The following is a 57671-nucleotide window of genomic DNA, read 5'->3' on the forward strand; positions in this document are numbered from 1 at the left end:
CAAATGACATATCATCTCCTACTAAAAAGGGCCTAAATGGCCCTTTTACTCGCTAAGTAAAAGCTTAGTGGTTTGAACCACACTTACCTTCACCACATTTACCTTCTTTAGCAGCTTTTTTAGATTCCTTTTTGTCAGCGCCACATTTACCTTCGCCACACTTGCCTTCTTTGGCTGCTTTTTTAGATGTCATTTTGTCAGCGCCGCATTTTCCTTCACCGCACTTGCCTTCTTTGGCTGCTTTTTTAGATGCCATTTTGTCAGCGCCACATTTACCTTCGCCACACTTGCCTTCTTTGGCTGTTTTTTTAGATGCCATTTTGTCAGCGCCGCACTTACCTTCGCCACACTTACCTTCTTTGGCTGCTTTTTTGTCAGCGCCGCATTTACCTTCGCCGCACTTACCTTCTTTTTCAGCCTTTTTCTCGGCACCGCATTTACCTTCGCCGCATTTGCCTTCTTTTTCTGCCTTTTTCTCGGCACCGCATTTACCTTCGCCACATTTGCCTTCAGCAGCATCAAGCTGGTAACCCGCTTGCATTTGTTGGAACTCAAATGGGTTTGCATTTACATCTGTGGCTACAAAGCTTGATGCACCCACAACAACGGCGCCTAATGTTAATGCAATTGAGTTTTTCTTAACTGTGTTCATACGATGACTCTCTTTTTTATAAGGTATATTAGACAAGACCCGACGATTAAAAATTAATTTCATATTTATGCAATTATTTTAGTAAATCGCCCTACAAAGCAAATTACGATTTATCAAGTTGCTAATTGCAGGTAAAATACGCGTCCAATTTTTCATTAAGTTTAATGGTATTATGCAACTAGTTTTAGCACCAATGGAAGGCGTTGTCGATTTTAAAATGAGACAGCTTCTTACTGACATAGGTGGGTTTGATTTATGCGTGACTGAATTTGTGCGTGTTGTTGATGCAACACTTCCAGAACGTGTATTTCATCGCTACTGCCCTGAATTAAAAACAGATGGCTACACCCGTGCTGGAACACCAGTGAGAATTCAGCTACTTGGTCAGGTTGCAGATGCATTAGCTGAAAATGCTGTAAAGGCGATTAGCTTAGGTTCACACGGTATTGACCTAAATTTTGGTTGCCCCGCAAAAACGGTCAATAAAAGTAAAGGCGGCGCAGTACTATTGAAAGATCCGGAGCATATGTACGACATCATTAAAACGGTTCGCGATGCTGTAGATAGCAAACATCAAGTAAGCGCTAAAATTAGACTGGGTTTTGATGATGATAGTAATAGCCAAGAAATCGTTGATGCGGTAGTCAGCGCGGGTGCATCTAGCCTCGCTATCCATGCAAGAACAAAACGTGATGGCTACAACCCTCCTGCATACTGGGAAAAAATCCCGCCATTAATTAAAAATAAAGATATTGCTGTAGTGGCTAATGGTGAAATATGGCAAGTCGAAGACGCAATGCTGTGCCAGATTCGTAGTCAATGTCAAAACTTAATGCTTGGCAGAGGCGCCTTGGCAATGCCAGATCTTGCAATGCAAATTAAAGCGCATGTAAACAATGAAACATATACTCCACTGCAATGGGAACATGTTATTTACCACATTATTCACTCATCAATGCACCAAGACGAGAGTAAGTGTGAAAAATATTTTGCTTCTCGCACCAAGCAGTGGCTTGGTTATCTGAAACGCCAATACCCACAAGCACATACACTTTTTGATGAAATTAGACGTTTAAAAGCGAAAGATGACGTTGCAAATGTACTAAGAAAGTATGCCAAAGCGCCTAGTTTTGATGCAAATCATAACTAATGGATCGCTTTTGTTGGATAATTAAAGTATTGCCCACTTGGAACAAACGCGATGAACAATACTGAAATCCAAACAAAGCTATCTGCGGAACTGGCGCAGGTTAGACAACGTTTACTTGATATGTTGGCTAGTTCTAATCAAGGTCACCATCAGCTACTACTCTCGCAACTTAAGGATAACCCGCCTTCTGTTTGGTTAGAAATGACAGCGAATAATCTCGGACCCGAATTTCAAATATTGATATCTCGGTTAGAAAAACTCGAAGCAGCACTGTGCCAAATTGATATTGGTCAATATGGTTATTGCTGTGACTGTGAGGAAAAAATTGATAATGAGCGTTTAATTGCAGACCCTGCAAGCCAACGCTGCCGACACTGCGCTCCTTAAAGCGCAGTGTTGAATAGATAACCTAGTTAACGCGCAAAAATAAAGCTCATTGCAGGATAAAGTACAATATCTTCGATTAGCCAATCAGCCTGCTGCTGATTAACACTTAAACGCTTCATTAAATTTACACGTGCTTGTTGCTCATTCCAAGTGTGATAATGAATCCCTAAATCGGTTTCCATCATTACAGACCAAAAGTATTGTTCATCTTGATTCAATTGACGTTTACTTCGTTTGGCATCAATGAAATCTAATTGCCAGTCAAGCCCAGCATGTAAATCGCCGTCCTCCAAATACTGCAACACGAGTGGCTTGTTATGTGATGAAAAAACAGGTAATGACAAATTGACTGTGGGCTTTTCTTTTAGTAAGTGCTGAATCTCACTTAACCAAGACAAGGGTGGCTTTGTTGTATTGGCAAAATAATTAAGTTTACTTTGATACCAATCCTTACCATTCGCAAGCCCAACTAACCCCAGTTTTGTTCGAGGCTTGTATTGCGCTAAATATTGATTAAGCTTCGTTAGTGCCATCACGACATTTTCATTATTATTATCGAGGTGAGATACCACCATACTGCGTAACAACTTTAGCTCAAGCTTATTAAGCCTTAAATTACTTTGCTCAGCCTCTATGAGTTTTGTTTCTACTCGCTCTATCCACTTGCCGAGCGCTTCCGGTGTGTAATCATCTTGCTTTATAGCATTACTTATCACATCACGCTGTACGGGCCATACAAAAAATCGTTCTGGATATCGCTGCGCAATAATTAAATAATTTAACTGCGCTTGCTGTGAATAACTCAACTCAACATTTGCTAAGCCTTGATAAGCAAGATGACGAGCCTGTAAGTACGCTTCAGAAAATGGCCAATATGTTTTGCCACCATTGTCTAGCTGGGTTGATAAAAGATTATTTATATTGCCAATTTGCTGTTGTCCTTCGGTATACGTGCTAAAGCGATCACTTTGCTCACTGCAAGCAGATAACATGACACTGACTAATAACAACAAAACGATCTGTCTTATCATAATAAAATTCCATAAAAAAAGCCCCAGAGGGGCTTTTTATTTTAAAACAACATCAATTAGATTTTTACACCGTTGCGAGCGGCTTTATCTTTGATGTAGGTCGACCAGCTCTTCGCAAATTTGCGCGTGCGCGGATCATCCATTGCTTTTGTAATAGCAGCATACGCTTGCTTATACTTTTCTTGGTAGTAATAAGCTTCAGCTAAGTCTGTATAGATAGATCCCGTTTTATCAGAACCTAACTCTAATGCCTTGTTCAAACGAACAACGGCTGCACCATAATTTTGCGATTGTAAAAGTAATGAACCTGCTTTGCGATAAAGCTCTGCATCGTCATCAAATTTAGCCGCTTCTTCATAGTACTTAGCTGCTTTCTCAATATCTTTTGAGCGGTGATAGTTAGATGCCACTGCACTGATATTTTGCTTGTTACGAACCACTTTTTCTTCGTTAATTGCCTTTTCAAGCACAATAGCTGCTTTGTAAGGAATTTCGTTTAACGAGTAAAAGTTAGAAAGTACTTTGTATTCAACTTCGTTTTCAAAATAGCCATTTTTATAGGCAACTTCCATGGTCGCTAGACCTTTCTTGAAGTCTTCAGTTTGAAGGTAGTATTTACCTAAACCAACCCAGGCTTTTTTGTCTTCAGGCCAAACACGAACAATCTCTTCCGCTACTTCTACCATGTTTTTGTACTGTTTAAGTTCAAAATAGGCAGCTAGCTTTAATTGGTAAGAAGCTTTAGAAGGCTCCTCCGCCAATTTGATTGCTTTGTTTGCAGCTGGAAGAACGTCGTTAAACTGTTTTAACTCATAGTTTGCTTGCGCAATACGAGTGTAAACTTTGTCGTCTTCTTCACCTGTGAAGTCCATCCAAGCGTAATACGCATCTTTTGCTTTTGCGTATTGCTCAGTACCCGCGTACATGTCACCTAACAGTTTTAAGCCTTGAGATTGGTCAGCAAAGTTTAATACATCAGGTTTCACCGCCGCTGCGACATGCTTAATAGCCAGTTTGTACTGCTCTTTTTGAGCGTACATTTGACCTAGGTAGCGATCAACAGTTGCCTTATCAAACTCATCCGATGGATCAATTTCTTTAAGTAATGCAATCGCTTCATCAAGCTTCTCTTCATTGTACAGGTCGAATGCTTTAATAACTTTCTTACCAACGCGCTCACCCATTACTTTAGTTTTTGCTTTTTTACGCGCTTCAATCTTCGCGTAATCTGGCGCTGCTAAAGCAGGTGCAGTGAAAACCACACCTGAAAGAGTCATAAGAAGCGCAAGTGCTGTTACTTTAGATAAATTTCTCATTACTCGCCTCCTTAGTTGCCTTGGTTAAGTTTAAAGTCTAGTTGTACTTGAAGACCAAATTGTTTTTGTGGTTTACCATCGATGATTTTCGGACGGTATTTCCACTTACGAAGTGCACGTTTAGCTTCGCGGTCAAAGATACGTTTTGGATCAGCGTCGATCACTTCAACATCTTCTACACCACCTACTTCATTGATAGTAAATGAAAGTTGAACCCAACCTTCTTTACCGTCACGCGCTGCTTGCGTAGGGTATTTTGGTTCAATACGAACGATAGGTGTCGCATCACCATCACGTCCAAATGCACCTGGACCACTTAGGCCTCCAGCTGTGCCACCCACATCGATGCTTGGCATATTAAATGACAAACCACCAGTGTTAGGGTTGCTGTTTTCCGGCTGAGGCGGCTGCGGCTTAGGCGGCTGCTTTGGCGGTGGCGGAGGCGGAGGCGGAACACGCTTCCTCTCCTGCACCTTAGATTCAGGCGGATTCGTCATAATTTCGACTACAATCTGTTCTTTTTGTTCAGTCGCACGATCAGCTCCACCGGAGATGAGGTACGCCATGAAGTAGAACAAGCCGAAAGTAACTGCCCCACCTGCAATCAGTGAAAACAGAAAACGAATCATTACTGATCTCCAGCTATTGAAATTTTAAGGTTATCACCCGTCGCTTTGATCTGGTCCATAACTTTAACTACTACGCCGTGTTTTGCTTCTTTATCAGCTTGCAAAATTACAACTTCAGTAGGTTGTTCTGCTAATAAACTTTCAAGTTTAGCTGAAACACGTTCAACGTCTACTTGTTGTTTATCAATCCAGATCGCACCGTCAGCACGAATAGCAACAAAAATATTTGCATTTTTTTGCTTCGTAGCTTGGGCTGCCTTAGGTTTATTGACTTCGATACCAGCCTCTTTAACGAACGATGTAGTTACGATAAAGAAAATAAGCATGATAAATACGATGTCAAGCATTGGCGTCATGTCAACCGCTGCTTCTTCTTCTTCACGAAAACGTTGTTTACGTGCCATATTTAATTCTCTCTCTAGTGATGAGGCATGCTATCTACAAGTTTAGCTTTCGCCATTCTTGCTCTCGCTTCAAGGCGTGAGCTGAAGAACACTCCAGATAGTGCCGCAACCATTCCAGCCATTGTTGGGATTGTTGCCATTGAAATACCTGATGCCATTAAACGTGCGTTACCAGTACCTTGAGTAGCCATGGTTTCGAAAACCGCGATCATACCCGTTACAGTACCTAATAAACCGATTAAAGGACAAATAGCTACCAATGTCTTAATCAACAACATACGCTGATCTAATTTTTCAGACGCTTCAGAAATCCATGCTTCACGGATTCTGTGTGCGTACCAAGACGTAGTGTCTTGGCGGGCATCCCACTGAGCTACAATATCCTTCGTCATACGAGGAAACTCAGCTAGTAGGAACCAATAGCGCTCAATCATTAAAACCCACATAAGAAAGAGTGCTATCGCGACCACGTATAAAACCTGGCCGCCTGTGCCAACAAAATCCCTGATAGATTCCCAGATCTCCATCAGGACTAGCATTAGGCTTTCTCCTTCTCCGCGTGAGCTGCGATGATACCAGCGCTTTGCTCATCAAGGACATGTAAAACCGACTTACTACGACCAGCAACAATTGAGTGAAGTAGGATAAGTGGTAGAGCTGCAATTAGACCTAACGCTGTAGTTACAAGTGCTAGAGAGATATTACCAGCCATGATCTTCGGATCGCCCGTACCGAACAATGTGATTGTTTGGAACGTAAGAATCATACCGATTACCGTACCTAGTAGACCAAGTAATGGTGCGATTGCTGCCAAGATCTTGATGATGTTGATACCAGCTTCGATGCGAGGCGTTTCACGTAGGATAGCTTCGTCAAGTTTAAGCTCAAGGTTTTCAACGTCTTGATTCTTGTTGTCAGCATAAACCTTAAGAATACGACCCAGTGGGTTGTTTGTATTCGGAGTAGAAAGGTTTTTAAGCTGGCTCTTAATCTTAGTGCTAGTAAGCGCAAGATCAACGAAACGTACTACGAAGATTAGTAGACCAACAAGTAATAATACTGTGATGATATAACCAACTTCAGCACCTTGCTCATAGTATTCCATTAACGATTTCTTCTGCGTATTGATACGTAAGATCGCGCCACGAGTCGGGTCGATGTATACGCCAGCATAGTTGTCAGCAGATGTATTTTCTAAATCGCTAATACCCGCTAGGATGTAGCTATCAGGTTGCTTACCTAGAGGTTGGATTGCTTTCGTTTCTGGAGAGTAAATTAAATAACCATCATCAGTTACTAAGTTAAAGTTACCGATACGCGTTACTTTTTTCACAGAAGATGAACCGTCAAGACCAGCAACTTCAGTTTCAAATGTTGAAACTTTTGCAGACTCAGTCATTTCAGTTTGAAGTGAAATCCAAAGCTCTTCTAATTCGCGAACTGTTGGAAGCTCTTTCGCTGCAGCTAATGAGCGAAGTACTTCAGCACGTCCTGGCTTTTCAGCAGAAACAAGTGATGCTTCGATTGAACCGATTGCATCAGCTGCTGCACGACGTACAACACCGAACATCTCACCTAACGTACCTTGTGCATTTAAAAGAGCTTGCTCTTTCTCAGCTAAAGTATTTTCGTTTTGAGCATATTCTTTAGCTAAACGGTCACCACGCGCTTTTTCAGCAGCTAGGTCACTTTTCGCTTTGTTAAGTAACGCTTGCTTGTCAGCGCGAGCTGAAAGGAACTCTTGTTCACGTTGCTTATTTAATTTACCTTCAGAGATACGTTCTTGCTTAACTTGCTCAAGAATTTTGTCTAAAGCATCAGTGTTTGCATGTGCATTAAGCGCGGTACCTGCAGAAACAGATAGTACTGCTGCAACAGCAAAACCTTTAAATAGTTTCTTCATTATTGATTACTCCGCGCCAAAGATTGGTAGTTTAACAAGTTCTAATGTCGCTTGTTTACGCGCCATACGAATAACTTCTTTAACAGGTTTTAGGTATTCTTCACCTAATTCTTTCCACTGTTTAGTGTTGTTATCCCATACCCACGCATGCTTAAGGTCAAAAGACTGAGCTACGTAAGTAATACGACCTAAACGACCGAAGTCAACGTTGATGCTCTTACCATCGATCTCAAGAGTACCTTGAGCAGCAGTTACAGCTGAGCTGTACGCAGTTTCAACAGTGTAAGCTTCAAGAACTTGGCGGAATTTTTCAGATGTAGTAACTGATGCTGACGCCATGATGTCACGAAGTCTTTCAACACGTGCTAGACGGTTTTCAAGATTAAACGGAACGTCCGCTTTGATGAATTGCTCAAGCGTATCGATCATGCGATACATCAAAGGCACAACGTTTTGTTTCGTGTTATCGATTGTTGCGATTTGACGGTCAAACGATTCGATAGAAGCGTTTTGGTCAGCGACCAAACGTGCTACGTGATCGTTATAAACCTTCATTAGCTCAGTTTCATCAACAACGCTACGGTACTCAGCGATTAGCTCTTGAGTTTGACCATATACATTGTCAATTTTAGTTTGAGACTTAACAGCAGCCTTTTGAATTTGTTGACCTGCATCTTGCACATCTTTCAAAGGATCTGCAATCACATTGCTGCTTGCAAATGCAAAAGCGCCAACCAACGCAGATGCTACAAGACTCTTTCTGATTTTAACAGACATAGTTCCCAACCAATTAAGTAATGTTACTTTTATAATTTAATTATCCTCCGAAGAGGACAACCCTGATATCTTTTAATAGATATCAACCCTCCAATAATGCTAAATGCATTAGAGTCTGTCAACTTGATGTTCGGGTTTCATCGGAAAAATTTGGCCACTCGTCGTTGCTATGAAAATAGCCAAAACAATGAATTAACAAAAATATAACAGAGGTGTTCGCGTTAAGGTTCTATAACCCTTGATTGGCAATCATTCCGTTCAGATTAGATTCAAACTTAAACATAAATGTAACATTTAATAAAAGTTTAAATAGGTAAAGATAAGTGAAAAAAAAAATCTCTTTTTTTTCGAACAAAACGGTTTTGAAGAATTTTTATGCATTAAAAAGAGATTAATGTTCAATAAGCAGGCAATTCACCCTTCCGACTGGAAGGATGAATACAGTGAGCGTGTTATGTGTCATCAAGAAATTGGTTAGAATACCGCGCGATCTTTTACAAGCTTTGCCAACGATATTATTGAGTCTACCTCAAGCTTTTCAAAAATCTTTGCTTTATAGGTGCTCACTGTTTTATTGCTAATAAATAGCTTCTCACCGATATCTTTATTGGATAGCCCTTGCAATAAATAATTCATTACCGCAAGTTCACGCTCAGTAAGCAGCTCATCAATGTCTTTTTCACAGGCCACTAAGTGGTCTTGTGGAAAAAACGTGTAACCTCGCAAAATCATTTCAACAGCTGACGAAATGTCTTCTAAACTTTCTGCTTTATTAACGAAGCCTTGTGCACCTAATTTAGCAGCGGTACGAATAATGTGTTTGTCTTGCTTAGCTGACAAAAACAACACTTTCCCAGTAAAACCGCCACTGACAGCTCGCTTGTATAAACTAAAGCCGTCGGAGTCTTCTAGTTCAATATCTAGAATCGCTAGCGCAACATTATTATTCTTTAAAAACTGCAGCGCCTCCTTTTGACTTGCAACAGCTTGAACTTCGTTTACGAGAGTTGACTTCGCTAGCACCATTTTAATTGCTGTTGCCACCATCGGGTGATCGTCTACCAGCAGAATATTGTTTCCTATGCTCATCAATTAGCAAACCTTCATTATATTTTATCAAACAAGTATGAATTACTCAGTATTTTTTCTACGTTCGAGTTGTACTAAGTTTAGCGGGAAATTTTCAGATTGTTGAAAATATCTTCAAACTTATTATCGCCAGTTTGAAATCGTAACTTGAGTGATAAAAACTACCAAATTACACAACTATCAATGTCACATTAAATAGATCCTGCGCAAAGCATATAATACTTTAGTTATGGAGAGTAGCTTTTAAGGAATAGTTATTTAACTTATAGCCGAATGGCTGATATAAAAAACCTAAATTAATGCCTTTGGAGGAATATAATTTCGGTACATGAGAAGTAATTGATTAAATTATGCAGAGGAAGTGTGTTTATTAAGAATGAATTTTGGTGAAACAGAAACTGTTTCACCAAAATGTACTAAGTTTCACATAAAAAATTATGCTACTTCTACGTTCTCAGCTTCAGGGCCTTTTTGACCTTGTTTGATGCCGAAAGATACTTGTTGGCCTTCGCTAAGAGTGCGGAAGCCTGTACCTGTGATAGCACTGAAATGTACGAATACGTCAGGACCATTTTCTTGTTCAATAAAACCAAAGCCTTTAGCTTCGTTGAAGAACTTAACTTTACCAGTAACCGTGTTTGACATACCAAATTTTCCTGTAAGTCAATTATTAAAATTCAGCCATAATGGCTCTATCCTCCCTGAGTGAATGCCCAATAAACTTGGGGTAAAGTACAGGAAGAACTAATAACCAACCGGTAACCGTACAAGCCGCACATTATCCGTAAATTCAATACGCAAAAACTCAAAGCAACTTAAGACTAACACAATAAATGTCTTTTAGCTCTATTAATCGAAAATTATTTTAAGGTCAACCTTCAGTTTTAAAAATATGACAGGCGTATTTCTAAACAATTAAATTACAATGAAAAAAGCCCATCAACTTTGATGGGCTTTTATTTCTTTATTTTATCTTACTTTACTTGCCAGTCCATTTGCGCTTCGGCCTTAATAGGCACTACCTGCGAATCGCCTAATTTATAAGTAGCAGGCACTGTCCAACTTTCTTTCACTAACGTGATGGTATCGCAATTGCGCGGCAAACCGTAAAAGTCAGGGCCATAATGACTCGCAAAGCCTTCTAGCTTATCTAAAGCCCCCGCTTCCTCAAACGCTTCTGCATAGAGTTCAATCGCTGCATGTGCGGTATAAGCACCCGCACAACCGCAAGCAGCCTCTTTCTTATCTTTATAATGCGGTGCAGAGTCGGTTCCCAAGAAAAACTTTTTACTGCCACTTGTCGCCGCCGCAATCAGCGCTTGCTGATGGATATTGCGCTTCAGTATAGGTAAACAGTAATAATGTGGACGAATGCCGCCTGCCAACATATGGTTACGATTGTATAAAAGGTGATGAGCTGTAATTGTTGCAGCAACATTATCTGGTGCGCTATTAACAAACTCTACCGCATCTTTTGTGGTGATATGCTCAAGGACAATTTTCAAGCTTGGGAAATCATTCACAACATCGGCAAGAATGGTTTCTAAAAACACTTTTTCACGGTCAAATATATCTATCGATGAATCTGTCACTTCACCATGAACAAGTAATAACATACCGACGTCTTGCATCGCTTCTAGAACTGGGTAAATATTCTTAATTGATGTAACACCCGAGTCAGAGTTTGTTGTCGCACCTGCAGGGTAAAGCTTTGCAGCAACAATTTTTCCTGTTGCTTTTGCTTTTTTTATCTCTTCTGGGCTCGTTTTATCAGTGAGATAAAGCACCATTAGTGGTTCAAAATCACCCTGTGGGCCAGCCGCTTTAATACGCTCATAATACGCCAATGCACTATCGGTACAGGTAGCCGGTGGAACAAGATTAGGCATAATAATCGCACGACCCATGTAGCGGCTTGCATCACGGACAGTATCGACCAATTGATCACCGTCGCGTAAATGAATATGCCAATCGTCTGGTCGTGTAATGGTGAGGGTTTGAATCGTATTTAAATCTGACATTGCTGGTTTCCACGGCTAAGAGTTAGAGGGATAGCTTAAACGAGGTTAAATCACTAATTGACTTACTTTCGTTTATATTCAGGTGCGTAGTTTACACCAGTTTCAGTTTTTTTTGAAAATAACTTTGTGGATATATTGATAGTAGGTTAACGTAATTAATTAACAGATTATTTGGCTCATTTTTCTTTATTATGCCTAAACATTTAGATACCGCGAGTGCACTTGAAGTCAAAACAGATCAGTTGCATATCATTAATCAGTTTTCATCATCGTTGATGCAGTTAGACACCATAGAAGAGCTACTTGAGTACGTCACATCACATGTTGTAAACAGACTCGGGTTCATTGAGTGTGTCATTTACTTAGCAGATGATGAAGCACGTACCCTCAAAGAAGTTGCTTCGATGGGTAAAACAAATAGCGGTGATAACTCTTATTACATTGACCGCACAGAAATTAGTTTTGATCAGGGTATAACCGGGTATGTTGCATCCACTGGCAAACCTTTAATGATAGGCGATGTAAGACACGAAAAACGTTATATCGCAGATGCGCGCCCCGCCCTGTCTGAATTATGTGTGCCGCTGGTTTATAAAGAAAAAATCTTAGGGGTCATTGACTGCGAGCATCCGCAAAAACATTACTATAATGATGCTCACCTTGAGATTTTATCAACGGTTGCCCATTTACTCAGTGCAAAAATCGACCAAGTCAGAACCGTTAAAAACTTAAAGCAAACTGTTAATCAGTTAAACGATGCGCAAAAACTTGAAAATTGTATGCTACAGATAGCCAATCTTACCTATCAATCTAGCGAACTCGACAGCTTTTTTGAGTCACTTCATGCCATTATTACCACGCTACTCAGGGCTGATAACTTTTTCATCGGGCTTTATGACAAAAAATGTGATGTGCTCGATATCGTTTATATTATCGAAGAAGGAGTGCGCTCTAACGCACACAAAAAAATCTCTAAGGATCTATTAAAAGACACGGCTTCCTATTATCTGCTCACAACAGAGCAATCTCTATTATTCAATAAGGAAGAATTCCAGCAACATATTGATGCAGGCCATTTTAAAATGGTGGGTCGCCAAGCAGAATCATGGTTAGGTGTTCCCTTTAAAGTAAATGACAGAATTAGCGGGGTCATTGCGGTGCAAAGCTACAGTGATCGTTATCACTACAGTGAGCATGATCGCGCGCTTCTTACCTATGTAAGTCGCCAAATTAGCATGGCTATTGACCGTCAATTATCACGTCAAGAATTAGAGCACCGTGCATTACATGATGAACTAACAGGGTTAGCAAACCGTTCATTATTAATTGAACGCATAAAACACGGCATATTGCGTTTAGCACGTGCGAATAAAGAGACCCAACATGCGTTGTTGTACTTAGATTTTGATCGGTTTAAAAGTATTAATGACTCATTAGGTCATGAAGTGGGTGACCATTTTTTAGTGAGAATTTGTGAGTTAATTCAAGGCACCATTCGTAACACAGATACTTTTGCCCGTTTAGGGGGAGACGAATTTGCGATTTTTATGGAGAATATAACCGATAAGCAGCAAATAAATGATGCCCTAGAGCGAATTCAAACTGCACTAGCTGATCCCCTCAATATTGACGGCCACTTATTACAGGCTTCTACCAGTATTGGCGTTGCATTTTGTGAGAGTGAAAACGACAAAGCTTACAAATTATTGCAACATGCTGATGCAGCCATGTACGAAGCTAAATCTTCAGGGCGTGGACACGTAAAGTTTTTTAATAACACAATGCGTAAAAAGCTAAAAACCCATGCCGATATCGAAAATGATTTACAGCATGGCATCGAACACAATGAATTTGAACTGTATTATCAACCAATTTTTACAATTCAAGAGGCACAGGTCATTGGCTTTGAAGCATTGGTACGCTGGCACCATCCAACCAAAGGGTTTGTAGCACCGAATGATTTTATCCCCGTTGCAGAAGATACAGGGCAAATCATCAACTTAGACCTGCATTTACTCGACTTAGCAGCTCAACAAATTTCACATTGGTATCAACACGGACTTCCCTTTACCAGAGTCACTGTTAATGTCTCGTCTAGGCACTTTGCGAGTCTTGATTTTGTAGCCCAAATGCATGCCTTATATAAAAAGTATCAACTTCCGTTAGGGTCACTCTGTCTAGAAATTACAGAATCAGGGCTAATAGGTAATTTAGAACTCGCAACTAAAATAATAAAAGGGTTAGCGCCCCTTGAAGTAAAACTTTGCTTAGATGACTTTGGGACAGGTTACTCTGCCCTAGGCTATTTACACCAATTACCGATTCATATCTTAAAAATTGATAAGAGCTTTATTGATCATATTACAAAATCACATAACCCATTAATAGATGCCATATTATCTTTAGCACAATCATTACAGCTTGATGTGGTTGCAGAAGGAATTGAAACTGAGCAACAGCTAGCCATCTTAAAACAAACACCGTGTAAATTTGGTCAAGGCTTTTTAAAAGCAAGGCCAATGCCGGCAAAGGATGCTAAAAACGTTATTTTACATGGCTTATAAAAAGCATACTCGCCTTTATAAGCCATGAAAAAAACGACCTTACTGTAAAAAGACGGATTTGTTTATTGATAAGCTTGCTGTAATAACCTTTAGCAACCATACGCAATCATTTTCAGGCATTAAACCTGACATACACAGCGTTAAGGATGTCTGATTAACGCCTCCATAGGTGCAGGAGTTACAGCAATGCAAAGGCGATTACCAAACACAAATAACACAGCTACATAACACAATGTGCTTGCTACCGACGCGGTTTTCTTACCTCACATTTATTGCCACTAATACCATTCCGCTTAATTAAGTGGTCTATTTTGAGGCAATAAAACCGCGTTGATAACAAGGCAAAAATTTAGTTATTTAGTTGTTTTAAATCAGAAATTTTTAACGCAGGTAGCGACTGGTTTGATCACTCAAAATGATTAAGTATTTTTGCGGATTGGTATAAATTAAACGCCTTGCTAGCAACGGGATGACTCAACGTATACCTTTTTATATCGGTGTTTATATAACTTGCTAACACTGAACACAGAGCACTCTATTGAGCAATATATACATGCCACTACCCTCTACACAGCACATTAATCTTTCTCACTCTATACCTTAAGTTTACCTTTATACCTGAGTACACCTTATGCCTAGTTCACATTTTTAGGCTTCAAAAGCTAAATTTGGCACTGGCGGCACTCGGGATACCTTTATTGAGTTTTCTCTTTTTTGTCGCTTTTCCTATGACTGCTAAATTCGCCACTTATAAACTTGAGGTAAATTCATGGAAATATCGCAGCAAGTGTAAAAAAACAAACTGACAACGCTGTCATTTATTGTTTAGAAAGGTTATTGTAAACATGCAGTAAAAAACAACGCCATTTTAGACGTCTAGACGTTGAAAAAATATAAACGAAAGCGTAGTATGTTTGTAATCTGAGTTTGACTCACATTTTTCATGAGATTTTTTAAAGATGATTGATATAAAGCACCTTAAAACAATTGCGACACTTAAAGAGACCGGTTCTTTAGTTAATACAGCCCGAGAACTCTTCTTAACGCAATCAGCGTTATCACATCAGATTAAAGATCTCGAAAATAAACTCGACTGCCAGTTATTCGAACGGAAAACACAACCGGTTCGTTTCACACCGCAGGGCATGCTCTTACTTGAATTAGCCAACGAGGTGCTTCCTCGGGTAGAAGCCACAAAATGTCGATTAAAAGAGAGTCTTAATCAACCAATATCAAACTTGAGATTAAGTGTTGAGTGTCACGCCTGTTTCCATTGGCTGTTGCCGACAATTAAAGAATTTAATAATTTTTGGCCAGACATTAAAGTCGATTATGAACGCGGTTTTAGCTACGATGCTATTCCTGATTTAATGAATGACGAACTCGATCTTGTGCTTACATCAGATATTCGTGAACCAGATCAGCTCGAATATGCACATCTATTCGACTTTAAATTAAAATTAATCGTGGCACCTGATCATGAGCTTGCAAAAAAAGCCTATGTGACCGCCCTGGATCTGAAAAACGAAACAATCATTTCATACCCTATTCCACGTGAACGTCAGGACATTTTTAAGCATTTTATACAAAATGCACGCTTTGACGGCACACTTAAAACCGTTGACCAAGGCTTATTAATTTTTCAGCTTGTTAGTGCTGGAATGGGGGTTGCTGCGCTACCAGACTGGTTAGTTACACCTTATGAAAGCCAAGGCTTGATAAAATCAATTCCATTAGGTGCTCTAGGTCTTACACGTCCTATGTACTTAGCAATGAAAAAAAATATGAAAGATAATCCTGTATATCGTCATTTTTTGAATACTTGCAAACTAAATAATGGTCGCTAAACACAGATAAACTCTCTAACATCGTTATATCTTACAATCACTTGTATTTACTATGTTTGAAATTAAGAAGATAATTGGCTCATTGTTAATGCCACTTCCGTTGCTTGGCATAATAACATTACTAATGGTATTTCTAGCGATAACACAGCGACGAAAAGCGCTCTATTTAGGGTTTATCAGTGTATTAAGCCTACTAATTGTAAGCACCCCTTATGTTGGTCAAACGCTGATTGTTTCAAGTAATAACCCACAATGGCAATTTAATAAACGCCAACATTCCCAGATTGATAACATTGTTGTTTTAGGTTGTACCATCATGCCGCATCCACAACTTGTTGCTAATAACCAACTGGGCGATTGTGCTATAAGCCGCTTATTAGAGGGTGTAAAACTTGCGCATCAATACCCCGATGCTATTTTATTTGTCTCTGGTGGTGGCTTTGCCAATACCACAAACAGCCAATTGATGTTTGAAACAGCCAAGACATTAGGTATCGCAGCATCAAGGATCAAACAAAACCCGCTTGCGATGGACACCGCAGAAGAAGCGAAAAGACTGGCGATATATTTGGTCGACAAAAAGAGTGCTTTAGTCACATCTGCAAGCCATATGCCGCGCGCAAAAGATCTCTTCAACGCGCAAGGAATCGAGGTAATACCCGCAGCAACAGATTATAAAGATTACAGCCAATTTCCCATGTACAAACAATTTATCCCCAGTGCCGATGTACTCGTTGCAGTTACACGAGTGAGCCACGAAAAGGTAGGCAGTCTGTGGATTAAATTACGCCGCTGGATTGATCCAGAGGCGTTGTAATCACTTAACCCTGTTAGATTAAACAGGGTTATCAATATCTATAAAAGTAACATCAAAACCATGCTGCTCAGCTAAAAGCTCGCCAAGTGCTTTTATTCCGTATCGCTCAGTAGCATGGTGACCTGCAGCGAAAAAATCAATTCCTTGCTCTCGCGAGCTATGAATAGTTTGCTCAGATGCTTCACCTGTCAAATAGGCATCAATACCTTGAGCAGCAGCTAAGTCAATATAACCTTGCCCGCCCCCTGTACACCAAGCAATGGTTTCAATCTTGTCATCGCGCACTAAGCTCGTTAAAGGTTCACGGTGTAGCACTGTGCTAATTTTGTCTGCAAACTCTTTGCCCGTTAAAGGTGTTTTTAAAAATCCTTTTACTGCGACGCTGTTTGGTCCCGCTTCAAGGCCAGCGCTAAGTTCAATATCTAATAAGTGTGCAAGTTGCGCATTGTTGCCAATGACGGGATGAACATCTAATGGCAGATGATAAGCAAATAAGTTGATATCATGAGCAAGTAACGCCGCTACACGCCGTTTTTTCATACCTGTGATTGGCTGAGACTCACCTTTCCAAAAATATCCATGGTGAACCAAAATAGTATCCGCGCCGTGATCAATAGCCGCATCAATCAATGCTTGGCTTGCCGTGACCCCTGTCACTATTTTTTTTACCTCGTTTGCACCTTCAACCTGAAGCCCATTCGGGCAAAAATCTGCGATTGAGTCGGGTTTTAGAATGTCGTTTAATAACTGAGTAAATTGTTTACGTTGCATATAGAAATCGTCCTCTACCCCTTAAATTTGTGCAAATTTTGGCGTTTATAAGTCAAAAATGGAAGGAAAATCGCAAAAAATTGAAAAGTAAGCTGAAAATAGGTATAAATATATATTCTTAATCTGTGTTTACAACGTATAGGGTCTCTGATGAGCAAACTAGACAAAACAGAAGTGTTAAATGCCTTCGAAGCAGCTTATGAAGCAGCGAATGGTAAAAAACCTGAAATCACAACAAAACCTGGTTGGTATAGCATCGACGGTGGCAAAAATTTGCGCCTTGCTGATGTTGCAGCGCTGACTGAAGAGCTCACTTCTGGTAAAACAGCTGAGCCTAAAGCAGAAGAAGCACCAAAAGCACCGGCAAAAAAAACCAAAACTAAAACCGCTGCGCCAGCTAAGTCAGTTAAAAAGTCACCATTCACCGTAGTGAAAGCGAATGATGATGGTTTCAAAGCTGAAGAGCTGTGGATTGTTAACCTAGCTGAAAAAGACCACGATTGTCGTTTACCTCGTGGTGTTGTGTAACTAATTACACATTGGGAAAAAACCGCTACTAATTAGCGGTTTTTTTATGCCCAGTTATCGAGATATTTATCAAGTATTGTGAAACAAAACCACAAAGCACAATAAATACGGTACCTGTTAATACGGGCATTACTAAAAAATCCCAGCTTTGCAACGATTGCATTATTAAAATAGGATTTGCCCCAGCGGCAGGATTCACTGTGCGTGTTAGCATCATTAATGAAATAGCCAACCCACTGGCAATAGCAATCTCAAAAGGACTGACACCAACAAAATTTACAAATAAGACTCCTATAAACGCCGTTATAAGGTGACCACCAATCACATTTCTGGCCCGCGCAAGTGGACTTGTAGGTACACCAAAGACTAAAACGGCAGTCGCTCCAAATGGAGCCATTAACCATATGCCAAAATCCCCTCGTTGCTGTAAGTAAGCAAGTACAAAAATAGCCAGCGCTGCAAATCCACCTGCAATAACCGCTTTGTTAATTGTTTTGTCCATCATATCTCCATTGCTCAAGGTAGACCGATCTGTCTACCCACAGATAGTAGACAACTCGGTCTACTTATGTCAAGCTAGAATTTCTATCTAGGAGCAAGCATGGATAAAAGAACACACATTACATTGACTGCACTCGAATTGTTTTACGATAAAGGCATTCACAGCGTGGGGATTAATGAAATTATTAGTGCAGCAAATGTAGCTAAAAAAACGATGTACCATCATTTTGCAGGTAAAGATGAATTAATTTTAGCGTGCCTAAACGAACGGCATACTACATTCATCACGTGGCTTGAGAACGCCACCAACCAACAAACGACATTACACGATTTTCAAGAACGTTTATTTACAAGCTTCGAAGATTGGTTTCATTCTAAGGTTGCAGAGCTTGGAAACTTTAATGGCTGTATGTTCATTAACGCAGCGGCAGAATACTCAGCGCCGCAAAGCCCAGTCAACCTTGCATGTAAAGCACATAAAGCCGCTGTTTCTTCACTCATCAAACAGCGTTTGTCAGAATGTAAAGACGTAAAAGCCGAGAAAATTGATTCTCTTTGCCACTATTTAATGACACTCACTGAGGGAATGATTTGCCAAGCAAAAGTGTCTGGTATGAAGCAATTCCCTCGCCTGCTAAATTAAAAACCATAAAAAAGCGGCTCAATGGCCGCTTTTCACTTTACGCTATTTATATCTTTTCAAAATATAATTTATCACGTTGTTTTCCGCCGACTTCATTCATCGTTGCCGCGTCAAATAAACGACCATTCACCATGGTATAGTCGATTTTGTCGGTATCGCGAATATTCGTCAACGGGTTACCATCAATAACGATAAGATCCGCTAATTTACCCGGCTCTAATGAACCAATATTTTTATCTAAGCCGATGTATTTAGCAGGATCGAGTGTCGCCGCACGAATTGCTTCTAGCGGCGTCATACCGCCTTGAGCAAACATCCAGATTTCCCAATGTGCAGCTAAGCCTTCACGTTGACCATGAGCGCCCAAATTAACCAATACTCCTAAGTCTTGTAGCTCTTTAGCAACGCGTGCGTTGTTAAAGTGGTTGTAATGATGATCGGGTGCTTTTACTCGACGCATTGAGCGCGGTAAAAGTTGGTTTTTAGGCACAAATTTACTTAGGCGTGGGTGGTTCCACACATCCGTTTTATCATACCAGTAGTTTTCACCCCAAATGCCGCCATAAGCAACACCTAACGTAGGTGTATAACCTACATCACTTTGCGACCATAGTTGGCGAATATCATCATAAATGTTCGCAACAGGAATTGAGTGCTCAATACCGGTATGACCATCAACGACCATGGTCAAGTTATGCTGCAATAATGAGCCCCCTTCTGGCACGACCATCATTTCAAGTTCACGCCCAGCTTCAATTACTTGCTGACGCTGTTCACGGCGAGGCTGGTTGTATGACTTAACACTAAATGCACCCACTTTTTTCAAGCGTTCAAGGTGGAATTTAGCATCGTCAAGCGAGTCAATATGCGATGTATAGCCCGGCATATTAGCACCGTACAGTATTGTACCGGTAGAGAAAATGCGTGGTGCCACTATCATGCCTGCTTTTTGCATTTCACTCGCAGCAAAAATTTCGGTGGTGTCGTTCGATGGATCATGAATCGTCGTAACACCCAGCGATAAACCAGCAAGGTTTTTCCAGTTTTGTTGCGGGATTATTTCATCACTGGCTTGCGCACCATGAGCATGGGCATCAACAATGCCTGGCATAATCGTCTTGCCGGTCACATCAATAACTTCTGCACCTTTAGGAATTGTTACAGAGTCTTTGCTTCCGACTGCTTTAATGTGTTTTCCATTAGTTACAATCACACCATTTTCAATAACTTGCTCACCATTCATGGTAATGATGCGTGCGCCCGTTAGTGCAAACATCCCCTTTGGCTCAGCCATTGTTTTGGTAAAGCCAATGTTGTCACCACTTTTCACTTTAAAATCTGTGTCTGCGTTTTTATTTATGTCAAATAAACCCGCTAAACTTGCATGATAAAGCTCAGGACCAAGACTCCAATACAGTTTATCACTGGTTCCACTCCAGCTAATATTCTCGCCCGCACGAACTGATAATTGTTCAATTGGGAATTGACTATCTTTCGGGCCAATATTAATGGTTTTGCCGCGTTCAACAAAAGGGGTTACAAACACTTTAAAACGCTCAGCAAATGCCAAATATTTACCATCTGGCGACACTCTGAACTCCGTTGCATGCTCAGACTCATACAGCTTACGTACTTCTTTTGACTCAAGCTCAACCACACTAAGCGTAGGTTTAGGCCATGGGCTCATTACATAAATACGGTCATTCATTGCGCCAAATTGCGGCTGGTAACCTGACTTAGTGATCAGTGCGGATTCACCGCCCTTGGCACTAACAGAATAAATGCCCGGCTCTAATGACCAGGTTGGATTGAGGATACTGCCACCCGATGCTTTACGATAAACAACCGTCTTACCATCTGGGCTAAAGGTAGGTTCTACATATTTACCTGGTTCTTCTGTTAACTTATTACCTCGTCCGCCTCTTGCAGAAACGACACGCACAGAGCCTTGTTCATTGTCATCCCACGTTGTATAAACTACTTTTTTACCATCGCGGGAAAACTGTGGAAATAACTCAAAATGATCGTCTTGTTTAGTTAAGCGTTTCACTTTACCTGACTCAAGATCACGCTTATAAATATGACCCAAAGCTTCAAAAATGGCTGTTTCACCGTCTGGTGAAATTTGCACATTGCGCAGCATTTTTACCGCAAAATTATCGCTATCGATATTGTGTGTAAACCGCACTGCTTTTTGAATTTGTTTATTGGTTTCTACCTTAAATGGGATACGTGATACTGATTTATCATCAACATCTAATTTATGAATTGTGCCACCAGCCCAAAACACTAATTGCGCATTATCTGGCGTCCAAGCAATGGTCGGATAAACACCGTGTATTGCCCATGTTTCTTGCATATCTCGCTCAAGCTCACCATATAACTTTGTATGCTCACCAGTGTGAAGGTCATATAAATATAAGCTTGTTTGAAAATCATCACGCTTGATATAAGCCAGCTTTTTACCATCTGGTGAGGGGGTTGGACGAATAGCGCCCCCCATTCCATCAATAATAGTTTCAATTTCACCGGTTTCACGGTCATAGCGTTTAATTTTGTAGATACCCGCAACTGAATCTTTTGAGTAATGGAATGTTTTACCTGGTGTAGCATCATGTGAAAAATACACATAACGACCGTCAGGTGAAAACATCGGTTCACCTAAATCTTTTTGATCGTTTTCACGTGCCGTTAACTGCACCCCCTTACCACCGGCTTTGTGGTATAGCCAAACTTCACCCGCACCGAGTGAGCGGCTTGCTGTAAAGTGCTTACGCGCAACTAAATAGTCGCCATCGGGGCTCCATGCAGGGCTATTTAATAAACGAAACGTTTCGTCAGTGACGGCCTTTTGGTTTTCACCGTTGACATCCATAATCCAAATGTTATCACCACCACCTTGATCAGATGTAAACGCAATGTATTTACCATCAGGGCTAAAGCGCGGTTGCATCTGCCACGCAATATCACTTGTTAATTGTTTTGCCGTACCGCCCGAGATTGGCATAGTGTAAATATCACCCAACAGATCAAACACCAAGGTTTCACCATCAGGACTAATATCAACATTCATCCACGTGCCTTGTTCAACACTGATTTTGGCATCTAAAAACTGACCTGCTGGCGCATCAACTCGCCACTTTTCATCACCTGACTGCTCGGTTGCTATTACTTGCCCTGTAAAGGCGAGTGAAATCGAAACAGCCAAAGCCGTATGAAGCATTTTCTTCATGGAATTCTCACTTGTTATTGTTTTGTTATTTGCACACATATTGATTGCATCAAATAGCATAGCAAGATTCCAGCATTACGTGTTAAACAGTCGTAAATTGGCGACTAATGCCACGCAATGGGATCAAATTCATAATAGCCTACCAATAAATGATAAATTTCAGGATCGAATTGCCTAAGTGCAGCAGGCTTTTCAAGGAAAGTTTCGGTGATCACGGCAAAAAACTCGGCTTCATTGGTCGCCCCATAACTATGAATAACATGGGGCATACCGTAAGCAATGTGTGTTTTAAGCTGATTAAAAGCACGACTGAATACTTTGGCCCATTGTTGATAGTCAGCATTACTAGCAAGCAATGGCGTGCCTGTCGTTTTTCCTGTTTCTTGGTCTAGTTGATGAGCAAATTCATGGAATACCAAATTGTGGCCATCACTAGGGAGTCGGCTTCCTTCTAGCACATCGTGCCAGCTTAAGACCAAGGTGCCACCAGGCCATGACTCACCTTGTCTCACGGTATTATGATAACTAACAAGACCTGCACCATCGCGTGATGTTTGTGGTGCATAATAGGCACTTGGATATAATAAAATGTCTTTCACATTACGATATAAAGGCCAAGGCTTATTGAGCACTAAAACACATGCATCTGCAGCAACAATGAGTTTCATTGCATCATTTAACTGCAGGCCATCACACCCAATAAATCGCTTTTCATTTAAGAACCAAACAATATGACGCTCTAATTTTTCACGATCAGCGTCCGTCATTTTTTGATAAATAGGCATGTACTTCAACAGCAATGACTTCTGCTCTGAAGTAAGGGAATAGGTCAGGTACTTTTTATGCCAAAAATGATTTCGAATATCATCCCAGCGCCAGTAACCGACAATAAAAATGAGCAAAAAAAGTAACAAAACAAGGTTAAGCATTATCATCGCCTAAAATATAATCTTGTTACTTTAATGTGTGCAAACAAAAAAAGATCAATTGTCTGCACACATTTTTATTTAAGTTGCAGTAAAAAGTTACAGGACAGGAACCGTTGCCGAACCAGTTACCACTTCTTTACTGCCTTTGACTCGATACTCATAGTCGAAGGTAATCGTATTAACGTTACCAGACGCGTTATCATCAAGGTATGTTACATCCCACGGTAGTCCATGCATATACATTAAGCCATCTGGTAAAGAAGTATATTTAATTGCATTGCCCGAATCACCATAGGCCGTTTCATTTAATGCAATTGAAACTAGGTTTCTTAAACTATCATTATAAATATACTCACCAGAGACAATTGTAAGCTCTTCGTAAACAGGATTCATAGTGCCATTGTTTGTATAACCCGTTAAGGTAATATCAAGTTCGGCAAGTGATGCAATAGACGTTGGTAAGTACAATCTCACGTTATTACCACGACTCGATGATGCTGCACTCTCACCCGCTGAGTTAGTAGCGTGAATCAATTGGCCAGCTTTCAAACCATTATTATTATCGAATTTAACATCTTCGATTGAAAACGCAGCTTTATCAGCAACCGTAAATTCATTTTCAAATGAATAATTAGCAGTTAAAGCAGTTTCTTTATCAATCACTGAATTTAAACGGTACTTATAACGACCAACACTAAGCGCTTGCTCAGGCAATACTTCCACAAAGGTATCATTTAATGACAATGATGAAGTCGTTGTAATGTCTACATCCTTTCTAATAAAAAATGTACTGCCAGCAGGGACTGAATCTGTTGTTGATTCATTACCACGGATCACTGTAAGTGAATTGCTTCTCACCAATGAAAAGCTATCTTGTGTAAGCTCTATTGGTTTTGAGAAGAACAAGTAATAACCATTATTCAACGCATTAACAGTTTGGCTAAGCAAATCTACTTGCGTCGTTTGTGTGCCTTTATTGGCCTTAAAAATCACCGACACAACACCGTCTTCGACTTGGAAATTACCTTGGTTATAGATATTGCCGACCACCAACTCACCATTTTCTTCTCTAACAGAAAATGAATCAGATAAATAATTCTGACCATTTACATCTGTAAAAGCCGACATTCTTACAGTAAGTGATGAGCTGCCTTTAAAGTCATAAACATACTCATTTTCTGTCGCATCAAAGGTCAAAGGATTAGACTCAAAATCATTGCTTGATGCCACTAATTCAATATTTGAAAAGACTTGACCAGTTTCATCGATGACTTTAACACGTAATTGATACTCTTTTGTCGCATCTGTATCTTTAAACAAAATGGTTGCATCATCATTCAATGTGCTAAATGAGACAGAACTTTGATTGTAATAATTTTGTACAAGCTCATAATCATTAATAGCATCGTTATCAACATCCATATCGATATGAAGAGCAATTGCATTTCCCAAACCAACGGGTTTCTCAATTGAATAAAGATTAGTTTGCTCGTTATAGGTCGCACTGAAAAAGTGCTCATTGCGAGATTGCCACGTGCTATCTGTCAGGCCTAATGATGTAGTATAAGTAAATTGAAGGTCTTTAATGGGTGTATTTTCACCATCAAGCAATGCTGTGAATTGAATGGTCTCTGTTGTAGTAACTGAAAGTGAGCCTAGTTGGCTGACTCCAGAGCCTGAGTTACCATAAAATGCACGCTGTTGAAACGAACCATCAGTACTTGTCACAAGTAACACGTAATCAGAATGTTTTGGAATATTTTTCAATTCAAACATGCCATCACTCAGCGAAACTGCCTCAGACCAAGTATTGCCAATTTTAATTTGAATTTGTGCGTTAGCCGCTAAACTGTCAGTGACGTAATTTTTAACCGTTCCTGTTAAAGTCGCTGTTTCAGCTTCTTGAGTGGCCTTATTTTGTTCTTCAATTGCACTGATTAGTTCATCGTTATTATTGTCTTCAACTTCTAAACAACCAGATAATAAAAAACTCGCAGAAATTGCGAGTGCAATAGTATGTTTTTTAAACATAAAAACTCCATTTAATTATTTTTGTTTCCCTTATGGGGTCTACTATTATAATGAACTTAAAATGAATAAAAAAGCCATTTGTGACCAATCTACAAAATTGATGTTTCTTTATTGTAAATTACCACTTTGTTCCTGCCATTATTTTTAGCGTGGTAGAGCGCGGTATCGGCATGAGAAAGTAGCCGATCATAGTCGGTAACATTTGCATTATCTGCAACACCGAAACTTACAGTGACAGACAGTTCTTTCGCAAGTTCAGAAAAATTATAATCCGCGATTTCTAAGCGAATAATTTCACATAAACGCGCGGCTTCATCAGCACCTTTATGAGGAAATAGTAAAGTGAACTCTTCGCCTCCCCAACGCGCAGCATAACCTTCATCTGGAAAGTTGATACGTAACAAACGGGCAATTTCACAAATCACTTGATCACCAATCAAATGTGAAAAATTGTCATTAATTAATTTAAAGTGGTCAATGTCCATAATCGCAACACTTAAGCTTTGCTTATTATGTTGGAACTGACTAAAGTTCTCGAATAGCCAACTATCGAATGCTCGTCTATTGGGTAGCTGAGTTAATTGGTCATGATTAGCGAGATGCGCGAATGCATCTGCTTGGTTCTTTAAATCGTGCATTTGTTGCTCGACCTTCTCCGTCAGCTCTATTTCAATGCGTTTATAATGATATAAACGGTATTTATATATTGCATAGGCTATTAAAAATAAGCCCAAAATAAGCACTAATTTAAAGCTGGTCTTTTGCCAAAAATATGGCGCAATTCTGAATCGTAACGTTTGTTCATTGTTTTGCCATTCACTATTTGGATAGCCCGCACGGACCTTAAATGTATATTCTCCCGGAGGTAAGTTTGTATACTCAGTAATAGCTAAGCGGCCTCTATCAACCCATTCTTCGTTGTAGCCACTTAAGTGAGTTTGATAATTTAGACGCTGCGGCATAATAAAACTTAAGCCTGCATAATTAAATGACACCCTTGAAATACCCGCTGGTAAACTTAGTACATCACTTTTAGCGGGCAATGCAACGGGCTTACCATCAACTTCAAAGCTTTCTATGACCGTTGACAAACGGCGTTTACTCGCTTCTTTTAATCGCTCAGGCTTTACAATCGCAACCCCTTTTGCCGTTGCAACCCAGAGTTGACCATCAGAATGCGTCACTGCTGCAGGGTTAGAACCGCCATTTGCTTGCGCGCTCAGCATGCCATCGCCTTCATCATACAACTGCATAGAAACAACAACTGACTCCGCACCCGTGGGGTTATCTAAAAATTCAGTAAGCTGGGTTTTATTGAGCTGAATAACACCGCGATTACTGGTTAACCACAACGAGTCACCTTGCTCAATAACCTGAAATAATTTATCAACGGGTAAGCCCTGTTCACGTCCAAACAAATGCATAACATCGATCTTCAAATCGTAACGTATGAGGCCTCGATCCGTTGCGAGCCACATTTTTTCGCCATCAAGATAAAAACCAAACGCATATTCAGTGCTAAATTTTTCAGGAAATTCTATGTTAGAAAATGTGTTTAATGCGGGATCAAAAATAGACACTCCAACACCTGTTCCAACCCATAGCCGGCCTTGATTATCTTCAGCAAGTGCCATAATAAAATTGCCAGCTAAGCCTTCTTCAGTAGTGTAAGAATGAATTTGTCCGTCGTCTGTGAGCTTTGTAAGGCCGCTGGCAGTGCCGATCCATAAATTATGTGAGCTATCGAATAATACCGCCCGTACCTCATTATTAAGAAGCCCATTAGTGCGATTCTTAACTGGGTAAATTTTGTTATTCACCACTTTCATGAGGCCACCAGTGTACGTGCCAAGCCATACATCCCCATTTTTGTCTTCAGTTAAACTTAGCACTGACAAGGGATCACGTTCATATGCTTGGTTTAAGGTGGTTATTTCCCCATTTATAATTCGGTTTAAACCATTGCTACTGCCTACCCACAAACTACCATCAGAATGAGACAATACGGTGCGAACATAATCTGAAGCAAGACCACGGCTTTGGCTCCAATTCGTAAACGGGGCTTCACGCAGCCTGAATAGCCCTGCATTAGTACCAACCCAAATGCTTTTTTCACGGTCCTGCAGTAATGACAGAATACGGTTATTCGGCAAGCCATCATCGGCATCGAGATTTTCAAGGCCTGATTGCCTCAATCTAAAAACACCTTTGTTGATTGTACCGAACCAAATGTCTCCTTGGGTATCTTCGAGCAAACTCGATATGGATTCATGATTGAGCGTTGCATCAACAGAGACAAATTTATCGTGTTGCTTTTGCCATGCCCCTTTTTCTGTGCCGACAATTAAGGTACCCGACTGAGTCAATAACAGCGTAAAAGCAGAGACATCAGGTAAACCGGCTTCTTGACCAACTTTACTGACCTTTTTACCTTCAATTTTGTATAAGCCATCACTGGTTGCAGCCCAAATGACATTCTGTTTGTCTTTTATTAGTCTGTATGCACTCAGTTTATCAACCAATGTGTGTTCTGTTGCTTTTTCTGATGCACGATACACAATACCTTGTCCCTCAAGAGCGAGCCAAATTTCGCCTTGTTCTGAGATCAATGCATGATTAATCATGGTCGATGAACTTGGAAGCGACCGCCACTGGCCCTGTGAGCGCACGGCAATCCCGCCTCGTGCTCCAACAATGTATAAATCGCCATTATCCATGGCTATCAGACTTCTTAAACCTGAATCAGGCAATCCTGGGATCTCGGTTCGTGTAAAAAGTTTAAACTCTCGACCATTAAAACGCGCCAACCCTTCCCACGTTGCTATCCAGATATAGCCATCTTTCGTTTGTGCAACACTGTTAATACTATTGTGAGGTAAACCTGAGCGTGTATTCCATGTCTCAGTAAAATAGTCACTCAATGAAAGGCGAGTTGATTCTGCAAAAGCGCTAAAACATACACACAGTAAAATGAGACTAACTACCCGCGCCATAAAGCTTAACCTTTAATTATTGTTCTTTTCAGTGATGCTGTGTGGTGCTCATATCGTCAACCAACACTTCCATTACTACTACATTAGTTGCAATTCTTACTCACTTTAATCACATTTAGCAACAATCAATTACAGTAATCATTAATTTTTTCTTGCAAGATTTGAACAAACCGAGCGACATGTAAACCATCCATTAAAGCGTGATGGACATCAATGGATAGCGGGATCTTGCCGGTTCGCTTATCGTATTGACCAAACACCAATTTAGGAATACCTAACCCGTGCCCCTCACTAACGGCATGTGAAAACCCCGTGAAATTTAGCCAAGGTAAAACAGAAATATGAATGAGATCGGGTTGCCCTTCTGTCGCTGCAAACGCTTCTGAGAAGAAAGGTTGCCCTTTACTTTCTTTTGCTACCTGCAATGCATGCTCAGAAAAGCGTTGAATAGAATCATGTTTTTCAAAGTAACTGAAACGCAATGTATCATCATCAGCTAACTCAACCACACTAGCACGTACAGTTGATAGCTGAATAGGACACGAATCTATAATACGCTGGCGCATGGGCGCATAATCGTGGCAAGCCTCTAAAGTCAGAAAAATATAGCTATGAAAAAATGAATACGGCGCTGACTTACACTGCTCATAAAGTGCAGCCATGTCGAGCGACACACAAACATTAAAGTAAGGGAGACTAAATTCTTTGAAAAAAGCAAAATGTTGCTTACGAGGCCATGACTCAAGATCAATTACGTGACTGTCATTTGGAAGAGAATGCATTGGGTGGCCCTGTGAAATAAAAAAACAGTGTAGCCAGATACATTCATTAAGTCATGTAATTGCGATTAAAATCCGCGATAGTCTATTGGCTTTTTAGGGCTGTTTGCATGTTGTCGCCTATAAAGGTATTTGGCGTAATATGTTATAGCTGTAAGCTTAATTAAGCGGTTTATTTGGAATAATATTGCAAATGGGTATTGAAGCCTATTTGGGCACAAAAAAAGGCGCGCCATGCGCACCTTTTTAAACAGCAAATTAATTAAATTATAAGCCGTTTTCGATGATTTCTAATGCAAGCTCATCAGCAATTAAATGCGTTGATTTTTGCTCTTTCTCTGAGCGAGCAAAAATTTCTGTTAGCGTATCAAAAATACCTTCAACGTGCTTCGTTGACGCCTCTGCACTGTAGCCTTCTGGTGCTGTTTCGTAATACACATTAATGATACCACCAGCATTAATTACATAGTCTGGCGCGTAAAGAATGCCTTTTTCACGAATGATTTCACCGTGGCGAGACTCTGCGAGTTGATTGTTAGCACAACCAGCAATAATCGTTGCTTTTAAACGTGGAATTGTCATGTCGTTTACTGTTGCACCTAACGCACAAGGTGCATAGACATCAACATCTAGGTCATAAATTTCATCGATACCCACTGCTGTCGCATTAAAGTCATTAACAACACGTGATACAGCTTGTTCGTTAATATCAGTAACAAACAATGTTGCGCCTGCTTCATGAAGGTGTTTACAAAGACCATATGCAACGGCACCTAAACCTTGCACAGCAACCTTTATACCCGATAAATCTTGATGACCACGTTGATGCTGTAACGCGGCTTTAATACCTAAAAATGTACCGTAAGCAGTGAAAGGTGATGGATTACCACTTTTACCTTCAAGACCCAGCACATAGTTAGTTTCTTTATTCATGATTGCAACGTCATCGCACGTGATGTTTACGTCTTCTGCTGAATAATAACTACCACTTAAACGCTCTAGCTGACGGCCAAACGCACGGAAAAGCTGCTCTGATTTAATTTCTTTTGCATTACCGATAATAACAGACTTACCACCACCGAATGGTAAACGTGCAACCGCATTTTTGTATGTCATACCTTTCGATAAACGAAGGGCATCGGTTACTGCGTCTTCGTCAGTCGCATAGTCCCACATTCTACAGCCACCTACAGCTGGACCTAACTTGGTATTGTGAACCGCGATAATAGCCTTAAGGCCTGATTCTTTATCTGAACAAAACACCACTTGCTCGTGGTTATCAAAGTCGACTTTATTAAATACAGCCACAGTTAAATACTCCGAAATTTTCTTACCCTTTTTGGGGTGTGAGCGCTGAAATTGCCGAGACTTTATCACTTCGTTTGCTCCCATGCCACTATATGAGATGATAAAACTAAGCTAAGTTACGCGATTGAAATAACAACGCAAAAAACACGTTAAAACAGGAAATATATACCTACATAAATCCACATAAAGCATGATTAATTCAAAACAAAAGTAAATCTACTAAATCTTTTTTACGTGAACGTAAAGGTCAAGTATAGCGTAAAGAAAAAGTGACAAAGTAATTCAGTAGCAAAAGCCTGAAAACACACACTTTAAGTCAAAAGTGTGGATGAGAAAGAGACTGGTCAGAGCTGAAAAAAAACGGCGCTTGGGCGCCGTTTCATATAAACGATTTAATGACGATTATTTTAATTTACCATCAAGCTCTTCGATTTTGGCTTTCCAAATTGCTGGGCCTTGCGTGTGCGCATTGGCACCTTCGCTGTCAACAGCAACAGTCACAGGCATGTCTTCAACTTCAAACTCGTAGATTGCTTCCATACCTAAATCTTCAAACGCCACTACACGCGCTTTCTTAATAGCTTTAGATACTAAGTAAGCAGCACCGCCTACCGCCATTAAGTACACAGACTTATTGTTTTTAATTGATTCAACCGTTGCAGGACCACGCTCAGCTTTGCCAATCATACCAATGATGCCCGTGTTTTCTAACATCATGTCAGTGAACTTATCCATACGCGTTGCCGTTGTTGGGCCTGCTGGGCCTACAGCTTCATCACGAACCGCATCAACAGGACCGACGTAATAGATAAATTTATTATCGAAATCAACACCTTCAGGTAAACCTTCACCTGATTGGATCATATCTTGTAGGCGTTTATGCGCCGCATCACGCCCTGTTAAAATAGTGCCAGAGAGAAGCACTGTTTCACCCATCTTCCACTCTTGCGTGTCTTCTTTAGTTAGCGTGTTTAAGTCAACACGGCGTGTGCCCTCGCCAACTTCGAACGTCACTTCTGGCCAATCTTCAAGTTTAGGAGCTTTAAGCTCTGCTGGACCTGAGCCATCTAAGGTAAAGTGAACGTGACGCGTTGCCGCACAGTTCGGGATCATTACTACAGGCTTAGATGCCGCGTGCGTCGGTGCCGTTTTAATTTTTACATCAACAACGGTTGTTAAACCGCCTAGACCTTGAGCACCAATGCCCAACTTATTCGCGCGCTCAAAAATATCAATACGCATTTTTTCTTCTGTTGTCTCAGCGCCGCGTTCAATTAGCTCGTGAATATCAACCGGATCCATTAAAGATTCTTTAGCAAGCACGGCTGCTTTTTCAGCGGTACCACCAATGCCTATACCTAGCATACCCGGCGGACACCAACCAGCCCCCATTGTTGGGAGTGTTTTTTCAACCCACGCCGCAACATCATCCGATGGGTTCAGCATGACCATTTTTGTTTTGTTTTCTGAGCCGCCACCTTTAGCTGCAACCATCACTTCAACTTCGCCACCTGGCACTAAGTCGATATGAACCACAGAAGGTGTATTATCTTTGGTGTTTTTACGCGTACCAGCAGGGTCTGCAACGATTGATGCGCGTAATGGGTTATCTGGGTTTAAGTAAGCGCGACGTGTACCTTCATCAACCATTTGCTGAACAGTCATGTCTGTTTTATCCCACTTAACATCCATACCCACTTTAACGAAACAGGTAATAATACCGGTATCTTGACACAGTGGACGTTTACCTTCAGCAGACATGCGCGAGTTAATTAAGATTTGCGCAATAGCGTCTTTTGCCGCTTTACTTTGCTCTTTATTGTACGCTTTTTCTAAGGCTTGGACGAAATCGAGAGGGTGATAAAAAGAAATGTATTGCAATGCATCTTCAATGCTATCAATGAAGTCTTGCTGACGAATTGTACTCATTACGGGTTCCTTAAGTTTTTATCACGTCGCTTAGTACGTGATCCTGAGTAAACCGGTGACGAAGATTTACTCTACGGGTTAGTCATGGCATCACTATAAAGGAAATCATAACGCTGCCAATCAAATTTAACTTATGATAACCTCCTCGCCCGTTTCGGGCTAGTTATTCAAGGCAATGTAAATGATAAACGATGAAAATTTGTGCATAAAATTAGATTTAACCGATGATTGTATCTCACTCTTTACTCATTTTGCTCATTTGCCCTATGCCGTCTTACTTGATTCAGCAAATAGTAATCATGTAAACAGTCGTTTTGATATCATTGCCATTGAACCACTAAACACATTAGAAGTTAGCAACAACCAATGCTTTTTAAATGGCGAAGCGCAATCCCGTGATTGCTTCACGCTAATGAAATCAGCACTTAATGATTTTGATAATACAGCCAATCCAAACGGGCTTCCTTTTACGGGGGGCTGGCTGGGCTACTTTGGATACGATTTTGGTCGTGTAATAGAAACCATGCCATCGCATGCCGACAATGATATTGCGATGCCACAAATGGCACTGGGTTTATATCCTGATGCACTGATTTTCGATAAACAGCAGCAAAGCTGGTTTTATGTTGCTCAGCGACACCATAATCGTTTAGCTCAATATCAACACTTTTTATCTCAAACACCCACAGGTTCTGTACCGTTCACTCTCAATAGTGATTGGCAGTCGAACATGACAAAAGCCAGCTACACTGAAAAGTTTGAACAAATTCAAGCCTACTTAAAAAGTGGCGACTGTTATCAAATTAATCTAGCACAGCGTTTTAGCGCTGAGTTTTCAGGCTCAACATGGCATGCATATCGCACCTTAAGAGACGCCAACAAAGCACCTTTTTCGAGTTATATAAACCACCCAGACGGCGCCATTTTATCGATTTCTCCAGAGCGTTTTATTGCCATAAACCAAGGAAAAATTGAAACCAAGCCAATTAAAGGCACACTACCACGTTTAGCCAAACACGCCGATGATGAGGCACAAGCACTGCGCCTACAACAGTCAGAAAAAGACCGTGCCGAAAATGTCATGATTGTTGATTTATTACGTAACGACTTAGGCAAAGTGGCAAAACCGGGCTCGGTTACTGTTCCCGCCTTATTTGCCATTGAAAGCTTCCCAGCGGTGCACCACTTAGTCAGCACTGTTCGAGCCGAATTAGCGCACGGTAAAGATGCTGTAGATCAAATACACGCTGCATTTCCTGGGGGCTCTATCACAGGCGCACCTAAAATTCGTGCCATGGAAATAATAGAAGAGCTCGAGCCACATCGCCGAAGCGTATACTGTGGTTCAATTGGTTACTTAAGTGCCTGCGGTAATATGGACACGAGTATCACCATACGTACCTTAGTGTGCCATCAGGGCACGATATACTGCTGGGCCGGAGGCGGTATTGTCGCAGATTCACAGGTCGACTTGGAGTACCAAGAAACATACGATAAAGTAAATAAAATATTGCCTTTACTAAAGTAATAACCTTGAATAGCCAGCAATTAATCACCCGCTTCAGCTTAAGTATGGCCACTGAGCCTGCACAGCAAATTCACATTAATGCGGATAAGCGTGCCAGTGCGGTGATGTTACCGCTCATCGATGTTGAAAACGACGCACATTTAATATTGTGTAAGCGTCCTCGTCATTTACTTCACCATCCAGGGGAGATCTGTTTACCGGGTGGTAAGTTCGAGATGCAGGATGAGTCATTAATGCACACGGCACTGCGGGAACTTCATGAGGAGCTTAATATTGCTGCACATAATGTTACAGTGCATGGGCAACTTCATCAGTACTCAACATTAACAGGGTTTACGATTGCCCCCTATGTATGCAGCCTTGCTGCAGGAACCGGTTGGCAGGCAGATCCCAGCGAAGTCGAAGTGAGCTTTTTACTGCCTATTTCACATTTAAGCGATCACAGAAACTGGCAACCGCTAAGCTTTCAACGAAACGGTAAAACATTCGTTTTAAAAGGCTTAATGACACCGCATGGTCTTCTATGGGGAGCAACAGCCAGTATTATTAATAACTTTATAAAACAACTCGCCCTACCAGTTTAATTTTCATGCTTTTAGGGTTACACACGCTCACATACACGTTATTATGTGACACCGTTCAAAGGCAGAAAATACGCCGTATTTAATAAAAAATGAGTAGCAAATTATGATCAGTGCATTCGATATGTTTAGTATTGGTATTGGCCCATCATCATCTCACACTGTTGGTCCAATGCGCGCTTCACGTTTATTTGTAAATGAGCTAGAAGAAAAGAACTTATTGTCTCAGGTAACCGATGTAAAAGTTGAGCTATTTGGCTCGCTTGGCCAAACAGGTATCGGCCACGGTTCTGGCAAAGCCGTTATTTTAGGCTTAGCAGGTTACGACCCTGAAACAATCGATGCTGACTTAGTTGATGACATATTAGCTAAAATCGAAAAAGAACAAGTTATCTACTTAAATCAGAGCCACAAAGCGAAATTCCCTAAACAAGGTGCGATTGTTTTTCATCGTAGAAAAACCTTGCCTAAGCATTCAAATGCGATGGAAATCATAGCAAGTCAAAATGGCGAAAAGCTCTTTAGTAAAGTGTACTACTCTATTGGTGGTGGCTTTATTGTTACAGATGAAGAGTTTGAAAATGAAAAACAAAAAGCCCTTGATGTTCGTGAAGAAAATCCAGCACCCTACCCCTTTAATACAGCCAAAGAATTGCTAGAGTTATGTCGCGAATCAGGTTTTAGTGTATCGACATTAATGATGCATAATGAGAAAACGTTGCGCAGCGAAAATGAGATAAAAGACACCCTTTTTAATATCTGGCAAGTAATGAAAGCCTGTATAGAGCGTGGTATGCGTACCGAAGGTATCCTCCCTGGAGGCTTAAAAGTTAAACGTCGTGCCCCCAGCTTACACCTTAAACTAAACATTGAAGTAAACAATGATCCGCTGCGTGCTATGGACTGGGTTGATTTATTTGCGCTTGCAGTAAACGAAGAAAACGCAGCGGGTGGCCGTGTGGTCACTGCGCCAACAAATGGTGCTGCCGGTATTCTTCCTGCGGTTCTAATGTATTACAACACCTTCATCAAAGAAGTAGACCGTGATATTGCGACACGTTATTTATTAACAGCGGCTGCAATTGGTATTTTATATAAAAAGAATGCGTCAATTTCTGGCGCAGAGGTTGGCTGTCAAGGTGAAGTCGGGGTTGCTTGCTCTATGGCTGCCGGCGCCCTGACCGAAATAATGGGTGGTAACGTAGTACAAGTAGAAAATGCCGCTGAAATTGGCATGGAGCACAACCTAGGTTTAACTTGTGACCCCGTAGGCGGTCTTGTACAAGTTCCGTGTATTGAACGCAATGCTATGGGGGCGATTAAAGCGATTAACGCCTCTCGTTTAGCTATGCGCGGTTCTGGTGAACAAAAAGTAACGCTCGATAAAGTCATCAAAACCATGCTCGACACAGGTAATGATATGAAAACTAAATACAAAGAAACCGCACGCGGCGGTTTAGCGGTTAATATCATTGAGTGTTAATTAATACCATATATGGTATGACACATGCCCATTATCAAAAAAGCCGCTTTTAAGCGGCTTTTAATTTAATAACTTCACTACTTGATTGGCAATTCAATATTTTCAAACAGCTTATCTACGTCTTCTTGATTACGCAGTAAACTGGCGCGTTCAACCAATTCTTTTGTTAAATGAGGGGCAAAGCGCTCAATGAAGTCGTACATGTAACTACGCAAAAAGCTGCCTTTTCTAAAGCCAATCTTAGTGGTACTCGCTTCAAATAAATGACTTGCGTCAATACACACTAAATCGTTGTCTGTCACTTGATCAATTGCCATCGACGCTACCACGCCAACCCCAAGGCCAAGACGCACATAGGTTTTAATAACATCGGCATCCGTGGCTGTAAACACAATATGCGGTTCGAGCCCATGTGCACTAAAGGCTTTATCAAGTTCAGAGCGACCTGTGAAGCCAAACACATAGGTAATTAACGGATACTTCGCGACATCGGCAACAGTCAGGTTATCTGCTTTTTTCGCCAACGGGTGTGTTTTTGCAACCACAATACTGCGATTCCAGTGATAACAAGGCAGCATGACAAGGTCAGAATATAAGTGTAATGCTTCGGTCGCGATAGCGAAGTCAGCATCACCACGTGCTGCCGCATCAGAAATTTGCTGCGGCGTGCCTTGATGCATATGCAGTGACACCGCGGGGTATTTTTTCATGAACCCCTGAATGACATTTGGCAGCGCATAACGGGCTTGTGTGTGCGTGGTTGCAATGTTCAATTTACCTTGATCTGGCAAAGTATGTTCATTTGCGACGGCTTTGATACCTTCAACTTTCGACAAGATTTCTCGTGAAATATTAATGATTTCATTGCCAGCACTGGTTACATGTGTCAAATGCTTACCACTACGGCCAAAGATCTGAACACCCAATTCGTCTTCTAGCATACGAACTTGTTTTGAGATCCCTGGTTGAGATGTAAATAAACTTTCAGCTGTCGCAGAGACATTGAGTTTATGATTTTGGACTTCGACTATATATCTGAGTTGTTGTAGTTTCATGGCTGCATTGTAAACGTTGTTATTCTTTATTTATAAAGGCTGCTAAGCGCAATGCCAAGTGATATTTCATCGCACTGTCATTTTTTACTTTTATCGCGATTCTTTCTAAGGCTACCACATTCAACTGTGACTCGGTAGCGATGTTTATTCATAAAATACTCAATAAACATGCTTGCTTAACACGACCCTAATAAAAAAGAATGGTTGATTGATAGTTTATTGCACATAAGTATGCGCAAAACTATCCAGATGTAATATTTTTAATGTAAGATAAAAAAATTAGATAGTGAAAACTGAGATTTAGCTATGATTGTTTCTATCATCATTATGCTCATTGTTGCCTTGATTGTCATTGCACTGTGGGTAAGCGCGGTGCAACAACATAAAGAAAAACAAGAGTCAGAGCGTCGCAAAGAACTAACAAAACAGAAAAAAATCATCGAAGAAGCAGAAGAAGTACTGCTCAATAGTACAAACATTCCGATGTCTGAAAATATTTTACGTATTATTCAGCGCCGTGTTTATGATGCATTAGCGAGCATGGTGCAGCTATCACCTAACTCAAAAGAACTAAAAAGTCGCTTAAACGAAGCTAAGCAGCGCTTGACCTTGCCAATTGACTCTAATAATTCTGATGCACTTGTATTACCCGATAATGACAAACAATTAATTTCGCTGATCCAAAGTATCAAAAAGTTACGTGCATTACTGCGCTCTGAACATGGTAAAGGCAAAGTAGATAGTCAGGTATTTGTGGCCGAGGATAAGCGTTTAGAAAAGTTGCAATTAAGAATCAATGTTGAAAGCCAAATTAAGCGCGGTATTTCAGCGCGTGCAGCAAACATGGTTGGCTCAGCACGTCAGTACTTTGAAAAAGCGTTAGCCACACTTGCTTCTGTAAGCTACAGCGATGACTACATAAATACTAAAAAGCAGGAAATCGAAAATTACTTAGAAGCTATCAGCACGGAGCTAAAGGCGTCGAACGCAACATCAAGAAAGAAAAAAGCAGAGCAAGAGCAAGACGATTTAGATGTGTTATTTGCCCCAAAGAAAAAGTGGTAATTCACTTTTTCTTTGGTCTGCATTCATTACGATAAAAACGCGAATTTAATAATAAATAGCGCAGTTAGTACCCATACACTCACACTGATTTCATCTTTTTTACCACACACTAATTTAACCGCAGTATACGCAATAAAACCCAGTGCAATACCATGCGCAATTGAAAACGTTAGCGGGGTCATTAATAGCACTACGCTTACAGGAATTGCATCTGTCATGTCATCCCAATTAACCAGCTTTAAATTTTGCATCATTAAGACGGCCACGTACAATATCGCGCCTGCTGTTGCGTAGGCTGGGATCATACTGGCAAGCGGTGCAAAGAACATCATAAGCAAAAAGCAAATTCCCACGACTACCGCCGTTAAACCTGTACGCCCACCTACAGATACACCGGCCACTGACTCAATGTATGATGTGGTTGTCGACGTTCCTAGCATAGAGCCTGCAATCGTGGCAGTACTGTCCGCACTCAGCGCTCGGCCTAAACGTGGCATTTTACCTTGTTCATCAGCAAGGCCCGCTTTTTGTGTTACAGCGACAAGCGTGCCTGACGTATCAAATAGATCTACAAAGAGAAACGCAAAAATAACCGTCAACATCGAAATTTCTAGTGCGGCTGCAAAATCTAATTGCATAAACGTAGGCGCAATTGAAGGTGGCATAGAAACAATGCCTTTGTATTCAACAAGATCTAAACCTAATGCGATGCCCGTCACTAACAAGATGCTGATCAACACCCCACTTTTCATATCACGATACAATAGCGCAGCAATCACAAAGAAGCTTAAGATAGCCAATAAAGGGCCAGGCGCAGTAATATCACCTAATTGCACCAGTGTGGCAGGACTTGCGACGATTATCCCTGCATTTTTTAATGCGATTAGCGCTAAAAAAGCGCCAATACCCGTTGCGATAGCACGCTTTAAAACCAAAGGAATCGCGTCGATAATCCATTCTCTGACTTTAAATAAGCTCAAGCATAAAAAAATACATCCCGACATAAACACCGCACCAAGCGCTGCTTGCCAACTGTAACCCATACCAAGTACGACACCATAGGTGAAAAATGCATTTAAGCCCATGCCTGGAGCCAACGCTAATGGGTAATTTGCCCACAACCCCATAATAAAGCACCCAATCGCCGCAGCAATACAGGTTGCTACAAACGCAGCACCTTGGTCCATACCTGCTTCTGCTAGCATCGCTGGATTAACGAAAACAATATAAACCATAGTGATAAATGTTGTGATACCCGCAATGGTTTCACGGCGGACTGACGTGTTGTTTTCACGTATTTTGAAAAGTCTTTCGAACATGTTGAACTTTAAGTTAAGATTAATTGGCTAATTTTATCATATTTTCTCATAATTAGAGGACAATTTACCTTGCAATGTTCTAAACTAATAAGGTCTTTTATTTCAAGAAAATAACTAAACTATGTCTGATAAATCGCCAGTAGGCTTAGATTTAGAGCAACAACTTGACAACGTACTTGCCTTTATAACGCAGCCTGATACAGGGGATGAGCCACAAAAAAGTACGCAATCAGTTGAAAAAACACTAAACAAAGCTTTGTATTATCTTAAAAACGAACAAGCGCCACTTGCTGCTAAGTGGATGCGTTTAGCTGCAATGGCAGGTAATCATAGAGCACAATTTTACATGGGGCTGTTTTTTATAAAAGGCCAAGGCGTGCCGCACAGTGTTTTCCATGGTTCCGTCTGGTTGAGTCTCGCCAGCAGCCAAGGTTACGAGCCTGCAACCGCTGCCCTAAATGATTTAAGAAAGCACATTAGTACTCGCCGTCTGCAAGACGCACAAAGCTATGCAGCAACGCTATATGAACAAATCCACCAGCAACAATTTTCGCACCTTATTCCACACAACCCTGACGCCAATTAACAAGCGTCAGGATTCACTGCTAATTACGAGTGTTTTGTCAGTTTGCTCTCAAAGGTGATAAGTCCTACGCCTATCACAACCAATAAAATACCAACAAACTCAAGCCACACATGGCCTTTATGCGACTTAATAATAGGTGTTTTTGAAGTTACACTAAATAAACGCCTACCCTGTTCGCCTGACTCGACGAACGAAGTGCCTTTATAGTCAGGTGAAATAATAAATTTAAAATCACGTCTGTTAGTCATTTCGCGATGTTTTGCATCTATATTTTCCCCGCTTTTATCTACGAGTAGTGTCCGCCAATCATAAAAAATACCATCCGGCTCATTATCTTTCACTACACCGTATGATTTGTACTCATAAAATTCTGTGTTAAATAACTTTTCTTGATGGCCTAAATAAAATAGCGCACAACCTAAAGCACTAATCAGTATGGCGCTATAAATCAGTGAACGCTGTTTAATAAATTGTTTGTTAGTTTGTTGCTTATACCAAGCTTCAATATCAGGCACATTAATCAGCCGAGCTTTATCTACTGAGTGTTTTAATGGCTGCATAAAATCACAAATGGTTAAATTGAGTGCGGCTAATATAGAGCGAAATGTGTCATTAGAAGGCACTGACTTATCGTTTTCAAGTTTTGATAAGTAACTTTGCTCTATCCCTACTTGCTCAGCAAATTCTGGTTGGTTTAGTTTAAGCTCACTACGATAGTGTTTTAGTTGTGATCCGAATGTACTCATAACGCATGTCCTTTTCTATTGTGGAGCGGTCATTCTTTGCTATTCATGCAGAAATAAGAAGCTGAATAAATATGAATAGTGAAGAATATTAGCAAGTTAATTGGAAAGATACGAGATACGAGATACGAGATACGAGATACGAGATACGAGATACGAGATACGAGATACGAGATACGAGATACGAGATACGAGATACGAGATACGAGATACGAGATTATCAGAATAAAGGGGTGTTTTTTAAAATCAATCATTTGTTTGAGGAAAACAAATGGCGGAGTGGACGGGACTCGAACCCGCGACCCCCGGCGTGACAGGCCGGTATTCTAACCAACTGAACTACCACTCCGCAGTGGTATGTGCATGGGGTAATGCACTAAATTTGTTCATGATATCAAGTGGCGGAGTGGACGGGACTCGAACCCGCGACCCCCGGCGTGACAGGCCGGTATTCTAACCAACTGAACTACCACTCCGCAGAGATATCATTGTTATTACTTAATTTGTTGGCGGAGTGGACGGGACTCGAACCCGCGACCCCCGGCGTGACAGGCCGGTATTCTAACCAACTGAACTACCACTCCGCGATACAAATTTTGTAATTAAATAGCTGTTAAATAGTGGCGGAGTGGACGGGACTCGAACCCGCGACCCCCGGCGTGACAGGCCGGTATTCTAACCAACTGAACTACCACTCCGCAGTATCTAATGCTATTTATTTTTTCCTATTGGCGGAGTGGACGGGACTCGAACCCGCGACCCCCGGCGTGACAGGCCGGTATTCTAACCAACTGAACTACCACTCCGCGAAGGAAAATGTTTTACAACCATTAGTTGTGTAAGTATTGGCGGAGTGGACGGGACTCGAACCCGCGACCCCCGGCGTGACAGGCCGGTATTCTAACCAACTGAACTACCACTCCAGCGCGTACTTACAAATTGTCGAAAATTGGCGGAGTGGACGGGACTCGAACCCGCGACCCCCGGCGTGACAGGCCGGTATTCTAACCAACTGAACTACCACTCCACAATTTCGTTGCTGACTGAGTCTCCCCTGACAGCGGCGTGAATAATACGAATCACCCTCTGGTTCGTCAAGGGCTTTTTTGTATTTTTACAGGTTTTTTAGTCATCTGACATCGAAAGGTTTAAAATTTCACCTGATTTGTCATTTTTTGAACCATTTTTGCCAACTTCATTTTCATTCGTTGCTTGCTCAACATTTTCAGATGAGCTTTTTTTCTTTAAAAACGGTAACGATAATTTGAATTTAAGTGGTTTCTTTTGCACAAAAATACGAATGGCTAACCACCCTAATAGAAGAACGATTAAATTTCCAACAACAATAAGTGTCACCATTAGCACAGTGGATGCTTTTTTTTCTTCTTCTAGGATTCTTTGCTGCTCAGCTTGCGCTGCTAAATCGACTTCTGGACGAACAATTTCAGGTACAATCTCAATGGGTCGTTCAATTTCAAATTTATACGTCGGCAGCGTCGCCATAAATTCACGGTCATTTATATTGCTACCAAACACCGATAGCTCGACACTGTATCGACCCCAATCATAATTTTTGATTGCTAATTCTCTGGTTTGAGATTTATCAGCATCAATTGAAAACATTTGCTCTTCATTATTGGGGTAATAGATTTTACCTTGAATAAGCACTGTTTCTGGTTTGACGATTTCAGGGTTTAAAGTAATCGTTAAGGTATGCTCATCGGTATCTTGCTTTGCTAATGCCATGTCATAGCTAAAAGGAGGCTCATGAACAACAATCGGCTTTTGTACTACAGTGCGTTTTAATATAGGTGTTTCTATATATAACTCTGGTTGCCACTCCCCTGCTGGGAAGACTAATTTAAACTCCCCGGTAAACACACCATCAAGGGGGCGCTCATCAAATCCACGACCATCATCTTTAAAATCGGTAACACTTTGTGTGCCCGCTCCAAAATTAGCGAAGTCACTGTTATTGGTACTTACAAAATCAACATGTAGACTTATGACATCTCGAAATTGCCCCACCTCAATTGGCTTACCATCATTGAGTACTCGGCCTGTTAATTTAATGGTTTCGCCACGAAACAACATGGGAGGGAGAGGGTCTACACGTAATTCAATTTCGCCTAATACCATTACTCGACTGTCTGGCAAAATACTGCCAACGACTTGCCAAGGGCCAGGCATCGGGTCTGTGATGGTGATCAAATCGTAGCTTAGTTCATCATGCCAGTCTAAATTGGCGTTCTTCACCGAGTCAGTCGCGTAGTACTTGCTGCCATCTGGGCGTACAAGCACCACGGCGGGTGCACCGCGTTTACGGAAAAATAATAACGTAATTTTATCAACTTTGTGATCAATGCGAAAACGGTTATCTAGTAGAGGAATTTCATTTTGAATCCCGTCACGCTGTAACGGGGTTATTTTATCTTGCTCAGTGGCAAGTCCCATCAAGGGCAATACACACACTAATCCTGCTAGAAGCTGTTTTCTCATTTTATTACCTTATTCTGCACGCCATAAGCATTGACCGCCTTTTGCGACCAAGTCTAAACGCTCTTCATGAGCGGCATGCTCTTGCTCTGTGGCCTTTAATACAACCAGTGGCGCTCTATCAGCGCTCACGCGTCGAATACCACCCATTTGTTGCTCTGAACCTTCATCTTTATTCTGATTTAAATTTAGCTTAACTTGCCCACCTGTCATGGCGAGGTAAACGTCGGCTAAAATCTCGGAATCCAGTAATGCGCCGTGTAAGGTTCGCTTTGAGTTATCAATATCATAACGACGACATAACGCATCAAGGTTATTCTTTTGACCAGGATGCAAATCACGCGCCATCTTCAAGGTATCAAGAACTTGACAGACATCTTCAGTATTCGGATAGCCCTGATTCAACAGCGCAAACTCATTATCCATATGGCCGATATCGAACGCCGCGTTGTGGATGACAAGTTCTGCGCCTTTTATGTACTCAAGAAATTCATGCGCTATTTGGTGATACAACGGTTTATCACGTAAAAACTCATTAGTAATACCGTGAACATCGATGGCTTCTTCTTCAATGTCACGCTGTGGATTTATATACACGTGAAAATTGTTGCCAGTAAGGCGGCGATTTACAAGCTCTACACACCCGATTTCAATAATCCGATGGCCTTGCTTTGGGTCAATACCCGTGGTTTCTGTATCTAAAACTATTTGTCTATGTGCCATATCGTCTTAAGCCTGACTCTGGTATCTTTCTATAATCACTTTATTGTACATAATATCAAGGTAAAACAGTGCAAAAAACCGTAGAGATTTACACCGATGGGTCATGTTTAGGTAATCCGGGGCCAGGAGGTTATGGCGCAGTAATGCGGTATAACGGTCATGAGAAGCAATTAAGCCAAGGATATACCCTTACTACAAATAATCGGATGGAAATGCTCGCAGCCATTGTTGCACTCGAAACATTAACCCGCCCCTGCCATATTATCCTTACCACCGACAGCCAATATGTCAAACAAGGTATTGAGTCATGGGTTGAAAACTGGAAAAAACGAGGCTGGAAAACCGCAGCCAAAAAACCCGTCAAAAATGTCGACTTGTGGAAACGCCTTGATGCAGCTTGCCAACGACACACCATTGAGTGGCGTTGGGTAAAAGGTCACAGCGGGAATAAATACAATGAACTCGTTGATGACCTTGCCCGTGAAGCAGCAGGTGGCAATGCCCTACTTGAAGACACCGGTTACGACGAAGCAAGTTAAAAATTAACGCAGAGCATTTAAAGTTTTTGTTATATGTTATAAGATTTAGCTATAACAATAATTAAGGACTCATTATGGCTCTGCGCATTCATTCTTTTTTTCATCAACAAAGCGCAACTTTGTGCTATCTAGTATGGTGTGAACACAGCAAACACTGCCTACTTATTGATGCACCAGCTGATTTTGATATGCCAAGTGGTGAATTAAGTTTTAGCACTGCCAATGAAATTATCGCCTACATAAAGCAGCATAAACTTTCATTACAGTGGTTGCTCGAAACACATGCTCATGCAGATCACATTACCGCATCAAGCTATATTAAACAGCAACTGCAACACGCTCACCCATGTAAACTGGGCACCGGTGAAGGTATTGTTCACGTACAAGCACATTTCAGTAAGCTTTATAATATTGATATGCCATGTAATGGCGAACCCTTTGAGCAACTATTCGCTGATAAAGCACAGTTTCAGTTAGGGGAATTTACAGTCGATGTGATTGCCACCCCCGGTCACACCCCTGATAGCGTGTGTTATCACATAAATGGCAATGTATTTGTTGGCGACACTTTCTTTATGCCAGACAGCGGCACAGCACGTTGTGATTTTCCAGGCGGCAGTGCGGCTGAGCTATATGATTCTTTACAACGTATTTTATCACTGCCGGATGATACCCTGCTTTGGATGTGTCACGACTATCAACCCGACGGCCGAGCACTCGCGTACAAAACAACGGTTAAAGAACAGCGAGAGCAAAACGAGCATTTAAAAGGTGATAAACAGAGTTTTATTGCAATACGTGAAAGCCGAGATGCAACGTTAGCAGTGCCAAAATTGTTGCATCCGTCGATTCAATTAAATATTCGCGCTGGCCAGTACCCGCTTAAAAGCGATGACAAACAGCACTATTTAGCTATCCCGCTCACAGTGCTGCTTTGATGTTTGGCGAAGACCTGCGCCTTTTACAGGTGAAAATTGAGGTCTTGCGTGCCATTTAGGTTTAATTGGCGTCAGTGGTGCTACTCGCTTGCGTGCCACGAGTAAATAGACACTGCCCATAGGCTTTAAGTAATGTTTACCGAAGCGACGCCATGCAGCAAATCGCGATAATCGATTACCTCGTGCAAGCGACGAATGGATAAATCGCTCATCAGAAATAATTTCGAACCCTAATAAATTCAGCCAGTCTTTCACGCGTGAAGGGGTAAAAAAGCGCCCCGTCCAAGGCAGCTTTTGACGGCTAAACGGCAACAATTGAGCCAAGCCACATAAACTAAATGGATTAAAACCGCTTATAACAATGTATCCACCTGGGATCAGCGTACGGTGTGCTTCTCGCAATATATGATGCGGGTCAGAATGGTACTCTAAGCAATGAGATAAAATACACGCATCGACACTGTGCTCATAAAAAGGCAGTTCATCAACATCGGCAATAACACCGGTAAATAAGCCCGGCTCAGCAACACAAACCTGATGCTTAATGGGGCTCTCACTCGTAGCAAGCTCGCCACTTAAATTACCTAATTTAAGCATGTGGTAACCAAACATGCGTGGCAACCAAGGTGTTAACTTTCTTTCAATTTCAGCACGCAAATAGTCCCCATGAGGGAACTGCTGCCACGAGTACGGCTTAGGACCTTCTTGAAAACTAAGGGCTGGTTTCATTTTCTGAGCTCGTTATACTGTATCTTAACTGTCACTTTATAGAGCAATTAAACATGGTGCAAGTTAAAGCAATTAAAGCCTTTTCTGATAATTATATCTGGTGCATTGTAAATAATGACCAACAAAGCGCTTGGATCGTTGATCCAGGCCAAGCAGACCCCGTCAACCGGTATCTTGATGAGCATAACCTCACCTTGGCAGGTATCTTAATTACACACCACCATTATGATCACACTGATGGTGTTGAGCCATTGCTCAAAACCAACCGTGACATTCCCGTTTACGGGCCAAGACACAGTCCGTTTAAAGGGATTAATCACCCGCTTTCAGAAGCAGACAAAGTCACGGTTTATGAGCGCACATTTACAGTGCTTGCTACACCTGGCCACACTTTGGATCACATTTGTTATGTTAATGATGAATTGAGCTTTACGGGCGATACACTCTTTAGTGCTGGTTGTGGCCGCTTATTTGAAGGCAGTGCAGAACAAATGTGGCATTCGTTATGTAAACTTAAATCGCTGCCTGATGACTGTAAAATCTACTGTACCCACGAATATACGCAAGCCAACTTAGCGTTCGCTAAGGCGGTTGAGCCAACAAATGAAGCATTATTGAGGTACAGTGATAAAATAGACACATTAAGAGCAAATGATGACATCAGTCTGCCCACCACCATTGCCACTGAAAAACAGCTAAATCCATTTTTACGCAGTCATTTGCCCCACATAACTGACCAGTTACCCGACACGCTAAAAATTAATTTTAACTTAAATGAACCTTGGCAACGTTTTGCTAGTCTCAGGGCGTGGAAAGATAATTTTTAAAACGTGTATTATCTTGGTTACAATTTTGTATTTTTAGATCAGTATGTTGTAAAAATAAGCTGACATAAATTGGTCATAAAGTGGCAATATGCTCTCTGAGCAGGTAATATTCGCCGAGTTTTTTTACCTGATGTATGGGTATATATGTATAAGTCCCCTTTAGTTTTAACGCTTGCACTGGTTTTGAGTGGCTGTCAATTAACAGCAACTGACACTGCTGGGTCAGATAATGACAACCGTGTTGAGCAACAGCTTGCAGGTGCAAGCCCCAGTGACATCAATGATGCATTGATGCTCAACGCACAGTATCAGCAATTAGCTGATACTGATGAGCCCCCCCCAGTATTTGATGATGTATGGGAGCGTATTCGCTACCAGCTGTCTATTGATGTACCGCAAAATCGCCCTGTTGTCGCCGAGCGTAACTATTATGCACGCCATCAAGCATACCTAGATCGTATCGCCAAACGTGCCGAGCCTTATCTTTACTTTATTGTTGAAGAAGTCGAAAAACGTGAAATGCCTATCGAAATTGCACTGCTGCCAATTGTTGAGAGTGCATTTGATCCCTTTGGTTATTCACATCGCAGTGCATCAGGCATATGGCAATTTATGCCACAAACAGGCGAGCGTTTCGATTTAAAACAAAACTGGTGGTATGACGGTCGTCGCGACATCGTGCAATCAACGCGGGCTGCTTTGGATTACTTATCCTATTTGCACAAGACCTTAGAAGGTGACTGGTTAAATGCAATTGCAGCCTATAATTCAGGTGAAGGTCGTTTACTAAGAGCGATTAAAAAGAACCGTAAGAAGCATTTACCGACCGATTTCTGGTCGTTAGATTTACCCAAAGAAACCACCTCTTACGTACCAAAGCTGCTCGCACTTTCTGATCTTGTTAAACGTAGCGATGAATTTGGTATTAAGTGGCAACCGATTATTAATGCACAAGTTATCGATGTCGTTAACGTAGGAAGTCAAATTGATTTAGCCCTCGCTGCAGATATGGCAGGTATTAGCTTAACGGAGTTATACCGTTTGAACCCCGGTTTTAACCGCTGGGCAACCGATCCGAATGGGCCGCATTTCTTATTATTACCATCAGATAAAATAGACACCTTCTCTGAGAAATTGGCAAAAACAGAGCAAAAAGATCGTTTACGCTGGCAACAGTATGTTGTGGCGCGCGGCGATAGCTTATCGGTTATTGCGAAAAAGTTTTCAACCAGTGCGGGAGCGATTAAAACACTCAATAAATTGTCATCAAACACAATACGTGTTGGGCAACAATTATTAGTGCCTTTAAGTGATGGCGAAATTAACAGCCAACACCTGCCAGACTCTGTTCGCATGGCTGCAAATAAAGCAACGCGAAAAAAACTGAGCCATAAAGTAGCCAGTGGTGACACGTTGTGGGACATAAGCCGCGAATACGATGTCACAATTGCTGAACTTGCTAAGTGGAATAATCTTAAGAAAAATGCAGTGTTACGTGTTGGTCAAACACTAACGGTGTATAAAGATGAAAAAACACAGCTTGCAGCGACTAAAACGACCGAGCGCACCATTACCTATAAAGTTCGCCGTGGCGATTCATTAGCACGTATCGCTGCTAAGTTTAATGTCTCTGTGGATGATATTATAAAGTGGAACTCGTTGGCTGGGCAAAAATACATTCAACCAGGCCAAAAGTTAAAATTAAGGGTCGATGTTCGCAGCGCCTAAGTTTAAACTTACTGCCAATAAAAAAGAGCGCCTAAGGGCGCTCTTTGCATCTCACATTTAGTATTTGTGTTTTAAGGCCCACAAATGCAGTAACTCATTAGCAATCGTGGCTGCCGCAATGGCTGTAAGCTCACTTTGATCATACGAGGGTGAAACCTCAACCACGTCCATACCCACCATGTTAATGCCTTTAAGCGCTCTTAATATTTTTAACACTTTATCACTGGTTAAACCGCCACATACTGGTGTACCAGTTCCTGGTGCAAATGCGGGGTCAAGGCAATCAATATCAAAAGTCAGGTAAACAGGTAAGTCCCCTACTCGCGCTTTAATTTGCTCTGCAATCACATCTGCCGACAGGTCATTTGCTGCCATAGCATCAATGACCGCAAATTCATGTTTGCTCTGATCAAAATCAGTACGAATACCAATTTGAATACTGTGGTCAACGTCAATCAACCCTTCCATCGGCGCATGATAAAACATAGTACCGTGGTCATAGCGCGAACCATTACTGTAAGTGTCTGTGTGCGCATCAAAATGCACCAAAGCCATTTTACCATGCTGTTTGGCATGTGCGCGCAGCAATGGCAACGTCACAAAATGGTCGCCACCTAAACCTAGTAACGTTTTACCTTGACGTAAAATTTGCTCAGCCGCTAATTCAAGCTGCGCAGTGAAATACTCAGGGTCGCCTACGGGGTAGGTAAAATCCCCTGCATCCGCTAACTTTAAGCGCTCAAACAATGGGAATGTCCAAGGGTATTTGGTTTCTTCCCATGCAAGGTGTACAGAGGCGCGACGTATAGCGTCTGGACCTAGTCGCGCACCTGGACGCCCCGATGTTGCTAAGTCAAAAGGTAAACCTAATACCACGACATCCGCATCAATTGCAGTGATGTTTTGCACCATTGGCTGGCGTAAAAACGTCATGCCGTTTGAATATAACGAATGATCTGTATGGTCAAACAATGTCGACATTGCTTATAACTCTTCTAAATAAGTGTAACCGTTTAAGCCAGCTTGCAGCTCGTCTAACACGCTTTGCTGTTCAGTTTCTGGCAGTTTTGTAGCCACCAGCTGAGCATAAGACTGCTGGAAGCTCTCTACATCTAAATGCACATAACGCATCATGTCAGCCACCGAATCACCTTCGTTAATTTCAGTGATCTCTGCCTGACCTTGCTCATCCATTTTCACAATTGCGCTGTGTGTGTCACCAAATAAATTGTGCATATCGCCTAAAATTTCTTGATAAGCACCCACTAAGAAAAAGCCCATTAAATATGGTTTTTCTTCGCTATATGCAGGCACAGGTAGCGTACTTTCAATGCCTTGGCCATCCACATAGTGCTCCATGGCACCATCTGAATCGCACGTAATATCAAGTAGTACAGCACGTTTTTGTGGTGCTTCTGTTAAACCACTCAATGGCAAAACAGGGAACACTTGGTCAATACCCCATGCATCAGGTAGAGATTGAAACAATGAAAAGTTCACAAAAAACTTGTCTGCTAAACGCGCGTTCAATTCATCGATAATTGGACGATGAAAGCGGTTTTTATTATCCATGTGTTTGTTAAGTTCATAACAGACACGAAGGTTAACTTGTTCCGCCCATGCACGCTCTGTTAAATCAAGTAAACCCAGTGCAAACTGATTATGCGCTTCGGCTAAATCACTTTGACTATCATGGTAGATTTCAATCAACGCACGGTCGTCGTTATCACCACTTAGCTGTTGCCACGATGTCCACATATTGTTTAATAAAAGAGGTGCATCGGCCGCAGGCGCAAGAATATCTTCAGGCTCGTAGCTTTCAGTACCAATCACATTCGAAATCAATACCGCATGATGCGCAGTCAGCGCACGGCCAGATTCAGAAATAATACGCGGCATTGGTTGCTCATACTGCTTACAGGTATCACCAATGGTGTAAACAATGTTATTCGCATATTCGCTAAGACTGTAGTTCATCGAGTTATGTGATTGACTGCGTGTGCCATCGTAATCAACTGCTAAGCCACCACCCACATCTAAGCACTCTATTTGCGCACCTAACTTGCGCAACTCACAGTAAAAGCGTGCCGCTTCGCTCACGCCTAAACGTACGTCACGAATATTGGCCATTTGCGACCCTAAGTGAAAATGCACAAGCTGAATTAAATCTAATTGTTCAGACGCTTTTAAGCGATTTACCACGCTCAGTACTTGCGATGCCGATAAACCAAACTTTGATTTTTCGCCGCCACTCGCTTGCCACTTGCCTTTACCTTGTGACGCTAAACGAACACGAATACCAATACGAGGCTTCACGTTTAGCTCTTTTGCTTGGCTGAGCACCATGTCTAATTCAGATAGCTTTTCCAGTACGATGTAAACCTTATGACCCAGTTTTTCGCCGATAAGTGCCAGACGAATATACTCTTGATCTTTGTAGCCATTACATACAATCACTGCACTGGTTTTTTCTGCCATCGCTAAAACAGTCAGTAGTTCGGGTTTACTGCCCGCTTCTAAACCTAATTGCTTTTTCTCAACATCGGCTTGGCTTGCCACAATTTCCTCAACCACTTCGCGTTGTTGATTCACTTTAATTGGGTAAACAAGCAGGTAATCTCTCGGATAACCATAGTTTTCAATCGCCGTATTGAATGCCTGACACAGGCTGTGTACACGGTGATGTAAAATTTGAGGAAAACGCACAAGCGCCGGCAAACTTAAACCTTTGTCTTGTAGTTGCTGTGCTATATCGATAAGTGCAATGGTTTGCTCTGGGGCATGGGCCTTTGGCGCAACATACACATCACCTTGATCATTTATACCAAAGAATCCTTGGCTCCAATGACGAACATTGTAGCTCGTGCGAGCTTGTTCTAGTGATGTTGTCTCTTTCATCTATCTTTCTCTTTTATTTAATGGTGCCAAAATCGGCAAGGGTATTGCCGCGCATTAAAAGAAAAATAGTGACTTAAGTCCAACAAGTATTTTTACTCGTAACGAGTGATTTTTGATGTGAGAAACTGATTAAGTTGTAGATTACATTGGCTGAAGAATCAGCGTATTTAATAACGTGTTTAGTACGTGGCGTTCTCAGTGCTTAACGTGAATAATTTCGTCAGCCTTTGCAGAGGAAGACCCTAACTGTCGCCACGCTTCATATTGCTCACCATTACGCCACGTGATACCGATATACTCTTGCCAATGTTCAAAGTCTTTACTTCTGTATTTTTCAACCCCACATCCTCCGGCACCAAAGGCAACACGACAGAGTTTAACAATCAGGTAGGTGCCATCAAACTCTAACTGGCGCGGGTTTTCAGTTGAACTGGAGCAAGTACTCAAAAAGCGAGGCGGTATTTTCAATATAATTCGCGAGGTAATTTCACCCTTGTCATTAAAAACACCGGTTACCGAATGGCATGAATTGAAATAAAAGGTATTACTGCCAACAACAAGGTCAGAAGGGCTATGTTTATTACGTTGCTCGGGGGATACACGCACCGTGTCTGACTGTTTAGTATCGCCACATGCACTGAGTACAATAAGCGACAAAAAGCCAAACAGACGCGCACATAATTTAACTATAACAATAACCCCATAAATAATGTGATTAGGTTAACTCGTTATTGATTAAGCCCTAATTCCATAAATAAACTTTGTGGGTTTTCAGTGTAATTACCAAACGGCCCACAACGATGAAACCCCAAGTTCTCATACAAACTAATTGATTCTGTTTGCTTAGGGCCTGTTTCCAAGCGAATAAGGGGAATTTGTTGCTCTCCCGCATGATGCAGTAAAATTTGCATAATACGACGTGATAACCCTTTACCTCGATAGCTTGGTTTTACATACAAACGGCGAATTTCGCCATAAGGCGGATTCCCTTCTTGCATCACAATAGCACCGCAGGCAACAATACCATCCTCGTTTTTTAAGCCAATTGCATACACGTTAGGTTCTGCTAATTCTTCGACGCTTAATGATTGTGCGGTTGCAACTGGATATAAAGAGTTTATAAGTCGGTCTATATCAGAAAACACGTGTACTACTTCAGGATCATGTGGATTTAAATCGACTAACTGCATAAAACTCCCATCTTGAATATGTCATTTTTGTTAATTCTGTTAACAATAATATCGGATCATCGTCTGATCCTCTAGTGCTGTTTTCATTATTCGTTCTTATCGGTACGTATGACTACCATACTACCGCGTAGTTCCTTGCTATGTAACTGAAAAAACACTTTGTTACGGAAAAAGGCTGTTCAAATACAGTGAAAATCATATACTGCAAACACGAAGTAATAATGAGAGGTTATCGCGTGCAGTTTACTCAAGGTATGGAATACTTCTTTTCTGGCTTTAAATTAATTAGCCAAAAAGGGTTAAAACGTTTTGTACTTATTCCTTTATTAATCAACATCGTACTTTTTGGCAGCTCACTGTTCTTTTTATACGGCTGGCTTACCGATGGCTTTGCCTATTTAAACTCGCTGTTACCAGAGTGGCTTAGCTGGCTTGAATGGTTAATGTGGCCTATTGCCGTATTAGTGATTTTATTTAGCTACAGTATGTTGTTCACCGTCATCACCAATTTTATTGCCGCCCCCTTTAATGGCTTGCTGAGTGAAAAAGTCGAGCTATTTTTGACGGGTCAAAAAGTCAATGATGATGGGCTACTTGATACCATGAAAGATGTGCCACGAATGCTTGGGCGTGAATGGACAAAACTCTGCTATTACTTACCAAGAGCAATTGGCTTTTTTATCTTGCTATGGATTTTACCTGTTATTGGTCAACTCTTATGGGTGTTGTTTACGTGTTGGATGTATGCCGTTCAATATGAGGATTACGCATTTGACAATCACAAAGTCAGCTTTAATGATATGAAAGATGATTTAAAAGAAAAACAAACTCTCTCTTATGGTTTTGGCCTTGCCGTTATGGTGCTCACAGCAATCCCCTTTGTTAATTTAATTGTGATGCCTGTTGCAGTCTGCGGAGGCACCCGTTTATGGGTTGATAATTACCGCAGTAAATACCGCCGTTAAATCTTAAAAGCCATTAAGCCAATAGTGACACTATTGGCTTTTTAGTACCGTGTAATCGAGTTTCACCGGTAAAGGGTCTGAAAGACCTAAATCAGAACGCGGTTCTTCAAATTTACTAATAACCGCATCATACGTATTTTCGCCGATATTGACTGTGAACGGTTGTGCAAGCTTGGTGATTATTTTAAGTTCAGCGTGCTTGTTTTCTAATTCTAATAAGCCATCTTCCCGTGTTTTAACAAGTAAAAAATGCGCGCCATTTTCAAAGACAATACGAGCTTGATGAGATTGTCGGTGTTCTGCACGCCACTGCCCTTGCTGAAAAACAGTAATAACATCACTGACACCATCGGGCTCCAACAGACGCTCTTTTTTAAACTCACATTGTTCACACCCTTTTATTGATTCTGCTTGCCAATTAATCGGGTAACCATCAAAGCTAAGTCTTGATGACATTTGCCATGCAGAATCTGCAGCAGGCTTGCAGCCACAGAGCGCGAACATCATACTTATATACACGAAGGACTTCATGGGTTTTCACCTTGTGATGTTCTTACTGCTTTGATCTCTTCTAATAAATAACGTGGAGGAGCTTGCTCTTCAATGATGTGTTGCACAGGCACTTGAGACACTTCTGATTGATCATTTTGAACAGTATTAATTCCTAAACGGTTACCCGAGAAAAAGGTATAAAAGCGCAGCTCAATAAGACTCCACTCATCAACATCACTCAACGTTGCAATGTTACTATCGCCATTGGTGTCTTGGCTTAAGGTTTCAGTAACATCTAAATTACAGTTATAGTCTATCGCAGTGGAACCTGGGTAGCCCAAGCCATTTGCTTCATTAATATTTGCTTCGTCGAGTGCATTTCCGAAGCCATGAGAAAACGACATCACAAAGTTATCAGGCGACCCTTGTGGGCCATTAATAAGGTCGGCTGTTTGCACACCACAATTTGGGTTGTTTCTATAACGACTTGAATAATAACGGTCACCTTCATTATTTCCTATTGTCGCTAAACCGCGTAATTGATAAAGATAATTCATAATACTTAGATGGTTCGGCTTATAGTTCACGGCATTATTACCGCCATGGTCAAGCCCTAAATTATGACCCAGTTCATGCATGATTGTCGCAGCCTGGTAGTTATAGGCTAAATTGGTTGAGATTTGATTGTCCAACGACAAGCCCCAGTTACCAAGGCTTATCATTAAATCGTTACCGTTAATTTCGGCAACGCCAGATGACCCTGCACTGCCATCGACATTGCGGCTATTCGCCATTAACATGTAATGAAAAATCGGTTTACGGCGCATATCGAAATTAGCCATTTTATAATGAAATAAACTCTCAACGCCTTGGTTAAAGCTATACGGTGTATATTGCCTAAAGATAACACGGTCACCGCCACCTAAATCATGATCAGCAGGTGATACCCCCTCAGCTTGGTGAAACAAATCACCCACATCAAAATGCACCACGATGTTTTCTGCAGCGAATGACGATGCCACTTTTTCAAGCGCCGTCCTGTGAGGTGTAATGCCTGCATCACTGCTGTCCATGTAATCTACTTCAATAAAGAAATCTTTTTGATTTGCTCTGGCTCCCCAATCATAAAGTGGTAATCCAGCAAATGTTGAGCCTGGTTGCTCTGAGCAATCAGGAATACCGTCTTCGTCTTCATCTAACGAACACGTGATATCATTGACCCCCCCAGGAGTGGTAAAGGTGCTGTATGTCCAGTCGGTGGCACTATTCGTATCTGTGCTGCTCTGGTCACGCTTGATACTTGAGCCCGTAAAGTTCAAGATTGTGGGTGCCGCTCCCGTTTGCCATTGACCCACCGATGTCGGTTCCGTTGTATCATTTCCAAAGCGAACAAAGTCAATAGTTTGAGCTTGATCGCTCGTCAGTAATTCAATAAACCCATTTAAAAACCAATAAGGGCGAACGGTGGAACCAACGTCTCCAATAAAGGCAATGTATTTATTCTGATCAGCAGCATCATAAAATAATGAATCCCCAAAGCGACTGTGAATAATCACATACTCACCGGCAGCAAGAATTTGATTAGGTAGAGTAAAAATCGTTGAAGCCGCAACGCTATTATCCGCGCTATCACGACTCTTAACCCTGACGCTGTAATCAACCAAATTCACATCACTGTTAGTGCCATTGTAAAGTTCAAACCATGGGGTGTCGTTCGTAAATCGAATCGCCACCACCTCGGTGATTTTTAAATCTTCGCTGCCCGTCGTAAATGTTGTAATAATCTGCGCAGAGACGGGCGTATCGGCAAAATTAACTAAGTCACTGGTCAGCCTTAATTGATATTGTGTTGACTCACTCAAAGCAGCCGTAAATTCAGCACCGTTAAAGTATTCACTGGTATTCGCTTCTGGGCCTGATAAGACGAGTGAGCTAAGCGCTAAACAACGGTTAAAGTTATCTGCTGATAATTGCACTGAGCCAGTACACACCCCTTCGTTTTCATTAAACGATAAGCTTGTGGTCTTCATTACGTCAGATAACGAAAATGAGATACGCGCGTTTGCACTCACCGCCTGACTGTTATCCTGTGGGCTCACATTCACGACAGTGGCTGCTGTTGTGTCTGTGATTGTAACGCTGACTGTCGCCTCGTTACTGTCAACACCATCTGATACGGTCACTTTGAAGGGGGCTTGAGCAATACTATTTTCTGCTGGCTGATATTGGTAATTAAAACGTGTCGCATTGAGCGTAGTGATGGTTGCTCCCCCAATGTCACTGGCAAAAGTAACCGATAACTCATCATCGTCAGCGTCACTTACGTTAACCGTGAAATCCCTCGGTTGATTAAACTCCGTAGTAAAGGCAATAGCGTCAATAGTGGGCGCTTTGTTGACATGTACAATCGTAAACGTCAGCGTTAACGATGATATCGCCCCCATGTCATCGGTTGCCGTGACTAACAATACGATCTCACTATTTACAGACACTTCGGGGGCTGTAAAACTAATTGCTTGGCCATTTTGAACAAAGTTTAGTGTGGGTCCACTTTGTTGCTGCCACGCAATTTCACTGACTGTGCCATCAGTGTCGGTCACAATAACACTGATTGACGCCTCAGTGAGCTCAGTAATATTGGCAATAGGGTCAGCCGTAATCACTGGGGCAACATTTACAAAATTTTCAATCACGACATCATATTCGGCCAAGCGTGTAGCCCCGTCGTTATCTGTAACAATGACTTGAAAACGCACGCCGCTATCTGCATCGACTTCAGGGGCTGTAAACATCAATTCGCTACCACTGGCAGTAAATGAAGTTGTAGGGCCTGATACTTGGCTCCAACTGTAATTTGTAATGCTGCCATCGCTATCAATGGCAACCGCACTTAATGTGCCCTCCACCCCTTCTCGGATTGTTTGCTGCCCAGAAATTGATACTGAAGGAGCAATATTGGCACTGACCACAACACTAAAATCTGTGCTTGTTTGCTCACCAAAGTTATCTGTCACGCGCACAGTAAATGCCAATTCTGTATTACTGCTCACTGAAGGGGTCGTAAAACTGATTTCACTACTGCCATTACTAAATACCACACTTGGCCCAGCTGTTTGACTCCAGTTATAACTCAGGACTTCACCGTCAACATCGGTGGCATTTGCACTGAGTGTTATTATATTGCTAGAGGGGGAGATTTGTGGGCCCTGTACAACGATACTCGGTGCTTGATTAACATTAACAATGGTCGCTGTATACGAGGCACTGGCTGTCGCACCTTGATTATCAGTCACGGTGACTGAAAAACTGATGGGGGTATCTTCGTTTACGGCGGGAATAGCAACAGTGAGTTGCTCATTACTGCTGGTTATACTGACTGTAGGGCCGCTTGTTTGCTGCCATGTAAAGCGGCTAATAGAGCCATCTGAATCACTTGCTGATGCCGCAACCGTCAGTGTAGAAAGTTCATTGACTTGGCTGTTGCCCGACACCGTGACTTGTGGCGCTTGGTTACTGGCAGATGCAGGCTCATCGCTGCCGCCTCCGCCCCCACAC

Annotated in this window: 50 protein-coding genes and 7 tRNA genes (2 of these 57 only partly in view); 17 read left to right on the plus strand and 40 right to left on the minus strand. The window is 41.5% G+C overall.

Annotation, left to right across the window (positions count from 1 at the left end):
- Together D0907_RS10080 and D0907_RS10085 are read right to left on the minus strand one after the other, a co-directional pair.
- A protein-coding gene (locus tag D0907_RS10080; protein WP_118844415.1) for an HvfB family MNIO-type RiPP peptide maturase crosses the window boundary here: on the minus strand, positions 1-10 show its start. The gene continues 854 nt to the left of window position 1, outside the view; 10 of the gene's 864 nt are visible here — the first part of the coding sequence; the start codon lies at positions 8-10; its stop codon lies off the left edge, out of view.
- Between the two features lie 54 nt (positions 11-64).
- A complete protein-coding gene (locus tag D0907_RS10085; protein ID WP_118844416.1) occupies positions 65-652 on the minus strand; it encodes an HvfA family oxazolone/thioamide-modified RiPP metallophore in 588 nt (195 codons plus the stop codon).
- A 172-nt stretch (positions 653-824) separates the two neighbouring features.
- Between D0907_RS10085 and D0907_RS10090 the strand changes: the two genes are divergently transcribed.
- Both D0907_RS10090 and D0907_RS10095 read left to right on the plus strand, forming a co-directional pair.
- The gene (locus D0907_RS10090; protein ID WP_065978731.1) at positions 825-1802 is read left to right on the plus strand and encodes a tRNA-dihydrouridine synthase; all 978 of its coding nucleotides are present in this window, start codon (positions 825-827) and stop codon (positions 1800-1802) included.
- A 51-nt stretch (positions 1803-1853) separates the two neighbouring features.
- Positions 1854-2189, plus strand: coding sequence for a TraR/DksA family transcriptional regulator (locus D0907_RS10095; protein ID WP_036967551.1), 336 nt, complete (start codon positions 1854-1856; stop codon positions 2187-2189).
- A gap of 26 nt (positions 2190-2215) precedes the next feature.
- Here D0907_RS10095 and D0907_RS10100 read toward each other — a convergent pair whose 3' ends face one another.
- From D0907_RS10100 to pyrC, 10 genes are all read right to left on the minus strand, one after another.
- Complete coding sequence (locus tag D0907_RS10100; RefSeq protein WP_118844417.1) at positions 2216-3220, minus strand: hypothetical protein; 1005 nt, start codon at positions 3218-3220, stop codon at positions 2216-2218.
- 56 nt (positions 3221-3276) lie between these two features.
- Complete coding sequence (locus D0907_RS10105) at positions 3277-4536, minus strand: tetratricopeptide repeat protein (protein WP_036967545.1); 1260 nt, start codon at positions 4534-4536, stop codon at positions 3277-3279.
- 11 nt (positions 4537-4547) lie between these two features.
- Positions 4548-5165 carry an energy transducer TonB gene (locus D0907_RS10110; RefSeq protein WP_036967542.1) on the minus strand — a complete coding sequence of 206 codons (618 nt, stop codon included), beginning with the start codon at positions 5163-5165 and terminating at the stop codon, positions 4548-4550.
- Positions 5165-5569, minus strand: a complete 405-nt coding sequence (locus tag D0907_RS10115; RefSeq protein ID WP_036967540.1) for an ExbD/TolR family protein — start codon at positions 5567-5569, stop codon at positions 5165-5167. The genes D0907_RS10110 and D0907_RS10115 overlap by 1 nt, the downstream gene beginning before the upstream one ends.
- Before the next feature lie 14 nt (positions 5570-5583).
- A complete protein-coding gene (locus D0907_RS10120) occupies positions 5584-6108 on the minus strand; it encodes a MotA/TolQ/ExbB proton channel family protein (RefSeq protein WP_036967538.1) in 525 nt (174 codons plus the stop codon).
- Positions 6108-7472 (minus strand): MotA/TolQ/ExbB proton channel family protein, encoded by a 1365-nt coding sequence (locus D0907_RS10125; protein WP_036967535.1) that lies wholly within the window; start codon positions 7470-7472, stop codon positions 6108-6110. The genes D0907_RS10120 and D0907_RS10125 overlap by 1 nt, the downstream gene beginning before the upstream one ends.
- A 6-nt stretch (positions 7473-7478) precedes the next feature.
- Positions 7479-8249: a DUF3450 domain-containing protein gene (locus tag D0907_RS10130; protein WP_036967533.1), complete on the minus strand. Its 771-nt coding sequence runs from the start codon at positions 8247-8249 to the stop codon at positions 7479-7481.
- 474 nt (positions 8250-8723) lie between these two features.
- Complete coding sequence (locus D0907_RS10135) at positions 8724-9338, minus strand: response regulator transcription factor (protein ID WP_036967529.1); 615 nt, start codon at positions 9336-9338, stop codon at positions 8724-8726.
- A 435-nt stretch (positions 9339-9773) separates the two neighbouring features.
- Complete coding sequence (locus D0907_RS10140) at positions 9774-9983, minus strand: cold-shock protein (protein WP_036967526.1); 210 nt, start codon at positions 9981-9983, stop codon at positions 9774-9776.
- A 329-nt stretch (positions 9984-10312) separates the two neighbouring features.
- The gene (pyrC, locus tag D0907_RS10145; protein WP_075593165.1) at positions 10313-11359 is read right to left on the minus strand and encodes a dihydroorotase; all 1047 of its coding nucleotides are present in this window, start codon (positions 11357-11359) and stop codon (positions 10313-10315) included.
- A gap of 191 nt (positions 11360-11550) precedes the next feature.
- On the opposite strand from pyrC, the gene D0907_RS10150 reads away from it, so the two are divergent.
- The 3 genes from D0907_RS10150 (at position 11551) to D0907_RS10160 (ending at position 16587) form a co-directional block, all read left to right on the plus strand.
- Complete coding sequence (locus D0907_RS10150; protein ID WP_036967520.1) at positions 11551-13923, plus strand: bifunctional diguanylate cyclase/phosphodiesterase; 2373 nt, start codon at positions 11551-11553, stop codon at positions 13921-13923.
- Positions 13924-14882: 959 nt separating this feature from the next.
- Positions 14883-15770 carry a LysR substrate-binding domain-containing protein gene (locus D0907_RS10155; RefSeq protein WP_036967517.1) on the plus strand — a complete coding sequence of 296 codons (888 nt, stop codon included), beginning with the start codon at positions 14883-14885 and terminating at the stop codon, positions 15768-15770.
- A 52-nt stretch (positions 15771-15822) separates the two neighbouring features.
- On the plus strand, positions 15823-16587 hold the full coding sequence (locus D0907_RS10160; protein ID WP_118844418.1) for a YdcF family protein: 765 nt from the start codon (positions 15823-15825) through the stop codon (positions 16585-16587).
- 18 nt (positions 16588-16605) lie between these two features.
- Here D0907_RS10160 and D0907_RS10165 read toward each other — a convergent pair whose 3' ends face one another.
- Positions 16606-17358 (minus strand): Nif3-like dinuclear metal center hexameric protein, encoded by a 753-nt coding sequence (locus tag D0907_RS10165; RefSeq protein ID WP_065978719.1) that lies wholly within the window; start codon positions 17356-17358, stop codon positions 16606-16608.
- A 150-nt stretch (positions 17359-17508) separates the two neighbouring features.
- Between D0907_RS10165 and D0907_RS10170 the strand changes: the two genes are divergently transcribed.
- Complete coding sequence (locus D0907_RS10170; RefSeq protein WP_036967506.1) at positions 17509-17886, plus strand: hypothetical protein; 378 nt, start codon at positions 17509-17511, stop codon at positions 17884-17886.
- Positions 17887-17914: 28 nt separating this feature from the next.
- Here the strand turns inward: D0907_RS10170 and D0907_RS10175 are convergent, their stop codons facing one another.
- A complete protein-coding gene (locus D0907_RS10175) occupies positions 17915-18391 on the minus strand; it encodes an HPP family protein (protein WP_118844419.1) in 477 nt (158 codons plus the stop codon).
- Between the two features lie 96 nt (positions 18392-18487).
- Here D0907_RS10175 and D0907_RS10180 point away from each other — a divergent pair, with 96 nt between their 5' ends.
- Positions 18488-19030 carry a TetR/AcrR family transcriptional regulator gene (locus tag D0907_RS10180; RefSeq protein WP_036967499.1) on the plus strand — a complete coding sequence of 181 codons (543 nt, stop codon included), beginning with the start codon at positions 18488-18490 and terminating at the stop codon, positions 19028-19030.
- Between the two features lie 46 nt (positions 19031-19076).
- Here the strand turns inward: D0907_RS10180 and D0907_RS10185 are convergent, their stop codons facing one another.
- From D0907_RS10185 to D0907_RS10215, 7 genes are all read right to left on the minus strand, one after another.
- On the minus strand, positions 19077-22262 hold the full coding sequence (locus D0907_RS10185; RefSeq protein WP_118844805.1) for an amidohydrolase family protein: 3186 nt from the start codon (positions 22260-22262) through the stop codon (positions 19077-19079).
- A gap of 104 nt (positions 22263-22366) precedes the next feature.
- Positions 22367-23191, minus strand: coding sequence for a M90 family metallopeptidase (locus D0907_RS10190; protein ID WP_075593148.1), 825 nt, complete (start codon positions 23189-23191; stop codon positions 22367-22369).
- 96 nt (positions 23192-23287) lie between these two features.
- The gene (locus D0907_RS10195; RefSeq protein WP_118844420.1) at positions 23288-25222 is read right to left on the minus strand and encodes a hypothetical protein; all 1935 of its coding nucleotides are present in this window, start codon (positions 25220-25222) and stop codon (positions 23288-23290) included.
- A gap of 89 nt (positions 25223-25311) precedes the next feature.
- Positions 25312-28215 (minus strand): ligand-binding sensor domain-containing protein, encoded by a 2904-nt coding sequence (locus tag D0907_RS10200; protein ID WP_118844421.1) that lies wholly within the window; start codon positions 28213-28215, stop codon positions 25312-25314.
- Positions 28216-28340: 125 nt separating this feature from the next.
- Positions 28341-28997: a CatA-like O-acetyltransferase gene (locus D0907_RS10205; protein WP_118844422.1), complete on the minus strand. Its 657-nt coding sequence runs from the start codon at positions 28995-28997 to the stop codon at positions 28341-28343.
- Positions 28998-29261: 264 nt separating this feature from the next.
- Positions 29262-30302 carry a Leu/Phe/Val dehydrogenase gene (locus tag D0907_RS10210; protein ID WP_036969160.1) on the minus strand — a complete coding sequence of 347 codons (1041 nt, stop codon included), beginning with the start codon at positions 30300-30302 and terminating at the stop codon, positions 29262-29264.
- Positions 30303-30704: 402 nt separating this feature from the next.
- Positions 30705-32231, minus strand: coding sequence for a fumarate hydratase (locus tag D0907_RS10215; protein ID WP_036967485.1), 1527 nt, complete (start codon positions 32229-32231; stop codon positions 30705-30707).
- Positions 32232-32412: 181 nt separating this feature from the next.
- Between D0907_RS10215 and pabB the strand changes: the two genes are divergently transcribed.
- The 3 genes from pabB to D0907_RS10230 all read left to right on the plus strand — a co-directional run bounded on the left by pabB (position 32413) and on the right by D0907_RS10230 (position 35823).
- Positions 32413-33759, plus strand: coding sequence for an aminodeoxychorismate synthase component I (gene pabB, locus D0907_RS10220; RefSeq protein WP_118844423.1), 1347 nt, complete (start codon positions 32413-32415; stop codon positions 33757-33759).
- A gap of 5 nt (positions 33760-33764) precedes the next feature.
- The gene (locus D0907_RS10225; protein ID WP_074989271.1) at positions 33765-34343 is read left to right on the plus strand and encodes an NUDIX hydrolase; all 579 of its coding nucleotides are present in this window, start codon (positions 33765-33767) and stop codon (positions 34341-34343) included.
- 103 nt (positions 34344-34446) lie between these two features.
- Positions 34447-35823, plus strand: a complete 1377-nt coding sequence (locus D0907_RS10230) for an L-serine ammonia-lyase (protein WP_036967478.1) — start codon at positions 34447-34449, stop codon at positions 35821-35823.
- A 77-nt stretch (positions 35824-35900) separates the two neighbouring features.
- Here D0907_RS10230 and cysB read toward each other — a convergent pair whose 3' ends face one another.
- On the minus strand, positions 35901-36878 hold the full coding sequence (gene cysB / locus D0907_RS10235) for an HTH-type transcriptional regulator CysB (protein WP_036967477.1): 978 nt from the start codon (positions 36876-36878) through the stop codon (positions 35901-35903).
- 306 nt (positions 36879-37184) lie between these two features.
- On the opposite strand from cysB, the gene D0907_RS10240 reads away from it, so the two are divergent.
- Positions 37185-37943 carry a hypothetical protein gene (locus D0907_RS10240; protein ID WP_065978727.1) on the plus strand — a complete coding sequence of 253 codons (759 nt, stop codon included), beginning with the start codon at positions 37185-37187 and terminating at the stop codon, positions 37941-37943.
- A 26-nt stretch (positions 37944-37969) separates the two neighbouring features.
- On the opposite strand, the gene D0907_RS10245 is transcribed toward D0907_RS10240, so the two are convergent.
- Positions 37970-39262, minus strand: a complete 1293-nt coding sequence (locus D0907_RS10245) for an NCS2 family permease (protein ID WP_065978728.1) — start codon at positions 39260-39262, stop codon at positions 37970-37972.
- Positions 39263-39383: 121 nt separating this feature from the next.
- On the opposite strand from D0907_RS10245, the gene D0907_RS10250 reads away from it, so the two are divergent.
- Complete coding sequence (locus D0907_RS10250; RefSeq protein ID WP_036967474.1) at positions 39384-39848, plus strand: SEL1-like repeat protein; 465 nt, start codon at positions 39384-39386, stop codon at positions 39846-39848.
- Between the two features lie 23 nt (positions 39849-39871).
- Here the strand turns inward: D0907_RS10250 and D0907_RS10255 are convergent, their stop codons facing one another.
- The 10 genes from D0907_RS10255 to dnaQ all read right to left on the minus strand — a co-directional run bounded on the left by D0907_RS10255 (position 39872) and on the right by dnaQ (position 43810).
- Positions 39872-40594 (minus strand): helix-turn-helix domain-containing protein, encoded by a 723-nt coding sequence (locus D0907_RS10255; protein WP_118844424.1) that lies wholly within the window; start codon positions 40592-40594, stop codon positions 39872-39874.
- A 269-nt stretch (positions 40595-40863) separates the two neighbouring features.
- Positions 40864-40940 (minus strand) — tRNA-Asp (locus tag D0907_RS10260).
- Between the two features lie 50 nt (positions 40941-40990).
- A tRNA-Asp gene (locus tag D0907_RS10265) sits at positions 40991-41067 on the minus strand.
- Between the two features lie 31 nt (positions 41068-41098).
- Positions 41099-41175, minus strand: a tRNA-Asp gene (locus D0907_RS10270).
- Positions 41176-41212: 37 nt separating this feature from the next.
- Positions 41213-41289 (minus strand) — tRNA-Asp (locus D0907_RS10275).
- A gap of 31 nt (positions 41290-41320) precedes the next feature.
- A tRNA-Asp gene (locus tag D0907_RS10280) sits at positions 41321-41397 on the minus strand.
- A gap of 40 nt (positions 41398-41437) precedes the next feature.
- Positions 41438-41514 (minus strand) — tRNA-Asp (locus D0907_RS10285).
- A 27-nt stretch (positions 41515-41541) separates the two neighbouring features.
- Positions 41542-41618: transfer RNA gene (locus tag D0907_RS10290), tRNA-Asp, on the minus strand.
- Positions 41619-41716: 98 nt separating this feature from the next.
- The gene (locus tag D0907_RS10295) at positions 41717-43090 is read right to left on the minus strand and encodes a TIGR03503 family protein (protein WP_083422914.1); all 1374 of its coding nucleotides are present in this window, start codon (positions 43088-43090) and stop codon (positions 41717-41719) included.
- 9 nt (positions 43091-43099) lie between these two features.
- Positions 43100-43810 carry a DNA polymerase III subunit epsilon gene (gene dnaQ / locus D0907_RS10300; protein WP_036967470.1) on the minus strand — a complete coding sequence of 237 codons (711 nt, stop codon included), beginning with the start codon at positions 43808-43810 and terminating at the stop codon, positions 43100-43102.
- A gap of 68 nt (positions 43811-43878) precedes the next feature.
- On the opposite strand from dnaQ, the gene rnhA reads away from it, so the two are divergent.
- Both rnhA and D0907_RS10310 read left to right on the plus strand, forming a co-directional pair.
- Positions 43879-44349 carry a ribonuclease HI gene (gene rnhA, locus D0907_RS10305; RefSeq protein WP_118844425.1) on the plus strand — a complete coding sequence of 157 codons (471 nt, stop codon included), beginning with the start codon at positions 43879-43881 and terminating at the stop codon, positions 44347-44349.
- A 74-nt stretch (positions 44350-44423) separates the two neighbouring features.
- Positions 44424-45287 (plus strand): MBL fold metallo-hydrolase, encoded by an 864-nt coding sequence (locus tag D0907_RS10310; protein ID WP_118844426.1) that lies wholly within the window; start codon positions 44424-44426, stop codon positions 45285-45287.
- On the opposite strand, the gene D0907_RS10315 is transcribed toward D0907_RS10310, so the two are convergent.
- Positions 45258-46016 (minus strand): class I SAM-dependent methyltransferase, encoded by a 759-nt coding sequence (locus tag D0907_RS10315; protein WP_036967464.1) that lies wholly within the window; start codon positions 46014-46016, stop codon positions 45258-45260. The genes D0907_RS10310 and D0907_RS10315 overlap by 30 nt on opposite strands.
- A gap of 53 nt (positions 46017-46069) precedes the next feature.
- Here D0907_RS10315 and gloB point away from each other — a divergent pair, with 53 nt between their 5' ends.
- Both gloB and D0907_RS10325 read left to right on the plus strand, forming a co-directional pair.
- Positions 46070-46843 carry a hydroxyacylglutathione hydrolase gene (gene gloB / locus D0907_RS10320; protein ID WP_118844427.1) on the plus strand — a complete coding sequence of 258 codons (774 nt, stop codon included), beginning with the start codon at positions 46070-46072 and terminating at the stop codon, positions 46841-46843.
- Positions 46844-46987: 144 nt separating this feature from the next.
- Positions 46988-48571 carry a LysM peptidoglycan-binding domain-containing protein gene (locus D0907_RS10325; protein WP_065979329.1) on the plus strand — a complete coding sequence of 528 codons (1584 nt, stop codon included), beginning with the start codon at positions 46988-46990 and terminating at the stop codon, positions 48569-48571.
- Between the two features lie 57 nt (positions 48572-48628).
- Here the strand turns inward: D0907_RS10325 and speB are convergent, their stop codons facing one another.
- From speB to D0907_RS10345, 4 genes are all read right to left on the minus strand, one after another.
- Positions 48629-49552 (minus strand): agmatinase, encoded by a 924-nt coding sequence (gene speB / locus D0907_RS10330; protein ID WP_036967455.1) that lies wholly within the window; start codon positions 49550-49552, stop codon positions 48629-48631.
- A gap of 3 nt (positions 49553-49555) precedes the next feature.
- Complete coding sequence (speA, locus tag D0907_RS10335) at positions 49556-51469, minus strand: biosynthetic arginine decarboxylase (RefSeq protein WP_065979330.1); 1914 nt, start codon at positions 51467-51469, stop codon at positions 49556-49558.
- Positions 51470-51664: 195 nt separating this feature from the next.
- Positions 51665-52126 (minus strand): hypothetical protein, encoded by a 462-nt coding sequence (locus D0907_RS10340; RefSeq protein ID WP_118844428.1) that lies wholly within the window; start codon positions 52124-52126, stop codon positions 51665-51667.
- Between the two features lie 71 nt (positions 52127-52197).
- A complete protein-coding gene (locus D0907_RS10345; RefSeq protein WP_036967450.1) occupies positions 52198-52659 on the minus strand; it encodes a GNAT family N-acetyltransferase in 462 nt (153 codons plus the stop codon).
- Positions 52660-52913: 254 nt separating this feature from the next.
- On the opposite strand from D0907_RS10345, the gene cysZ reads away from it, so the two are divergent.
- Entirely contained in the window at positions 52914-53624 is a 711-nt protein-coding gene (gene cysZ, locus D0907_RS10350) for a sulfate transporter CysZ (RefSeq protein ID WP_174403856.1), read from the plus strand.
- A gap of 30 nt (positions 53625-53654) precedes the next feature.
- Here the strand turns inward: cysZ and D0907_RS10355 are convergent, their stop codons facing one another.
- Positions 53655-54155 carry a hypothetical protein gene (locus D0907_RS10355; protein WP_118844429.1) on the minus strand — a complete coding sequence of 167 codons (501 nt, stop codon included), beginning with the start codon at positions 54153-54155 and terminating at the stop codon, positions 53655-53657.
- On the minus strand, positions 54152-57671 hold the 3' portion of the coding sequence (locus D0907_RS10360; RefSeq protein WP_118844430.1) for a PKD domain-containing protein. Its footprint extends 59 nt past the window's final position; 3520 of the gene's 3579 nt are visible here — the last part of the coding sequence; its start codon lies beyond the right edge, outside the window; it ends in the stop codon at positions 54152-54154. The genes D0907_RS10355 and D0907_RS10360 overlap by 4 nt, the downstream gene beginning before the upstream one ends.

This window comes from Pseudoalteromonas lipolytica, assembly GCF_003515105.1.
In the GTDB taxonomy this organism is placed as follows: domain Bacteria; phylum Pseudomonadota; class Gammaproteobacteria; order Enterobacterales; family Alteromonadaceae; genus Pseudoalteromonas; species Pseudoalteromonas lipolytica.

Coding starts and splice junctions, on each gene's coding strand:
- D0907_RS10085 (WP_118844416.1), bottom strand. CDS start 652: ATGAACACAGTTAAGAAAAACTCAATTGCATTAACATTAGGCGCCGTT.
- D0907_RS10090 (WP_065978731.1), top strand. CDS start 825: ATGCAACTAGTTTTAGCACCAATGGAAGGCGTTGTCGATTTTAAAATG.
- D0907_RS10095 (WP_036967551.1), top strand. CDS start 1,854: ATGAACAATACTGAAATCCAAACAAAGCTATCTGCGGAACTGGCGCAG.
- D0907_RS10100 (WP_118844417.1), bottom strand. CDS start 3,220: ATGATAAGACAGATCGTTTTGTTGTTATTAGTCAGTGTCATGTTATCT.
- D0907_RS10105 (WP_036967545.1), bottom strand. CDS start 4,536: ATGAGAAATTTATCTAAAGTAACAGCACTTGCGCTTCTTATGACTCTT.
- D0907_RS10110 (WP_036967542.1), bottom strand. CDS start 5,165: ATGATTCGTTTTCTGTTTTCACTGATTGCAGGTGGGGCAGTTACTTTC.
- D0907_RS10115 (WP_036967540.1), bottom strand. CDS start 5,569: ATGGCACGTAAACAACGTTTTCGTGAAGAAGAAGAAGCAGCGGTTGAC.
- D0907_RS10120 (WP_036967538.1), bottom strand. CDS start 6,108: ATGCTAGTCCTGATGGAGATCTGGGAATCTATCAGGGATTTTGTTGGC.
- D0907_RS10125 (WP_036967535.1), bottom strand. CDS start 7,472: ATGAAGAAACTATTTAAAGGTTTTGCTGTTGCAGCAGTACTATCTGTT.
- D0907_RS10130 (WP_036967533.1), bottom strand. CDS start 8,249: ATGTCTGTTAAAATCAGAAAGAGTCTTGTAGCATCTGCGTTGGTTGGC.
- D0907_RS10135 (WP_036967529.1), bottom strand. CDS start 9,338: ATGAGCATAGGAAACAATATTCTGCTGGTAGACGATCACCCGATGGTG.
- D0907_RS10140 (WP_036967526.1), bottom strand. CDS start 9,983: ATGTCAAACACGGTTACTGGTAAAGTTAAGTTCTTCAACGAAGCTAAA.
- pyrC (WP_075593165.1), bottom strand. CDS start 11,359: ATGTCAGATTTAAATACGATTCAAACCCTCACCATTACACGACCAGAC.
- D0907_RS10150 (WP_036967520.1), top strand. CDS start 11,551: ATGCCTAAACATTTAGATACCGCGAGTGCACTTGAAGTCAAAACAGAT.
- D0907_RS10155 (WP_036967517.1), top strand. CDS start 14,883: ATGATTGATATAAAGCACCTTAAAACAATTGCGACACTTAAAGAGACC.
- D0907_RS10160 (WP_118844418.1), top strand. CDS start 15,823: ATGTTTGAAATTAAGAAGATAATTGGCTCATTGTTAATGCCACTTCCG.
- D0907_RS10165 (WP_065978719.1), bottom strand. CDS start 17,358: ATGCAACGTAAACAATTTACTCAGTTATTAAACGACATTCTAAAACCC.
- D0907_RS10170 (WP_036967506.1), top strand. CDS start 17,509: ATGAGCAAACTAGACAAAACAGAAGTGTTAAATGCCTTCGAAGCAGCT.
- D0907_RS10175 (WP_118844419.1), bottom strand. CDS start 18,391: ATGATGGACAAAACAATTAACAAAGCGGTTATTGCAGGTGGATTTGCA.
- D0907_RS10180 (WP_036967499.1), top strand. CDS start 18,488: ATGGATAAAAGAACACACATTACATTGACTGCACTCGAATTGTTTTAC.
- D0907_RS10185 (WP_118844805.1), bottom strand. CDS start 22,262: ATGAAGAAAATGCTTCATACGGCTTTGGCTGTTTCGATTTCACTCGCC.
- D0907_RS10190 (WP_075593148.1), bottom strand. CDS start 23,191: ATGCTTAACCTTGTTTTGTTACTTTTTTTGCTCATTTTTATTGTCGGT.
- D0907_RS10195 (WP_118844420.1), bottom strand. CDS start 25,222: ATGTTTAAAAAACATACTATTGCACTCGCAATTTCTGCGAGTTTTTTA.
- D0907_RS10200 (WP_118844421.1), bottom strand. CDS start 28,215: ATGGCGCGGGTAGTTAGTCTCATTTTACTGTGTGTATGTTTTAGCGCT.
- D0907_RS10205 (WP_118844422.1), bottom strand. CDS start 28,997: ATGCATTCTCTTCCAAATGACAGTCACGTAATTGATCTTGAGTCATGG.
- D0907_RS10215 (WP_036967485.1), bottom strand. CDS start 32,231: ATGAGTACAATTCGTCAGCAAGACTTCATTGATAGCATTGAAGATGCA.
- pabB (WP_118844423.1), top strand. CDS start 32,413: ATGATAAACGATGAAAATTTGTGCATAAAATTAGATTTAACCGATGAT.
- D0907_RS10230 (WP_036967478.1), top strand. CDS start 34,447: ATGATCAGTGCATTCGATATGTTTAGTATTGGTATTGGCCCATCATCA.
- cysB (WP_036967477.1), bottom strand. CDS start 36,878: ATGAAACTACAACAACTCAGATATATAGTCGAAGTCCAAAATCATAAA.
- D0907_RS10240 (WP_065978727.1), top strand. CDS start 37,185: ATGATTGTTTCTATCATCATTATGCTCATTGTTGCCTTGATTGTCATT.
- D0907_RS10245 (WP_065978728.1), bottom strand. CDS start 39,262: ATGTTCGAAAGACTTTTCAAAATACGTGAAAACAACACGTCAGTCCGC.
- D0907_RS10250 (WP_036967474.1), top strand. CDS start 39,384: ATGTCTGATAAATCGCCAGTAGGCTTAGATTTAGAGCAACAACTTGAC.
- D0907_RS10255 (WP_118844424.1), bottom strand. CDS start 40,594: ATGAGTACATTCGGATCACAACTAAAACACTATCGTAGTGAGCTTAAA.
- D0907_RS10295 (WP_083422914.1), bottom strand. CDS start 43,090: ATGAGAAAACAGCTTCTAGCAGGATTAGTGTGTGTATTGCCCTTGATG.
- dnaQ (WP_036967470.1), bottom strand. CDS start 43,810: ATGGCACATAGACAAATAGTTTTAGATACAGAAACCACGGGTATTGAC.
- D0907_RS10310 (WP_118844426.1), top strand. CDS start 44,424: ATGGCTCTGCGCATTCATTCTTTTTTTCATCAACAAAGCGCAACTTTG.
- D0907_RS10315 (WP_036967464.1), bottom strand. CDS start 46,016: ATGAAACCAGCCCTTAGTTTTCAAGAAGGTCCTAAGCCGTACTCGTGG.
- gloB (WP_118844427.1), top strand. CDS start 46,070: ATGGTGCAAGTTAAAGCAATTAAAGCCTTTTCTGATAATTATATCTGG.
- D0907_RS10325 (WP_065979329.1), top strand. CDS start 46,988: ATGTATAAGTCCCCTTTAGTTTTAACGCTTGCACTGGTTTTGAGTGGC.
- speB (WP_036967455.1), bottom strand. CDS start 49,552: ATGTCGACATTGTTTGACCATACAGATCATTCGTTATATTCAAACGGC.
- speA (WP_065979330.1), bottom strand. CDS start 51,469: ATGAAAGAGACAACATCACTAGAACAAGCTCGCACGAGCTACAATGTT.
- D0907_RS10345 (WP_036967450.1), bottom strand. CDS start 52,659: ATGCAGTTAGTCGATTTAAATCCACATGATCCTGAAGTAGTACACGTG.
- cysZ (WP_174403856.1), top strand. CDS start 52,914: ATGGAATACTTCTTTTCTGGCTTTAAATTAATTAGCCAAAAAGGGTTA.
- D0907_RS10355 (WP_118844429.1), bottom strand. CDS start 54,155: ATGAAGTCCTTCGTGTATATAAGTATGATGTTCGCGCTCTGTGGCTGC.